A 57,671-nucleotide genomic window follows, 5' to 3' on the forward strand; every position below is an offset into this window, starting at 1 on the left:
ACGGCGGCCTCCGACAGCCCGACCGCCGCGGCGATGCGCGCGTAGGGACGGCGGCCGTCCTCCTGCAGCTGCTCGATGATCGCCCGCGAGACGTCGTCCAGCACGAACTGCCGACGGATGGTCACCGGTCGCCCCTCCCGCCTCGGTCACGACAGACCCGGCGGCCCCGGGCCCCCGGATGGTAACGACCACCCGGGGCCCCGGCGCCCTCCCTCAGGGGGAGCTCACGGCCATGGTCGGGTCGGTCGATGGGATCGGGGGAACCGTCGTGGCCCGGCCGGTGTCCCCGAGAACGGGCCCGCCCCTGCCCGGCGCCGGGCTCGCCGGCGCGGACTGCCCCCCAGCCGTGGCCACCGATGTTCCTCCGCGGAGGCTCCACCGCTGCTCACAGGAAGAAGCAGCGGTGGAGCTTCCGCGGAGATGGGGCACCCCACGGGCCGGCCGGGGGACCGTCAGCCGACCCTGGCCACCAGCCGGCGCAACTCCGCCACCACCACGCACGCCCGGCCCAGGACGTCGTCGCGGGCGGACCCGGCCTGCTGGCGGACGGCGGTGAAACGGGCCAGCGCCGCGGCGTGCCGGTCGGCGAAGGCGTCCGCGTCGCCGTCGGCGTCCCGCAGCAGCGCCGCCACGAGGGCCCACCGCAGCTGGTCCACCTCCTCCCGCAGGGCCGCGCGGGCGGCGACGGCCCAGTGCGAGATGCCGGCCTCCTCCGCGGTCCAGGCGTGCACCCGCGGGAGCGCCAGCAGCTGCTCGACGGCGGCGTCGGCCTCGACCACCCGGCCGATGTCGACCCCGGCGGTGCGGGCCACCCCGGCCAGGTCGACGAGGTCGGCCTGGCACCCGAGGACGGCGACCAGTGCGGCGAGCTCCGGGGTCGCGCCCGCGGCGGCCAGCTCGGCCTGCAGCGTGCGGGCCCGGTCGCCCGCGGCACCCGGCCGGGCCAGCCACGCAGCGGGCTCGATCCGGGCGACGACCGCGGCCAGCGCCGGTGCCGCCGCGGTCAGCGCCGCCGGGTCGGGGTGGGCCGCCAGCAGCCGGTCGGCCGCGCGCTCGGTGGCCGCCTGGAGCTCGGGCAGCGCCAGCCGCTCCACGGTCAGCGGCACGTCGTCGTCCACCCGTGCCCACAGCGGGCCGAGGTCGAGCACCCGGGTGGCCACCGTGTAGGCGCGGGCCGCCACGGGGGTGGGGACGCCGTGGCGCTCCTCCAGCCGCAGCAGGAAGCCCGGACCGACCCGGTTGACCAGGTCGTTCGCCAGCTGGGTGGCGGTGATCTCCCGGGCCAGCGGGTGACCGGCCACCCGGTCGGGCCAGCGCTCGGCCACCGCCCGCGGGAAGTAGGCCGCCAGCACCCCGGCCACCGACGGGTCGTCGGGCAGGTCGCTGGCCAGCAGCTCCTCGCGCACCAGGTTCTTGGAGTGCGCGAGCAGCACCGCGGCCTCGGGCCGGGTGAGGCCGGCCCCGGCCTGGCGCAGCCGCTCGACCTCCGCCTCCGACGGCAGCCCCTCGAGGTCGCGGTCGAGGCCGTGCCGCTCGAGGTCGCCGATCAGCTGGGCGTGCCGGTCGAGCAGGAACGGCGCCTGGCCCGCGCACACCGACAGCGCCCGGGCCTGCAGCGCGTTGTCGGCGAGCACCGCCGCGGCCACCTCGTCCTCGACCGCGCGCAGCACCGCGTCCCGCTCGGCACGCGACACGCCGGCCAGCAGGATCTTGAGGTTGACCTCGCGGTCGGAGGTGTCGACGCCGGCGGAGTTGTCGATGAAGTCGGTGTTCAGCGCCACCCCGGCCCGTGCCGCGGCGATCCGCGCGCGCTGGGTCAGGCCCAGGTTGCCGCCCTCCCCCACGACCCGGCAGCGCAGCTCCCCGGCGGTCACGCGGACCGCGTCGTTGGCGCGGTCGCCGACCTGCGCGTCGGTCTCGTCCGCGGCACGGACGTAGGTGCCGATGCCGCCGTTCCACAGCAGGTCGACCGGCGCCCGCAGCACCGCCCGCACCAGCTCGGCCGGCGACAGCTCTTCGGCGTCCACCCCGAGGCGGGCCCGTACCTGCGGTGAGAGCGGCACGCGCTTGGCGTCGCGGCGGTGCACGCCACCGCCCGGGGACAGCGCCGAGCGGTCGTAGTCGTCCCACGACGAGCCCGGCAGCGCGAACAGCCGGCGGCGCTCGGCCGCGGACCGCACGGGGTCGGGGTCCGGGTCGAGGAAGACGTGCCGGTGGTCGAAGGCCGCCACCAGCCGCAGCTCGTCGGACAGCAGCATGCCGTTGCCGAAGACGTCGCCGGACATGTCGCCGACGCCGACCGCCGTCAGCGGCCCGTCGGGGTCGACGCCGAGCTCGCGCAGGTGCCGGCGCACCGACACCCACGCGCCGCGGGCGGTGATGCCCATGGCCTTGTGGTCGTAGCCGCTCGAGCCGCCGGAGGCGAACGCGTCACCCAGCCAGAAGCTGCGGCGCTCGGACACCTCGTTGGCCAGGTCGGAGAAGGTCGCCGTCCCCTTGTCGGCGGCGACCACCAGGTAGGGGTCGTCGCCGTCGTGGACGACGGTGCGCGGCGGGTGCAGGACGCGGTCGCCACCCCTGCCGTCGCCTCTGCGGTCGTCAGTCACGTCCAGCAGCGCGTCGACGAAGGTGCGGTAGGCGCCGGCCACCCGCTCCTGCACCGCTGCGCGGTCCAGGCCGCGCAGGTCGCCGCGGACGACGAACGCGCCCTTGGCGCCCGCCGGCACGATCACCGCGTTCTTGACCATCTGCGCCTTGACCAGGCCGAGCACCTCGGTGCGGAAGTCCTCCGGGCGCTCGGACCAGCGCAGGCCGCCGCGGGCGACCCGGGCGCCGCGCAGGTGCAGCCCCTCCATGGACGGCGAGCAGACGAAGGTCTCGACCTCCGGCCGCGGCCGGGGCAGCAGGTCCAGCTCCGCGGAGGCGATCTTCAGCGCCAGCGCCGGGCGGGGCGCCCCCGTGGCGTCGGTCTGGTAGCGGTTGGTGCGCACCACGGCGGCGAGCACGTCGCGCAGGCCGCGCAGGATGCGGTCCTGGTCCAGGCTCGTCGTGCGGGTGAGCAGCTCGGCCAGGTGCTCGGCCGCCGAGGCGGCGGCCGCGGGGTCGGCGGCGTCGGGGTCGTGCCTCGCCGCGAAGGAGGCCAGCAGCGCGTGTGCGAACTCCGGTGCGGCGAGCACCGTCTCCTCCACGTAGCCGCGGGAGAGGCCCAGCCCCACCTGCGCGAGGTAGCGGCAGGCGGCGCGCAGCACGGCGACGTCGGCCACCGGCAGGCCGGCACCGACGGTCAGCCGGGAGAGCCCGTCGAGCTCGGTCTCCCCCGCCCACGCCGCGGCCAGGGCCTGCTCGAGCCGGGGCAGCGCCGTGGCCGGCGCGGTGCCGGGCGGCAGGAGCAGCTCCAGCCGGGTGGCCGGCGCGCCGTCGTCCCCGGGGACGGCGGCGGCGTCGGCCACCCGCACGCCGAGCCGGTCGAAGACCGGCACGACGTCGGCCAGCAGGGGCCGGCCGTTCGGCCAGGTGACCAGGCCGCCCACCCGGTCGCTCCCGGTGGGACCCTCGGGACGCAGCGTCAGCCGGCGGTGCCCACTGGCGGCGCCGGCTGCGGCCGGGGCGCTCACTTCCCCGCGTGCGCGTCGAAGGCGGCGTCGAGGACGTCGAGCCCCTCGGTGAGCAGGTCCTGCCCGATGACCAGCGGGGGCAGGAAGCGCAGCACGTTGCTGTGCGTACCGGCGGTCAGGGTGATGACGCCCTCGGCGTGGCAGGCCTTGGAGATCGCGTTGGTCAGCGCGGAGTCGGGCTCGTCCGTGCCCGGCTTCACCAGCTCCACGGCGAGCATCGCGCCGCGGCCGCGGACGTCGCCGACCACGCCGGTGCGCTCCTGCAGCGCGCGCAGCCGCGGCAGCATGGTCGCCTCGATCGCGCGCGCGGCGGCGTTCAGGTCGAGCTCCCGCATGGTGCGGATGCTGGCCAGCGCAGCGGCGCAGGACACCGGGTTGCCGCCGTAGGTGCCGCCCAGGCCACCGGTGTGCACGGCGTCCATCAGCTCGGCGCGGCCGGTCACCCCGGCCAGCGGCATGCCGCCGGCGATGCCCTTGGCGGTGGTGATCAGGTCGGGGACGACGCCCTCGTGCTCCGAGGCGAACCAGGCGCCGGTGCGGCAGAAGCCGGTCTGCACCTCGTCGGCGACGAAGACCGCACCCGAGCGGCGGCACCAGTCGGTCAGGGCAGGCAGGAAGCCCGGCGCCGGGACGACGAAGCCACCCTCGCCCTGGATCGGCTCGATGAGCACTGCGGCCACGTTGCCGGCGCCGATCTGCGTCTCGATCAGGTCGATGGCCCGGGCGGCGGCCTGCTCGCCGGTCATCCCCGGCTCGTCGCGGTACGGGTAGGACATCGGCACCCGGTAGACCTCGCCGGCGAAGGGCCCGAAGCCGTGCTTGTAGGGCATGTTCTTCGCCGTGAGCGCCATCGTCAGGTTGGTGCGCCCGTGGTAGGCGTGGTCGAAGACGACGACGGCCGAGCGGCCGGTGGCCACCCGGGCCACCTTGACCGCGTTCTCCACGGCCTCGGCGCCGGTGTTGAACAGCGCCGTGCGCTTCTCGTGGTCCCCGGGGGTGAGCCGGTCGAGCTCCTCGGCGACGGCGACGTAGCCCTCGTAGGGACCGACCATGAAGCAGGTGTGGGTGAAGGCGGCGACCTGCGCCTGGACGGCGGCCACGACCTCGGGCGCGGCGTGGCCGACGTTGGTGACGGCGATGCCCGAGCCCAGGTCGATGAAGGAGTTGCCGTCGACGTCGACCACCACGCCACCGGCCGCGCGCTCGACGTAGACCGGCAGGACGCTGCCCACGGCGGAGGTGACCGCGGCGGCCCGGCGGGCGGCCAGCTCGCGCGAGCGGGGGCCGGGCAGCTCGGTGACGAGGCGCCGCTCCTGGGCGACGGTGTGGGAGCCGGTGAGCAGGTCGGTCATCGCTGTCTCCTCGTGGGGCCGGCCTCCCCCGACGGGGGAGGTCCTCGCGTCCAGGGTCCGTGGCCTACGTCTCCACCGGTACCGTCCGGATCGGCACCCCCGGGGCGTCCGGGTGTCCAGATCGTCGAGAGGTCCTGCCCGTGCCGGTCACCGTCGCGACCCTGCTCGGCACTGCGTCGCTCGCGCTGACGCTGCGCACCCACGCCGCGCCGGTGGACCGCGCGATCTCCTGGGTGCACGTCAGCGAGCTCGCCGACCCCACACCGTTCCTCGAGGGCGGCGAGCTCCTGCTCACCACCGGCCTGGCCCTCACGCCCGACATGGCCGAGGGCTACGTCCGCCGGCTGGCCCGGGCCGGCGTGGTCGGCCTCGGTCTGGGCACCGGCCTCACCCACGCGGAGGTGCCCGCGGAGCTGGTCGCCGCGGCCGACGAGCACGGGCTGGCGGTCCTCGAGGTACCGCGGCAGACGCCGTTCATCGCCCTGTCACGGGCGGTCTCCAGCGCACTGGCCGCCGAGGAGTACGCGGCGGTCACCCGGACGTCGACGGTGCAGCGGGAGCTGACCCGTGCCGCGGTCGGCCCCGGCGCCCCGGGCACCGTCGTCGACCGGCTGGCCCGGCACCTCGGCGGTTGGGCGCTGCTGGTCGACGCCGCGGGGACGCCGCTGGAGGCCGCGCCGCCGTCCGCCCGGGGCCGCGCCGGCGACCTGACGGCGGCGGTCGACCGGCTGCGCACGGCGCGGCCCCCGGCCGGTGCCGCGCTCACCCAGCCCGGCGAGACGGTGCTGCTGCAGTCGCTGGGCACCGGCTCGCGGGTCCGCGGCTTCCTCGCCGTCGGGCGGCCGGGCCCCTTCTCGGCGGGCGACCGGCACGTGGTCAACGCGGCTGCGCTGCTGCTCACGCTGCGGCTGGAGCAGTCCCGGGCGCTCGACAGCGGCACCGCGGCGCTGCGGGCGGCGATCCTGCAGCTGCTGCTGGCCGGGCAGACCGCTGCGGCCGAGCCGGTGGTGGCGGCGCTGGGCGAGCGGCTGCCGGGCGAGCCGGTGCTGGCGATGGCGGTGCTGGGCAGCCCCGAGCAGCGGGCCGCCGCCGTCGACGTGGCCGCCGACGCGGCCGCGCACGTCCGCGAGCCGGTGCTGTCGGCCGAGCTCGATGACGCCCTCGTCGTCCTGGTGCCGGCCGAGGGGCCGCTGGCCGGGCGGCTGGCCGACCTGCCCGAGCGGGTGCCCGGCGCCGTCCTCGGGACCGCACCGCCGGTGCCGTGGGCGCGGCTGGCCGACGGCGTGCGCCAGGCCCGGCAGGCGGCCGGGCACGGCCGGGCCGCGGGTCGGCCGGTCACCGCCTTCGCCGACCTGGCCGGCCGCGGACTGGCGGGCCTGCTCGACCCGGGGGCCACCACCGCGTTCGCCGAGGCCGCGCTCGCACCGCTGGCCGCGGCCGACCGGGCAGGACCGGGCGACCTGGTGGAGTCGCTGCGGGTCTGGCTGGCCGCCCACGGGCAGTGGGAGCCGGCCGCGGCCCGCCTGGGGGTCCACCGGCACACGCTGCGCAAGCGCATCCGGCGGGCCGAGGAGCTGCTCGGCCGCGACCTGGACTCCCCCGGCGTCCGCGCCGAGCTCTGGCTGGCACTGCACCCGCCGTCGGCCTGAGGAATCCGTCGTCGTCAGAGCACGAGGCTGGACAGATCGGCCGTCTGCAGTGACGATTACCACCGGATCAGCGGTTCCGGGGACGCCGGGACGCCCGAACGAGAGGGACCTCCGGTGAGCGAGAAGCTCGAGCTGCGCAACTTCGTCGGCGGGGAGCACGTCGACGCCACCGACGGCCGCCGGGCCGACCTGGTGGACCCGGCGACCGGGGAGGTGTTCGCCTCCGCACCGGTGTCGTCGGCCGAGGACGTCGACCGCGCCTACACCGCCGCGGCGCGGGCGTTCCCGGGCTGGCGCGACGCCACCCCGTCGGAACGCTCCCTGGTGCTGTTCCGCCTCGCCGACGCGATCGAGGCGCACGGCGAGGAGCTGGTGGCGCTGGAGAGCCGCAACACCGGCAAGCCGCTCGGGCTGACCGCGAGCGAGGAGATCCCGCCGATGGTCGACCAGATCCGGTTCTTCGCCGGTGCCGCGCGCAACCTCGAGGGCAAGGCGGCCGCGGAGTACATGGCCGGCCACACGTCCTGGGTCCGGCGCGAACCGGTCGGGGTCGTCGGCCAGGTGACGCCGTGGAACTACCCGATGATGATGGCGGTCTGGAAGTTCGCGCCGGCGATCGCGGCCGGCAACGCCGTCGTCCTCAAGCCCAGCGACACCACCCCGGCGACGACGCTGCGGATGGCCGAGCTGGCCGCCGAGTTCCTCCCGCCGGGCGTGTTCAACGTGGTCTGCGGCGACCGGGACACCGGCCGGGCGCTGGTCGAGCACCGCATCCCGCAGATGGTCTCGATCACCGGGTCGGTGCGCGCGGGCATGGCGGTGGCCGAGACGGCCGCCCGCGACGTCAAGCGGGTGCACCTGGAGCTCGGCGGCAAGGCCCCGGTCGTCGTCTTCGACGACGCCGACCTCGAGGCCGCGGCCGAGGCCATCGCGGTCGCCGGCTACTTCAACGCCGGCCAGGACTGCACCGCCGCCACCCGGGTGCTGGCCGGGCCGGGCATCCACGACGACTTCGTCGCGGCGCTGACCGAGCAGGCGAGGAACACCCGGACGACGTACGACAACGGCGCCGGCGACGAGGACGCCCTCGTGCCGCCGGTGAACAACGCCAACCAGCTCGCCCACGTCACCGGCTTCCTCGACCGCGCACCCGACCACGCCGAGATCACCGCCGGTGGCCGCCGGCAGGGCGACCGCGGCTTCTTCGTCGAGCCGACCGTCGTGGCCGGCCTGCGGCAGGACGACGAGCTGGTGCAGCAGGAGGTCTTCGGCCCGGTCATCACCGTGCAGCGGTTCTCCGACGAGGAGCAGGCCCTCGCCTGGGCCAACGGTGTGGAGTACGGGCTGGCCTCCAGCGTCTGGACGAAGGACTTCGGCCGGGCGATGCGGATGAGCAAGGCGCTGGACTTCGGCTGCGTCTGGATCAACACGCACATCCCACTGGTCGCCGAGATGCCGCACGGCGGGTTCAAGCACTCCGGCTACGGCAAGGACCTGTCGATGTACGGGTTCGAGGACTACACCCGCGTCAAGCACGTCATGGCCAACCTCGACAGCTGAGCGCACGCGAGACGGCCCCGGTGGGACTCCCACCGGGGCCGTTCCGCGTCCGGCGCCGTCCACCTCGCGGGCCAGACGGCACCTGGCTGGGTGGACCGGTCGCGGGGCCCCGGAGGGGCTCCCGACCGGGACACGGGCAGCGGCTCAGCTCCGGTCGGGGACGGCACCTGGCCGCGGTGTCGGCCGGTAGGCCGACAGATCACACGTCGATGCCGGTGAGGACGAGGACGCGCTCCTCGGTGAGGTCCTCCATGGCCGCGTGCACGCCCTCGCGGCCGGTGCCGGAGTCCTTCACGCCGCCGTAGGGCATCTGGTCGGCGCGGAAGCTCGGGACGTCGCCGACCACCACTCCCCCGACCTCGAGCACCGCGGCCGCGCGGAAGGCCACCTGCAGGTCACGGGTGAACACGCCGGTCTGCAGCCCGAAGCGGCTGTCGTTCACCCGGGCGAACGCCTCGTCGACGGAGTCCACGGTGTCCAGGACGACGACCGGCCCGAACACCTCCTCGCAGGACACCTTCGCGTCGGCCGGGACGTCGGTGAGCACCGTGGGCGCGTAGGTGGCGCCGTCGCGGGTGCCGCCGGTGAGCACGCGGGCGCCCGCGGCCACCGCCTCGTCGACCCAGCTCTCCACCCGCCGGGCGGCCTGCTCGTCGATCAGCGGCCCGACGTCGGTCGCCGGGTCGGTCGGGACTCCGGTGACCAGCCCCTCCACAGCCTTGACGACCCGCTCGGTGAGGGCGGTCGCGACGTCCCGGTGGGCGAGGACCCGCTGCACCGAGATGCAGGACTGCCCGGCCTGGTACATCGCGAAGGTCGCGATGCGGGAGGCGGCCCGGTCCAGCGCCGCGTCGTCCTGGTCGGGGGCGACGACGACCGCCGCGTTACCGCCGAGCTCGAGGGTGACGTGCTTGCGCGGCGCGGACTCGCGGATCGACCAGCCCACCGGCACCGACCCGGTGAAGGAGACCACCGGCAGCCGCGGGTCCTGCACCAGCCGTGCGGCGACCTCGTTGGGCACCGGCAGCACCGACCAGGCGCCGGCCGGCAGCTCGGTCTCGGCCAGGATCTCGCCGAGCAGCAGCGCCGACAGCGGCGTCGCGGGGGCGGGCTTGACGACGATCGGCGCCCCGGCGGCGATCGCCGGTGCCACCTTGTGCGCCACCAGGTTGAGCGGGAAGTTGAACGGCGCGATGCCCAGCACCGGGCCGCGCGGCACCCGCCGCACCAGCGCCATCCGCCCGGTCGCGGCCGGATCGGTGTCCAGCCGCTGCAGGCTGCCCGACCAGCGCCGCGCCTCCTCCGCGCCCCAGCGGAAGGTCGACACGGCGCGGGCCACCTCGAGCCGGGCCCACTTGAGCGGCTTGCCGGACTCCGCGGTGATCAGCGCGGCGACCTCCTCGCTGCGCTCGGCCAGCCGCCGGGACACGTGGTCGAGGGCGGCGGCCCGCGCGTGGGCGGGGAGCGCCGCACAGGCGGCGCGGGCGGAGTGGGCGGCCGACACCGTGGCCTCGACGTCCTCGGCGGTGGCGTTCGTCGTCCGGCCGGCCTCGGCGCCGTCGAACGGCGAGCGGACCTCGACGACGTCGGTGCCGGTCCGCAGCTGTCCGGCGACCCAGTAGGGGGTGGTCATGCGTCCTCCTCGGGACGTGGGCGGTCTCCCCGCTGAATCTGCGAGACCCGGCGCCACCGGGCCAGTGCCGGTCCGTCCACTCGGAGGGGTCCCGACGCGCCGACCTGGCACGTGGGCCCGCGGCCCTACCGTGAGCCGCGCACACCCGCAGGGACGTCGTCTGGAGGAGCCGTGGCCCACACCGAGACCGACCCGGTCGGGAGGAGCGCGCTGCGCAAGGTCGCGTGGCGGCTGGTGCCCTTCCTCGGGCTCCTCTACTTCGTCAACTACCTCGACCGCACCAACATCGGCTTCGCCAAGCTCACGATGAGCGAGGACCTCGGGCTGACCGAGACGATGTTCGGGCTGGCCTCGGGGCTGTTCTTCATCGGCTACCTGTTCTTCGAGGTCCCGAGCAACCTGGCGCTGCACCGCTTCGGCGCCCGCCGCTGGATCGCCCGGATCATGGTCAGCTGGGGGATCGTCGCGAGCGCGATGGCCTTCGTCGGCTCGGCGGGCTGGTTGTACGCGCTGCGGGTGCTGCTCGGCGTCGCCGAGGCCGGCTTCTTCCCCGGGGTCCTGCTCTACCTGACCTGGTGGCTGCCGCGCGCCCAGCGGGTGCAGCTGATCGGGGCCTTCCTGGTGGCCGTCCCGCTCTCCTCGGCCCTGGGGGCGCCGCTGTCGGGCGCGGTCATCCAGTACGGCGACGGGCTGTTCGGCCTGGAGGGCTGGCGGGTGATGTTCCTCGTCGAGGGGCTGCCCGCCGTGCTGCTCGGCGTCGCGTGCTGGTTCTACCTGACCGACCGCCCCGAGGACGCCCGCTGGCTCACCGCCGAGGAGCGCAGCTGGCTGGCCCGCACCATCGCCGCCGAGGGGCAGACGCCCGGCCGGGAGGCCTCCCCGTGGCGGGCGATGGCCGACCCGCGGGTGGTCGGTCTCGGCTTGGTCTACTTCGGCGTCGTCTACGGCCTGTACGCGGTCTCGTTCTTCCTGCCGACCGTGGTCGCCGGCTTCGCGGAGCGCTTCGACGCCAGCTACTCGATCTTCGAGACCGGCGCGATCGTCGCGGTCCCGTTCCTGGCCGGCGCCGCGACGATGGTGCTGTGGAGCCGGCACTCCGACCGGACCGGCGAGCGCCGCTGGCACCTGGCCCTGCCGGCGGCGCTGGGCGGGGTGACCATCCCGGTGGCCCTCTACCTCGACTCGCCGTTCACCGTCATGGCCGTCATCACCCTGACCGCGGTCGGCATCTGCTGCGCGCTGCCGGTGTTCTGGCACTTCCCGCCGCTGTTCCTCGCCGGCGCCGGAGCCGCAGCAGGCATCGCGCTGATCAACTCGCTGGGCAACACCGCCGGCTTCGCCGCCCCTTACATCACCGGGTGGGTCTCCGACGCCACCGGCAGCATCCGGCCCGCACTGTGGCTGGTCGGCATCGCCATGCTGCTGTCGGCGGCCGGTGCCCTCCTGCTGTCGCGCCGCCGGACACCCGTCGCGACGACGGCGGGCGGGCGCGACCCGGTGCTCGACTGAGCACCGGTGCACGGGCAGGCCGCGGTGCTTGACTGGGGGGCGTGACCCAGGCTCCCGCACTGCAGTCCGGCGTCGTGGCGGCCCTGCTGGCCGCCCTCCCGGCCGACCGCGTCCTGTCCGACGACGACGTCGTCGGCTCCTACGTGCACGACGAGGCCGAGTGGGCACCCCACGGCGCGCCGCTGGCCGTCGTCCGCCCCCGGTCCACGGCGGAGGTGCAGGCCGTGGTGCGCGCCTGCCTGGTGCACCGGACGCCGCTGGTGCCCCGCGGCGCCGGCACCGGCCTGTCCGGCGGGGCGAACGCCGTCGACGGGTGCGTCGTGCTCTCCACCGAGCACATGCGCGACGTGGTCGCCATCGATCCCGTGGAGCGCTACGCCGTCGTGCAGCCCGGCGTGGTCAACGACGACCTGCGCGCCGCCTGCGCCGAGCAGGGCCTGTGGTACCCGCCCGACCCGGCCAGCTCCCCCTGGTCGACCATCGGCGGCAACGTGGCCACCAATGCCGGCGGCGTGTGCTGCGTCAAGTACGGCGTGACCCGCGACTACGTGCTCGAGCTCGAGGTGGTCAACGGCCTGGGCGAGGTCGTGCGGCTCGGGCGGCGCACCGCCAAGGGCGTCGTCGGCTACGACATGGTCGGGCTGATGGTGGGCTCCGAGGGCACCCTCGGCGTGGTCACCGAGGTGACCGTGCGGTTGCGGCCGGCGCGGGCCCCCGAGCGCACCGTCGTCGGCTACTTCGACTCCGTGGTCGACGCCGGCCGCGCGGTCGAGGCGCTCGGCGCGGCGGGGGTGACGCCCTCGGCGCTGGAGCTGGTCGACCGGCACTGCCTGGCCGCCGTCGACGAGTGGAAGAACATGGGCCTGTCGGTCGACGCCGCCGTGGTGCTGCTCGGCCGCACCGACGCCCCCGGCCCGGCCGGCGACGCCGAGGCCGACGCGATGCTGCGCAGCTTCGAGCTCGGCGGTGCCACGTGGGCCGCGGCGTCCACCGACCCGGCCGAGGCCGAGGCGCTGTTCGCCGCGCGCCGGCTGGCCTACCCGGCGCTGGAGCGACTGGGCCCGCTGCTGACCGAGGACGTGTGCGTGCCCAAGGCCGCCGTCCCGGACATGCTCGCCCGCATCGAGGCGGCCGCCGCCCGCAACGACGTGCTCATCGCCAACATCGCGCACGCCGGCGACGGCAACCTGCACCCGCTGCTGATCACCCCGCCCGGCGACGCCGAGGCGCGGGCCCGGGCGCAGGTCGCGTTCGGCGAGATCATGCGCGACGCCGTGGCGCTGGGCGGGACGGTGACCGGCGAGCACGGCGTCGGCCTGCTCAAGCGCGACGGGCTGGCGGTCGAGCTGGCCCCGGAGGTGGTCGCCATGCAGCGCGCGGTCAAGGCCGCCCTCGACCCGCACGGCATCCTCAACCCCGGGAAGGTCTTCCCGGACGAGGTGGGTGCGTGAGTCCCGACGACTTCCCCCAGCACGTCGAGGTCCAGCGGCCCGACGGCCGCTGCGTGCACGCCTGGCGGCGACCGGGCAGCACCCGGCCGGTGCTGGCGATCCACGGCCTCAGCAGCACCTCGCGGCTGTGGTCGTGGACCCTCGCCGCGGCGCCGGACGTCGACCTGGTCGCCGCCGACCTCAGCGGCCGCGGGCTGAGCACGCCGCGGTCGGACGCCTCGACGCTGGCCGGGCACGTCGCCGACCAGCTCGCCGTCCTCGACGCGCTGGGGCTGGAGAGCGTCGACGTCCTCGGCATGTCGCTGGGCGGCTTCGTCGCCGTGCAGCTCGCGGCCGCCGCACCGGAGCGGGTGCGCAGCCTGACCCTGCTCGACGGCGGGCCGCCGATGGTGCGCCGGCCCACGAGCCGCGAGCAGCTGGAGGCTGCCTTCGCCGACCGCACCGCCCGGCTGGGCACCGACTGGCCCGACCTGGCGAGCTACGTCGACGTCGTCGTGACGAACACCGGGCCGCTGCTCGACCCCGCCGACCCGCACCTGGCCACCTGCCTGGCACACGACCTGGAGCGGGGCCGGGACGGCGGCCGGGTGCGGCTGGACGGCCGGGCGCTGGTCGACGACGCCGCCGACGTCTTCCTCACCGATACCGCCGCCGACGCGCTGCGCCGGCTCTCGGTGCCCACGCAGCTGCTGCACGCCGAGTGGAGCGTGGGCGCCGGGTCGCCGCCGGCCTACACCGACGACGAGGTGGCCGCGGTGGTGGCCGCGTCGAACGGCCTGGTGACGGCGGAGCTGGTGCGCGGGCACGACCACGCGGGCGTGGTGATGACCGACTCGGGCGCGGCCGCCTCGGTGCAGGCGCTGCGCCGCTCGCTGGCGGGCTGACCGCGGGTTACGGTCCGCGGGTGGCCGATCTCTCCCGCACCGCCCGCGTCGACGTCCTGGTCGAGGGCTACGCCCGGCTGCCGCACGTGGCGGGGACGGTGAGCCTGGTGCGCGACGCCGGGCGGGTGGTGGTCGTCGACCCCGGCATGGTGGCCGACCGGGAGCTCATCCTGCGTCCGCTGCGCGAGCTCGGCGTCGCGCCCGAGGACGTCACCGACGTCGTCCTCAGCCACCACCACCTGGACCACACGCTCAACGTGGCGCTGTTCCCCGTGGTCCCGGTGCACGACTTCCAGTCCGTCATCGAGGGCGACGTGTTCACCCGGCGGGCGGCCGACGGCGTCGACCTCACCCCGTCGGTCCGCCTGCTGGCCACGCCGGGGCACACCCCGCAGGACGTCACGACGCTGGTCGGCACGCCCGACGACGTCGTCGCGCTCACCCACCTGTGGTGGACCGGCGAGGGCCCGGCCGACGACCCCTACTCCCCCGACCGCGACGAGCTGCGGCGCCAGCGGGAGCGGGTGCTCGAGCTCGCCACGCTCGTCGTCCCCGGTCACGGCGCGCCCTTCCGCCCGAGCGACGCGACGCCCCGCTGAGCCACCGACGGCGCGGCCCGCCCCCCGAGGGGACGGGCCGCGCTGGTGAGAGGCCGGAGGTGCCCCCTGCAGGGTCCCGCCGCGAGCCTGCGAGTGGTGGGGGCAGGGGGTCCTCAGTGGATGTGCGACCCGCCGTTGACGTCGTAGGTCGCGCCGGTGATGTAGCCGGTCTCCTCGCGGCACAGGTAGGTGATGAGGTCGGCGACGTCGCTCACCCGGCCGTTGCGGCCCACCGGGATCCCGGCGACCAGCTCCGCCTTGCGGTCCCCCTCCAGGGCGCCACCGGTGATGTCGGTGTCGATCAGCCCCGGCGCGACGGCGTTCACGGTGATGCCCTTGGGGCCGAGCTCGCGGGCCAGCGCCCGGGTGAAGCCGAGCTCGGCGGCCTTGGCGGCGGAGTAGGCCACCCCGCCGAAGACCCCGCCGCCCCGCTCGGCCGAGACCGAGGAGAGGAAGACGATCCGGCCGAAGCCGCGCTCGGCCATGCCGGCCGCGAGCGGCTGGGTGACGTTGAACGCGCCCCGCACGTTGACCGCGAAGATGCGGTCCCACTCCTGGCCGCTGACCTCCAGGAAGGGCGTCGGCGAGGTGATGCCGGCGTTGTTGACCAGGGCGCCGACCGGGGGCAGCGCGCCGTCGAGGACGGTCAGCGCGTTGTCGACGGAGGCCTCGTCGGTGATGTCGCAGCCCACGCCCACGGCCTGCACACCGTTGCGCTCGGCGACCTCGGTAGCGGCGTCCTTGGCGCTGGCCTCGTCCAGGTCGAGGATGGCGACGTTCCAGCCGGCAGCGGCCAGGGTGTGCGCGGTGGCGCGGCCGATGCCGCGCGTGGAGCCGGCGCCGGTGATGACGACGGTCTTGTCGGAGACGGACATGGGTTCCTCCAGGGCAGGTGATCGGGTGCGGGTTGACGGCGTCAGGCCGTGGCCGGCTCGGGGTCGGCGGCCCACGGGCCGTGGTCGGCCTGCTTGCCACCGCCCAGCTCGGTCTTGACACGGGCGACGACGGCGTCGGTCGACAGGCCGTAGCGGTCGTGCAGGGTGGGCAGGGCCCCGGCGGCGAGGAACTCGTCGGGCAGGGCGATGGGCACCACCCGCGTGGTCTCACCGGCGAAGGCCAGCGTCGAGGCGACGGACTCGGCCAGCCCGCCGACGACGGTGTGGTTCTCCAGCGTGACGACGAGCCGGTCGGTCCGGGCAGCCCGCAGGATGGCCTCGGTGTCCAGCGGCTTGATCGTCGGCACGTGCAGGACGGCGACGTCGACGGAGTCGGCCTCGAGCCGGGCCGCGGCCTGCAGCGCCCGCATCGTCATCAGCCCGGTGGAGATGAGGACGACGTCCCGCCCGGTGCGCAGCTCGGCGGCCTTGCCGAGCTCGAAGCGGTAGTCGTACTCGTCGAGCACCGTCGGCACCGCCCCGCGGAGCAGTCGCAGGTAGGTGGGGCCGGGGGCGTCGGCCAGCGCGGGCACGGCCTGCTCGATGTCGACCGAGTCGCAGGGGTCGACGATGGTCAGGCCCGGGCAGCCGCGGAGGATCGCGAGGTCCTCGGTGGCCTGGTGGCTCGGACCGTACCCGGTGGTCAGGCCGGGCAGCGCCCCCACCACGTTGACGTTGAGCCCGGGCTCGGCGATGTCGAGGCAGAGGAAGTCGTAGGCCCGCCGGGTGGCGAAGACCGAGTACGTGGAGGCGAAGGGCACCAGCCCGACCTCCGCCATGCCGGCCGCCGCGCCCAGCAGCGACTGCTCGGCCATGCCCATCTGGAAGAACCGGTCGGGGTGGGCGTCGCGGAACACGTGCATGTCGGTGTACTTGGCCAGGTCGGCCGACAGGCCGACGACCTCGGGTCGCTGCTCGGCGAGCCGGTTGAGCGCGTGCCCGAACGGTGCGCTGGCGGTGCGCTGACCGGGGTCGGCGAACGAGGCGATCATCGCCGAGGTGGTGAGCCGCTTCTGCGGCGTGGTGCTGGTCATCGGGTCGTCCCCTCCTGCAGCTGGTCGCGGGCGATCTGCCACTCGTGCTCCTCGACCCGCATGAAGTGGGCCTTCTCCCGGCCCTCGAGCAGCGGCACCCCGCAACCGATGCGGGTGTCGCAGATGAGCACCCCGGGCGAGCCGCGGTGCGCGCGCAGCTCGTCGAGGGCGTCGACGAGCGCGGCGACGTCGTTGCCGTCGACGCGCAGGGCGTGCCAGCCGAAGGCCCGCCACTTGTCGGTCACCGGCTCGGTGCGCAGCACGCCGGCGGTGGGGCCGTCTGCCTGCAGCGCGTTGACGTCGACGATCGCGGTGACGTTGTCCAGGCCGTGGTGGGCGCAGGCGAGCGCGGCCTCCCAGGTCGAGCCCTCGTCCAGCTCCCCGTCGGAGAGCAGGTTGAACACCCGCGCCCCGTTGCCCTGGTGGCGCAGCCCGAGGGCCATCCCGGCGGCCACGGCCAGCCCGTGGCCGAGCGAGCCGCCGGAGATCTCCACGCCCGGCGTGTAGGACGCCATGGCCGACATCGGCAACCGCGAGTCGTCGGAGCCGTAGGTCTCCAGCTCGTCGGCCGGGATCGTCCCGGCCTCGGCCAGCGCCGCGTAGAGGGCGATGGCGTAGTGGCCGATGGAGAGCAGGAACCGGTCCCGGTCGGGCCAGTGCGGGTCCTCCGGGCGGTACCGGAGCTGGTCGGTGTAGACGGTGGCCAGGACGTCGGCCACGCCCAGCGCCTGCCCGATGTAGCCCTGCCCCTGCACCTCCCCCATGTCGAGGGCGTTGCGGCGGATCCGGTACGCGGCCTGGCGGATGCGCTCGATCCGCTCCGCCCGGTCGCCGGCGGCGGGTGCCGCCTGTGGTGTGGTCAGCGAGGTCATGACGTGTTCCTCCCTTGTTCGATTCGGTCAGGCGAAGATGCCGAGCACGAGGACCGTGCCCAGGCCGACGAACGACAGCACCGCCTGGGCGACCGTGTAGACCTGGAAGGCGCCGCGCACGGACAGGCCCAGCAGCGTCTTGAAGATCCAGAAGGTGTTGTCGGTGACGTGTCCGCCGAAGGCGGCCCCGGACGCGGCGGCCAGCCAGATCAGCACCGGGTTGAGCCCCAGGCTCCCGACGACCGGAGCCAGTAGCGACGCCGCGGTGATGGCAGCCACGGACCCGGAGCCCTGGGCGAGGCGCAGCAGCGCCGCGACCAGCCAGGCCAGCACGAGCGGGTAGGCCGCGTTGGCGCTGAAGAGGCCGGCCACGAGGTTCCCGACGTCGGTCTCCGCGATGACCTGCCCGAGCGATCCTGCGACGCCGGTGAACAGCAGGATGACGCCGCTGGTCCCGGCGGCCCGCACGACCACCTCTTCGACGCCCTCCCGCCCCAGGGCCGGGATGGCGAGGAAGAAGCCGATGAGCAGGCCGATGAGCAGCGCCACCACGGGGTTGCCGAGGAACCCGAGCAGGCCCACCTCCGCGCCGAACGCGCTCGTGGTGGTGTCGAGCACGATGAGCACCAGCGGCACCAGCAGCGGCAGCAGGGCGACGAACAGGGGCAACTGCCTGCCCGGCGTCCCGGTGCTGACGGGCTGCGGGTCACGTGCGACGGCCGTCGCGCTGCCGCCACGCCCTGGCTCTCCGGCCGGCTGGCCACCTGGGGCGACCGGCTGTCCACCGGTGGACTCAGCGGCGGACGGACCGCCGTAGCCGGCGATCTCCCCGGTGTGCTCCGGGTCGGTCAGCGGGTCGTCGTCGCGCTGCTCGTTCCAGGTGAAGCGCATCAGCAGGGTGTGCAGCGCGACGCTGGCGATGATCACCACGACGCCGAAGGGGATGCCCCACAGGAGCATGGTGCCGAGCGGGATGTCGAGGGCGGCCGCGATGGCGAGCGCGGCTGCACCGGGCGGGACCATCAGGAGCGCCACCTCGAGGCCGATGGCCAGTGCGCCGGCCAGCGGCGCGATGCTGAGCCCGGTCCGCAGGGCGATCGACCGGGCCATGGGCCCCAGGATCACGAGCGCGACGTCGAAGTAGATCGCGGGGAAGACGATCCCCGAGGTCAGGCCGATGACGTACGGGGAGCGCTTGGCCCCCACGAGGCGCAGCATCCCGTCCACGACGCGGTGGAGCGTCCCCATGGCCGACAACAGGGTCCCGAGCATCACGCCGAACCCGATGATGAGCCCCACCTCGGCCATCAGGTTGCCGAAGCCCTCGACGACGGCGGTCGTCGTCGCCTCGTAGCCCAGCCCTGCGGCGATGCCGAGATAGAGGGCCCCGATCACCAGCGAGATGACCGGGTTGATCTTCGCGAAGACGATGAGGCCGACGACGATCGCCACCGTGATCCCGGTGTGCAGCAGGAGCAACGTGGTGTCGGCCATGTCAGTCCCCCTCCAGCCTGCGAGAGCCGGTGGAGCTGCGGGTCTCGATCGTCGCATCGACGGGGCGCCCGACGGTGACCTTCTCGGTCGGGGAGCCCTCGGACAGGTGCCAGACGGCGACTTCCTCGAGGTGTGGGTCGTGGAGTGTTGGGTGCCGCTCGGTCATGGTGGTCTCCGGTGAGCGATGGGCGTCAGGTCCCCGTTGCGAGTTGACTGTTGACAGTCAACTGATAACTAGAGTGAGTGGCGACCGTCACGGTGTCAAGGGTCACTTTCGGTTGCCTGCGTCGGCGCAGGTCAGCCCGGAGGCAGCACGACAGCGGGAGCCCTCCTGGGCACCGCCAGCCCGTAGGAGGACCCCGTCCTCCTACGGGTCCCGCCGCGAGCCTGCGAGCGGTGGGGGGCAGGCGGCCCCGTCCAGCGGCCCGCCCCGAGCCTGCGAGGGGCGGGGAGGACGGGGTCCTTCCTCAGGAAGGCCCGGTGGCCTCGGCGAAGTGCTCCGCGGCGCCGGCCATGTGCTCGTCGACGACCCGCACGGCCGCCTCGACGTCCCCGCGCTCGATCGCCTCGACGATCGGGACGTGCCGGTCGCGGGCCATCATCGGCGCCTGCCAGGCCGCGCCGTTGAGGATGGCGACCCGCATCCGGCCCTCGAGCCGCTGCCAGGCCTCGACCAGCATGGAGTTGCCCGACAGCTGGCACAGCAGCAGGTGGAAGGCCAGGTCGGCCTCCATCCGCACGGCGGGCTCGTCCTCGTCGGAGAGCCGCTCCACGGCCGCCCGCAGCGTCTCGGCGGCGGCCTCGCGCCGGGGGGAGGCGATGACCTCCCGGACGGCGAGCCCCTCGAGGGCGGCCCGGACCCGGAAGAGCTCGTGCACCTCGGCGGAGGTCAGGCTGTTGACCCGCAGCATGCCGCGGTTGCCGGCGGTGACCAGGCCCTCCTGCTGGAGGTGCCGCAGCGCCTCGCGCACCGTGCCGCGACTGACCCCGAGCGACCCCGCCAGCTCGACCTCACCGAGGTGGTCGCCGGGCCGGTACCGGCCGGAGAGGATGGCCGACCGGAGCGCCTCGAGGGACCGCTCGCGCAGCGTGCTCCGGTCCAGTGCCGACAGTGACTCAACGCTCACGCAGCAGCCTCCTCGTCGACCGTCATCGTAGCCGCGCCGTCCCGGCGACCGTGCCGACTGTCGACAGTGTTCCCCCGTCGGGGGGTCAGCGCGCCACGACGTTGCGCAGCTCACCGCCGGCGAGCAGGGCCTCGAGGTTGGCGCCGACGAGCTCGTCGGCACCGACCGGCCGGCCGCCGGCGGCATGCGGGGTGAGCAGCAGGTTCGGCGCGTCCCACAGCGGGGAGCCCGCCGGCAGCGGCTCGACCTCCGTGACGTCGAGCGCGGCGCCGGCGATGCCCCCCTCGGTGAGCGCGGTGACGAGGGCGGGCTCGTCGACCGTCGTCCCCCGGCCGACGTTCACGACCAGCGCGTGCCGCGGCAGCGCGGCCAGCCGGGCGGCGTCCAGCGCGTGGGTCGTGGCCTCGGTGGCGGGCAGGATCATCACCAGGACGTCGGTCCGCCCGAGCTCGGCCTCCAGCTCGTCCTGGGCGACGACGGGGAACCCGGCCCGCTCCCCCGCGCTGCGCCCCACGCCCCGCACCTGCGCGCCGAGGGCCTGCAGCATCGGGGCGAGGTGCTGGCCGATGTTGCCGAAGCCCCACACCAGCACCCGGGCGCCCATCAGGGTGGTCACCCGGCCGTCGGGGTGCAGCGGCTGCAGCCCGCCGAGCTCGCCGGCCCAGCGGTGCTCGGCCTGCGCGGCGATCGCCTCCGGCAGCCGGCGCAGCAGTGCGAGCACCAGGGCGAGGGCGTGCTCGGTGACCGGCCGGTCGTGCAGACCCACGCCGGAGGTGACGACGACGTCGTCCGGGAAGCCCGCGTCCAGGACGACGTCCGGCCCGGCCGCCAGGGTCTGCACCCAGCGCAGTTGCGGCATCCGGCCGGCGACGGCACGCAGGTCGCCCGGGCGGTTGCCCCACACCACGAGCGCCTCGGCGTCCAGGTGTTCCTCGGGCACCGGGGCGCCGGCGTCGTAGCGCACCGCCTCGACCCCCTCGGGCAGCGCGGGGTCGAGCGGGACGGAGTCGGGCAGCAGCAGCTTCACGGGGACCACCCTGCCCGAGGGACGACGTCGGGCGCACGGCGCTCCGGTTGACCGCGCCCGTCCCCCGAACTAGACCTTGCGGTGGCCTCCCGCCGCAGCCCGCCCACCGGCCGGCGCGCTGCCCCTCCCGCGCCGGAAGGGAACGCACCCCCGTGCCCGACGACCTGCGCACGCGGCTCGACCGGCTGGACCTCGAGCAGGAGGTGCGCCTGCTGACCGGCGCGGACGTCTGGTCGCTGCACCCCGAGCCGGTCGTCGGACTGCGCCGCCTGGTCGTCTCCGACGGTCCGGCCGGCGTCCGCGGCGAGCGCTGGGACGAGCGGGACACCTCCGCGAACGTCCCCTCCCCCACGGCGCTGGCCGCGACCTGGGACGTCGGCCGCGTCGAGCGCCTCGGCCGGCTGCTGGCCGCGGAGGCCCGCCGCCGGGGCGTCGACGTGCTGCTCGCCCCCACCGTCAACCTGCACCGCACCCCCTACGGCGGGCGGCACTTCGAGTGCTTCAGCGAGGACCCGCTGCTCACCGCCCGGGTCGGCGTCGCCTACGTCCGCGGGCTGCAGGACGAGGGGGTCGGCGCCACCGTCAAGCACTTCGTCGCCAATGACCAGGAGACCGAGCGGTTCTCCGCCGATGTCCGGGTCGACGAGCGCGTGCTGCGCGAGGTGTACCTGGCGCCCTTCGAGGCGATCGTGCGGGAGGGCGGCGTCTGGGTGGTCATGGCCGCCTACAACGGCGTCAACGGGACGACGATGACCGAGAGCCCGCTGCAGCGCGATGTCCTCGAGGGCGAGTGGGGTTTCGACGGGGTCGTCGTGTCCGACTGGTTCGCCGCCCGGTCGCTCGCTGCGGCCGGGGACGGCCTGCTGGACCTGGTGATGCCGGGTCCGCGGGGCCCCTGGGGCGACGCCCTCGTCGCGGCGGTGCGTGCCGGGGAGATCCCGGAGTCGGCCGTCGACGACAAGGTGCTGCGGGTGCTCCGGCTGGCCGGGCGGGTCGGCGCCCTGGCGGGGGTCGCCGGCCGGGACGCCACCGCTTGGACCGCGGAGCAGATCAGCGCGGAGCTGCGGGCCACCGCCGCCGCGGGCTTCGTCCTGGCCCGCAACGAGCCGGCCGCCTCCGGCGCGGGCCCCCTGCTGCCCCTCGAGCGGTGCCGGTTGCGGCGGGTCGCCGTCCTCGGGCCCAACGCGGTGGAGGCCCGCACCCTGGGCGGCGGCAGCGCGACGGTCTTCCCGCCGTACACCGTCTCCCCGCTGGCCGGGCTGCGCGCCGCCCTCGGGCCGGACGTCGAGGTCCGGCACGGCCGCGGCGGCCGCAGCACGCACCGCCTGCCCCCGGCGGATCCCGACCTGCTGCGCCGACCCGACGGCGGCCGCGGCGTGGAGGTGCGCTTCCTCGACGCCGACGGCGCCGTGCTCGGCACCGAGCAGCGCGAGGCGGCGGCCCTCACCTGGCTGGGCTCCTACGGCCCGGGCCTGCCCGTGGACCGGGTGCGGGCGGTGGAGGTGCACACCCGCGTGCGGGCCGAGGCGGACGGCACCCACCGGATCGGTGCCTCCGGCGTGGGTCCGTTCCGGGTCACGGTCGATGGGCAGGTGCGCCTGGACACCCGGATCGGCCTGCCGCCGGGCGCGGACCCGGTCGAGGGCATGATGCGGCCCCCGCAGGAGTCCGTGGCCGTGGCGCTGCGGGCCGGCGAGGAGGTCGAGGTCGTCGTCGGCCACGTGCCGGAGCCCGCCGGGGGCGTCGCGGGCACGGACGAGGAGTCGGTGACGGTCCAGGTCAACGTCGCCCGCGACGCCGACGACGACGCCGAGCTCGAGCAGGCCGTGGCGCTGGCCCGGGACGCCGACGTCGCCGTCGTCGTCGTGGGGACCACCGAGGAGGTGGAGAGCGAGGGCTTCGACCGCACCTCGCTCGCGCTGCCGGGACGGCAGGACGAGCTGGTCCGCCGGGTGGTCGAGGTCAACCCGCGCACGGTGGTGGTCGTCAACGCCGGCGCCCCGGTGCTGCTGCCGTGGGCCGACGACGTACCGGCGGTGCTGCTGACCTGGTTCCCCGGGCAGGAGTGCGGCAACGCCCTCGCCGACGTCCTCCTCGGCGTCGCCGAGCCCGGCGGCCGGCTGCCGGTCACCTGGCCGGCCGACGAGGACGGCCTGCCCTCCCCGCGGCCGGTCGACGGGACGCTGCGCTACGACGAGGGCCTGTTCGTCGGCCACCGCGGCCACGACCGCGACGGCCGGGAGCCGCGGTTCCGGTTCGGCTCCGGCCTCGGCTACACCACGTGGGAGTACCTGTCCGCCGAGGCCGACGCCGCGGCGGTCACCGTGCGGCTGCGCAACACCGGCAGCCGGCGGGGACGGGAGGTCGTGCAGGTCTACGCCGCCCGACCGGACGGCGCGGTCGAGCGGCCGGTCCGCTGGCTGGCCGGCTTCGCCGTGGCGGAGGCCGACCCGGCGGAGGAGGTGGCCGTGACGGTGGAGCTGCCCGAGCGCACCTACCAGCACTGGGACGGGGCCGGGCACCGGTGGGCCACCGAGGCGGGCCGGTTCCGGCTGCACGTGGGGCCGTCCTCCGGAGCCCTGCCGCTGCAGTGCGACGTGCAGGTCCAGGGCTGACCCGGCAGGGGGACGACGATGACCGGACGCACCTCGACCGCGGTGCTGGGGCTCGGCCTGGCGGCGGTCGGACGGCCCGGCTACATCACCCCGGGCCGCGACCGCGACCTGCCCGCCGACCGCACGCCGGCGGCGCTGCGCGCCCGCACCCACCTGTTGCTCGACACCGCGGCGTCCCTGGGCATCGACCACGTCGACGCCGCCCGCTCCTACGGCCGCGCCGAGGAGTTCCTCGCCTCCTGGCTGCAGGGTCGCGAGCAGGTCCCCTTCGTCGCCAGCAAGTGGGGCTACCGGTACACGGCCGACTGGCGCACCGACGCCGACCGCCACGAGGTCAAGGAGCACACCGCGGCGGCGTTCGAACGCCAGTACCGGGAGAGCACCGAGCTGCTCGGCCCCCGGCTGCGGCTCTACCAGGTGCACTCGCTGACCGGGGAGAGCCCGCTGTGGGACGACGAGCCGCTGCAGCGCCGGATGGCCGAGGTCCGGGACGCCGGCACCGAGATCGGGTTCTCGACGTCCGGGCCGCAGCAGGCCGCCGTCGTCCGCCGCGGCCTGGAGCTCACCGTCGACGGCCGGCCGCTGTTCTCCAGCGTGCAGTCGACCTGGAACCTGCTCGAGACGTCGGCGGCCGGTGCGCTGGCCGAGGCGCACGCCGCCGGCCTGCGGGTCGTCGTCAAGGAGGGCGTCGCCAACGGGCGCCTCACCGACCGCGGGCTGCCGGCCGACAGCGCGCTCGCCGCGGCCGCGCGGGAGCACGGCGTCGGGGTCGACGCCCTCGCGCTGGGGGCGGCACTCGCCCAGCCGTGGTGCGGCGTCGTGCTCAGCGGCGCGGTGACCGTGGCCCAGCTGACCAGCAACGCGGACGCGACCCGGGTCGCCGGCCTCGACGTCGGCGGACTGGTCGAGCCGCAGGAGCCCGAGGACTACTGGGGCACCCGCAGCCGGCTGCCCTGGGCGTGAGTCCCGGACGACGAGGGGTGGATCGCCGGTCGTGTCCAGGTCACCAGCCGCCCGTCGAGAGCCACGCTGGGCGCGGGAACTGCGCGGCGGGCACCCGTGGTTGCTCTCCTCCGCCCAGCGCGGCAACGAGCACGCCGGGCTGCCCGCCTGGCGCGAGGGCAACGCGGTGCGCGCCCTGGTGGACGGCCGCTGCTACCTGCCCGTGCTGGCCGAGGCGCTGGCCCGCACGGCGGAGGGGGACGCCGTCCTGTTCGCCGGGTGGCGTGCCGAGGCCGAGGAGCTTCTCGACGACGGCGGACCGCCGTTGGGCGCCGCGCTGGTGGCGGCGGCACGCCGGGGGGCGCTGGTGCGCGGGCTGCTGTGGCGCTCGCACCCCGAGGCGATCGGCTACACCCTGGAGGCGAACCGGGCCCTGGCGCGGGCGGTGACCGCCGCGGGCGGCCGGGTGCTGCTGGACCAGCGGGTGCGACCGCTGGGCGCCCACCACCAGAAGGCCGTCGTGGTGACCGGTGACGGTGGAGCGGACGACGTGGCCTTCCTCGGGGGCATCGACACCGCACGCTCCCGGCGCGACGGCGACGGTCACCCGGGGGACCCGCAGGCGCGGTCCTTCGCCCGGGTGTACGGCCCGACCCCGGCCTGGCACGACGTCCAGCTGCAGGTGCGCGGCCCCGCCGTCCGCGACGTCGAGACCGTGTTCCGGCAGCGGTGGGCCGATCCGGCGCCGCCGACCCGGTGGCCCTGGCACACCGTCCCCGACCGGCTGCACGGGATCGACCGTGCGCCCGATCCCCTCCCGCCACCCGCACCGCCACCGGACCCGGCAGGCACCTGCACGGTGCAGCTGCTGCGCACCTACCCCCGGCGGCGGCCCCGGTACCCGTTCGCGCCGGACGGCGAGCGCAGCGTGGCCCGGGGCTACGCCAAGGCCCTCGCCCGAGCCCGCCGGCTCGTCTACGTCGAGGACCAGTACCTCTGGTCGCGCGACGTCGCCGGCATCTTCGCCGCAGCACTGCGCCGCTCCCCCGCGCTGCGCCTGGTCGCCGTCGTCCCCCGCTACGTCGACCGGGAGGGCGGCTTCCACTTCCCCGCCTCCCTGCTCGGGCAGAACACGGCCTGGAGGACCGTGCTGGCGGCCGGCGGGGACCGGGTGCAGCTGTTCGACCTGGAGAACGAGGCCGGCCGCCCGGTCTACGTGCACGCCAAGGTCTGCGTGGTCGACGACGTGTGGGCCGCGGTGGGCAGCGCCAACCTCAACCGGCGGTCCTGGACGCACGACTCGGAGCTCACCGCCGCCGTCCTCGACGAGCAGCGCGACAGCCGCGACCCCGTCGATCCCGGCGGGCTGGGCGACGGCGCACGGACCTTCGCCCGCGAGCTCCGGCTGGCCCTGATGCGCGAGCACCTCGGCCGGGCCGACGGCGACGACGCCGACCTGCTGGACCTCGACGAGGCGACCGGGGCGATGCGCCGGGCCGCCGCCGAGCTGGACGCCTGGCACGACGACGGTCGCCGCGGTGCGCGCCCGGCCGGCCAGGTGCGCGCCCACCCCCGGCGGACCGGCGGCGGGTCGTTGGCCCGCGCGCTGGTCACCCCGGTGTACGACCTGGCCTACGACCCGGACGGCCGCCCGTGGCCCAAGCGCCTCCGGCACGAGTTCTGACCGGCTCCGGACCGGGTCCCAGGCTGCTCGCCGACCGGAGCGCTGCCGGAGACGATCGCGCACACTGACGCGGAGCACTGCCCGACCGTCCGTCTCCGGAGCGGGGTGTCCCATGACCGCCGTCTCCGTCGTCCTCGCCGGCCTGGAGGACACGAGGCCGTGGCAGGAGGAGCTGTACCGGGACCTCCACCAGCACCCGGAGCTGTCGCACCAGGAGACACGGACCGCCGGCCTGGTGGCCGACCGGCTGCGCGGCGCCGGGTTCGAGGTGCACGAGCAGGTGGGCGGCACCGGGGTGGTCGGCGTGCTGCGCAACGGGGGCGGTGCGACGGTGCTGCTGCGGGCGGACATCGACGCCCTCCCGGTCCGCGAGGCGACCGGGCTGCCCTACGCCAGCCAGGTCACCGCCACCGACGCCGACGGCAACGAGGTGCCGGTGATGCACGCCTGCGCCCATGACGCGCACGTCGCGTGCCTGGCCGGGGCCGCGCAGCTGCTCGCCGAGGGCAGGCAGCACTGGACGGGCACCCTGATCGCGCTCTTCCAACCCGCGGAGGAGACCGGCGACGGCGCCCGGGGCATGGTCGAGGCCGGGCTCGCGGACCTGGTGCCGACCCCGCAGGTGGCCCTGGCGCAGCACGTGCCGCCGGGGCGCGCGGGACAGGTCGGCACGCACGCCGGTGCCGCGCTGTCGGCGGCGGACAGCATGCGCATCACGGTGCACGGGCGCGGCGCGCACGGCTCGATGCCGCAGGGCGCCGTCGACCCGGTCGTCCTGGCCGCGATGATCGTGGTCCGGCTGCAGACGGTCGTCTCCCGCGAGGTCGCCCCCGGGGAGCCCGCGGTGCTGACGGTCGGCAGCATCCAGGCCGGGACGACGAGCAACGTCATCCCCGACCGGGCCACGCTGCAGCTCAACGTGCGCACGTCCAGCGACGCCACCCGCCGCACGGTCCTGGGCGCCGTCGAGCGGATCGTCCGGGCAGAGTGCCAGGCGTCGGGCTGCCTGCAGGAGCCGGAGTTCGAGCTGTTCGACCGGTTCCCGCTCACCCGCAACGACCCTGCCACCACCGAGCGGGTGGCCGCGGCCTTCGCGGACTTCTTCGGGGAGCAGGCGGGGCCGGCCGGCCGGCAGTCGGCGAGCGAGGACTTCAGCGACATCCCCGCCGCGCTGGGCGTGCCCTACACCTACTGGTTCGTCGGCGGGACCGACGCGGCGGTGTACGACGCGGCCGAGGCTGCCGGCCGGGTCGCCCAGGACGTCCCGGTCAACCACTCCGCCCGCTTCGCGCCGGTCGTCCAACCGACCCTGGACACCGGCACCCAGGCGTTGGTGGTCGGCGCGCTGGCCTGGCTGGCCGCGTAGCGACCGTCGGTCAGCGTTGTCCGTCCTCGTCGGGCCGAGGGTCGGGGGCCCGCGGGGGCATCGGTGCGTCCAGGTCGTAGTGGACGCCGACCATGCGGATCAGGAAGCACAGGGCCGCCGCCCCGACCGCGGTCGCGGGGCCGTGGACGTCGAGCAGCGTCACGACGACGGTGGCCGTGGCGCCGATCAGCGCGGGGATGGCGTAGAGCCCGCTGCTGAGCACCGACGGGACCTGCCGGACCAGGACGTCGCGCAGCGTGCCGCCCCCCACGCCGGTGATCGCGCCGAGGATGACCGCCTGGGCCGGCCCCAGGCCCAGCTGCAGCGCCTTCCCGGCACCGGTGACGGCGAACAGGCTCAGGCCCGCGGCGTCCAGCACGGTGATGGGCGTGTTCAGCCGCTCGAGCCTGCGGCCGAAGGTGAAGGCGATCAGGCCACCGGCGGCCGCCACGGCCAGGTAGCGCCAGTCGTTGAACGTGGCCGGCGGGACGTCGAGCAGGACGTCGCGGATGATGCCGCCACCGAGCGCGGTGATCATGCCCAGGGTGACGATGCCGACGATGTCGAGCCGGGCCACGCGCAACGCGGTCAGCGCGCCGTTGAGGGCGAAGGCGAACGTGCCCAGGAGGTCCAGCACCAGCAGCACCGACCCCTCAGCGGTCATCCCGCGGTTCTACCAGGGGCGGGACCGGGCCCCCTCCGCGCCGGTCCGGCACCGGGTGCAGGCGGTCGGCGGGTTCGACGCGGCCGGGACGGGGCAGGCAACGACGGACGTCCCCGCGACCGGAGGAGCGTGCCGCCGTGCCCACTCGCCCGCTGACCCGCATCGACGGTTCCCTGCCCATCGAGGACCACGGGCTGGTCGGTGACGGCACGACGTGCGCGCTGGTGGCCCGCGACGGGTCGATCCCGTGGCTGTGCCTGCCCGACTTCGACAGCCGGCCCTTCCTGGCCGGCCTGCTCGACCCCGAGCGCGGCGGGAGTCTGACCGTGGCCCCCGTCGACCTGCGGGAGGCCGGGCAGCGTTACGTCGAGGACACCGGCGTCCTGGTCACCGAGCTGCACGGACCCGAGGGTGTCCTGGAGGTGACCGACGCCATGACGCTGCGCTCGGGCGCGGACCTCGACGAGCTGGTGCCCTCCGGGCGCGGCGAGCTGCTGCGGCTGGCGCGCGTGGTCAGCGGCACCGTGGAGGTCGACGTCCGGCTCGCGCCGCTGGACCCGGTGCAGGTGACGCAGGAGGGTGGGGCCTGGCGGATCCGGTGGTCGGCCCGTCCGCAGCTGCAGCTGCTGCTGTGGTGCTCGCACGAGCTGGCGCCGGCCCGGGACGGCTCGATCGGGAGCCGGGTGACCCTGCGCGCCGGGCAGCAGCTGACCGTCGCCCTGCACTGGTCGGGACACACCCGGGTGCTGTACCGGACCGACCCCGACCAGCTGGTGGACCGCACCGTTGACGCCTGGCGCCGCTGGGCCGGCCGGCTGCGGTACGAGGGGCCGCAACCGGACCCGGTCCGGCGCTCGGCGCTGACGCTGAAGCTGCTCGACCACCACCCCACCGGCGCGCTGATGGCCGCGGCGACGTCCTCGCTGCCCGAGCACGTCGGTGGCGTGCGCAACTGGGACTACCGCTACACCTGGGTGCGCGACGCCGCCTTCTCCACCTACGCACTCCGGAGGATCGGCATGACGACCGAGTCGGAGTCGTTCCTCGCCTGGACGCTGACCAACGCCGAGCGCGACGGCCGGGTCAGCGTCATGTACACCCTGGACGGCGGGCAGCCCTCCACCGAGTGGGAGGACGTCGCGCTGGCCGGCTACCGGGGCTCGGCGCCGGTCCGCTGGGGCAACGGCGCGGCCGGCCAGCGGCAGCACGACGTCTACGGCGAACTGCTCGACGTGGCCTACCAGTGGGTGCGCTCGGGCGGCGAGGTGACCGCGCGCCTGTGGCAGCTGCTGAGCCGGCTGACCGACCAGGCCACCGAGCGGTGGGACACCCCCGATGCCGGCCCCTGGGAGATCCGCAGCACCGGCCGGCCCTTCACCTACTCGGTCGCGCTGTGCTCGGTGGCCGTCGACCGCGCGCTGCGCATCGCCGAGGCCCGCGGCCTGCCCCATCCCCGGGAGCGCTGGCGCACCGAGCTCGACCGGATGCAGGCCACCCTGCTCGACCGGGCCTGGGACCCCGACCGCAGCACCTTCACCGAGCACCTGGCCGACGCCGAGGGGAAGGGACACGGGAGCCTGGACGGGTCGCTGCTGGCCCTGCCGCTGCGCCGGGTGGTCGCCGCCGACGACCCGCGGATGGTCGCCACGGTCGAGGCGGTGTGCCGCGAACTGGGCGCCGGGGACGGGCTGCTGTACCGGTACCTGCACACCGAGTCGCCCGACGGGCTGCCCGGTCAGGAGGGCGCCTTCCTGTTGTGCAGCTTCTGGCTGGTGGACAACCTGACCGGGCAGGGCCGGCTGGACGAGGCCCACGAGCTGTACGCGTCGCTGTGCGGGCGGGCCACCGAGCTGGGGCTGCTGGCCGAGGAGGTGGACCCGGGCAGCGGCGCGTTCCTCGGCAACTTCCCGCAGGCGTTCAGCCACGTGGGGGTCGTCTCCAGCGGCTGGGCGCTGGCGCGCGCGCAGGAGGCCCGGCCGTGAGGCGCTCCCTGGTGGTCCTCGGCGGCTCCGGTGACCTGACCGGGCGGCTGCTGCTGCCCTCCCTCGCCGCCCTGTCCGCCACCGGCGGTCTCGCCGAGGACGTCGTCGTGCGCGCGGTCAGCCGGGAGGACTGGGACGACGACGCCTACCGCGTCTGGGCCCGCGACCGGCTGGCCGCCCACGCCCCGGAGGTCGACGTGCGGGTCCGGGAGCGCCTGGTCGCCCGCCTGCACCACAGCCGCGGTGACGTCACCTCCTCCGAGCAGCTGCGCGCCGCGCTCGAGCCGGTGCCCGGCGTGCCGATCGTGTACCTGGCCCTGCCCAACACGGTCTTCGGCCCGACCCTCGAGGCACTGGTCGAGGTGGGCCTGCCCGAGGGGGCGCAGGTCGTCGTGGAGAAGCCCTTCGGCCGCGACCTCGCCGACGCACGGGCGCTCAACGAGGTGCTGCACCGGCTGGTGCCCGAGGAGGCGGTCTTCCGCATCGACCACTTCCTGGCGATGCAGACGGCCCTCAACCTGCTGGGCCTGCGCTTCGCCAACCGTCTGTTCGAACCGGTGTGGAGCGGCGCCCACGTCGACCGGGTGGAGATCGTCTTCGACGAGGCGCTGGGCCTGGAGGGCCGGGCCGGCTACTACGACACCGCCGGCGCACTGCGGGACATGCTGCAGAACCACCTGCTGCAGCTGCTCGCGCTGGTGGCGATGGAGCCGCCGCACGCCATCGACGACACCACCTTCCCCGCGCACAAGGCCGACGTGCTGCGCGCGGTCAGCCCGCCGGCGGACATGGCCCGCGACACCGTGCGCGCCCGCTACACCGCGGGCACCGTCGGCGGCCGGCAGCTGCCGGACTACACCGCCGAGGACGGCGTCGACCCCTCCCGCGGCACAGAGACCTACGCCGAGTTCACCGTCACCGTGGACAACTGGCGCTGGGCCGGGGTGCCGTTCCGGCTGCGCACCGGCAAGGCCCTCGGGACCGACCGCCGGGAGATCGCCGTCCACTTCAAGCCGGTCCCCCACCTGCCCTTCGGCACCCACCGGCCCGAGCCCGGCGTGCTGCGCATGCGCCTGGAGCCCGACGGCATCGCCCTCGAGCTCAACCTCAACGGCGCCGGCGACCCGTTCGACCTCGAGCGTCAGGTGCTCGAGGTCGACCTGCCCCGCCAGGAGCTGCCCGCCTACGGGATCCTGTTCCGCGAGCTGCTGGCCGGGCACACGACCCTGTCGATCAGCGACGTCGAGGCCGAGGAGGGCTGGCGCATCGTCGAGCCGGTCCTGGCCGCCTGGGCCGCCGGCGAGGTGCCCCTGCGGGAGTACGCGGCCGGGTCGGCCGGACCGGTCGGCTGAGCAACCGGTCCTGACAGCCCGGTGGGCCCTCAGCGGCGCGCCCTCCGGGCGTCCACCGCCGGAGCCCTCCTGCGACCTCGTTGCCGGTCGTCGGCAGCCTCGAGGGGCCCGAGTTGACCGGCCGCTGCCGTGTCCCGGTCAGCCGGGGGCAGGCATGGTGGGCTCAGGTCCGCGGGAGGTGCGACCGGCCCGACCACGACGACGAGGGGAACCCGGTGGACGCACAGACCTCGCCTGCCGGCCCGGCCGTGCTCGCCGGGCCGCCCGCGCGCTGTCCGTCCCCGGTGACCGGTGGCGGGCTGCTGGCCCTGGCGATGAGCCTGCGGGCCCGGGGCCTGCGCGGCCTGGACGTGCTGCGCCGCAGCCAGGACCGGGCGCCACCGGCGGGTGCCTGACCCCTCCGGGTCTCCGCACCCGTCCTGCGCGTCCCACTCCGGTGGGACGCGTTCTCGTCATCCCGGGAGAAGTCCATGACCACCCTGAGCACCGCCCCCACCACCGCATCCCCGGACCGCGCGCCGTTCCGGGCGCTGCTCGAGGCCCAGCGGGCCGACTGCGTCCGGCAGCGCGAGCTGGCACTGGCCGAGACGGCCACCTCCGTGCCGGACCCGGTCGCGCAGGGTCGCGCGGCCGGCCTGCTGCGCACGATCGAGGAGATCGACGCGGCGCTCCAGCGCATCGCCGCCGGTACCTACGGCGCCTGCGTGTACTGCGGCGGCGCCATCCCCGCCGAGCGGCTGGAGTTCCGGCCGTTCGCGGCCGGCTGCGTCTCCTGCCAGCAGGCGCGCTGACCCGCTCCGCACCCCCACCCGCCGGCGACCCACCTCCGCTCCCGGCGCCGGCGGGTGGGACCTCCGGAAGGAGTTCCCCGTGCTGCACACGCCCACCTCCCCGGCCGCTCCCGGCACCGGTCAGCTGTTGTCGGTCACCGCCGTGCCCGGCACCCGTCCCGGCCGCATGGTCGTCGAGGTCATCGGCGAGGTCGACGCCTACACCGCTCCGGCGCTGGACGTCTGCCTCCACTCCCAGGCGAGACAGCGCGGCGTCCGCGAGCTCGTCGTCGACCTGAGCCGGGTGACCTTCCTCGGTGCCGCGGGTGTCACCGTGCTGGCCCAGGCGCACCGCCGGTGCCGGATGCGCGGCGCGCGGCTGGTGGTCCACACGGGCGGGCGGCGCCGTGTGCTCCACCCGCTGCAGCTCACCGGGTTCGCCGACCTCGTCGCGGTCGACCCGACCGAGCCGGAGCGGCCGGGCAGGGGTCCGCGGGCGGCAGCGCGAGCGCGCCCCCGGCCGCGGCGGGCGCCGACCCGGCGCTCCCCGCGGGTGTGCCGGTGAGCGGTCAGCCGAAGGTGACGTCGGTGACCTCGGCGCGGAAGAACTCCCCGGCGTCCTGCCGGTCGGTGCCCCACCACCAGCCGGCGCGCAGCGTCGACGGGACCGTCACGCCGCCGGAGGTGCGTTCGGCCTCGATGGCGACACCGAACGGGTGACGGCCGAACGCCTGCCCGTCCGGGTTCCCCCAGCGCTGCAGCCGGACCTCCCGCAGCGCACCGTCCGGGTCGACCCGCAGGAGGACGGACTCGTCGACGTCGCCGATCCGCCAGGTGGCCACGGCGGTGTCCGGCTCGGGCCCACCCGACCAGCGGGCCGCACCGAAGGCGGTGGGCAGCCAGCAGACGCCCTCCCCGGCGAGGCGGCCGGCGGCGCTGCGGGTGACGTCCGGCCCCGCTCCGCTCACCACCGGGACCAGGCCGAGCAGCCGCCAGCGCATCTGGCCGGTGCCGGAGCCGTACCGGTCGAACCCGGTGACCGGCAGCCCCGCGACGCGGGCGGTGGCCGCCCAGATGAACCCGTGGGGAGGAGCGAGCACCTGGCGGGCGGTGAAGGGCCGCCACGTCCCGATCCTGATCTCGCCGCGCATCCGCAGCTGCACCGAGGACCACAGGGGTGTTCCCGGGGCGAGCGCGTGGGTCAGCCAGCGACGGGCCGGCTCCGGCAGCCCGGCCACGAGATCCTGGCTGAACCGGCCGGCCCCCGCCGGCACGGCAGCCAGTCGGGCCCACTCGGTACGCAGGAACCGCGGCGTGGGCTGAGCAGCGGACCGCCGGGTCCTCACCGCTCCGGCGACCCGCGGCGCCGCTGCCGCGGTCGCCGCTGCTCCGCCGGTCGGCGTGCCGCCTGCAGACCCCGGTCGACCTCGTGCAGCACCGACCAGGTCGTGGTGTCCGCCTGGCCCAGCCGGGGCCAGTACCGCCACAGGGCCCAGCCGAGTGCGGTGGCGACACCGACCGCCAGGCTCGCGGCCAGCGCCCCGAAGAGGACCAGCAGGATCGCGGCCCAGGCGCCGGCGACGACGAGGCTGGGCAGGTCGGCCGGCTCCCGGGGCGTCCGCCGGAGCGGTGCGGGCCGGGGGGGTTCCTCGGACTCCTCGGCCCAGAACCGCTCGACGTCGTCCCACACCCGCTGCTCGTGATCGCTGAGCACCACCGACTCCCTTCTCTCCGACCTCGACCATGCCTGTTGCCGACGCGGCCCGCTACGGCCTCCGGCGGTCGGATGGGGCACGCTCTCCTTGCCGGTCGTCGGCAGTGGTGGTCGTGGCCGCCCGGCCGACCGGCGAGCCGCGGCCAGGAGAGGAGCGCCCGTGTCCCCCAGTGCCGATCGGCCGGGCCCCGGCCGGGCCGCGCCGTCGTCGGAGGACTGGCTGACCTCGGTCGCCGCCTCGGCGGCGGCCGCCACCCGGGCGCCGGCCGACCTGTTGGACGAGTACCTGCCACTGCTGGCCGACGCCGCGATCCACGGGCGCCGGCCGGAGGCCTGGGAGCTCCACGCCGTCCGGGAGCAGGGACGGCGTGCGGCGGCGCAGGGCGTCGGCGCACGGCGCGCGGTCGACCTGTACCTGTCCGCGGCGTGGCGGTTGTGGCGGCAGCTGCCCGTCGTCGTGCGCTCCTCCGATCCGGAGGAGGTCCGCGCGGCCGCGGAGGCGGTGCTGCGCGTCCTCGACGACGCCGTCGGCGTGCTCGTCGACGGACACCAGGTCGAGCGCCGGGAGATGGTCCGCCGCGAGGAGGCCGTGCGGGCCGAGTTCGTCGACGACCTGCTCCGCGGGGACGCCGACGTGTCCCGGATGGTCGAGCGCGCCGAGCTGTTCGGGATCGACCTGGGCAAGCCGCACCACGTCGCGCTGGTCGCCCCCCGCGACCCCGACGGCGACGTCGCCCGCGCCGCCACCGTGCTGGAGCGCGCGGTCGTCGACCGGTTCGGCGACCGCGAGGTGCTGATCGCGATGAAGGACGGCCGCGTCGTCGTCCTCGTCCCCAGCGCCGCCACGCCTGCGGGCGCCCCCGCGCGCGGTGCCGACATCGGTGAGCTGCTGCAGCAGGACCTGCGGCGGCTGCGGGTCGCAGGCCGGTGGCGGGTGGTCGCGGGACGGGCCTTCCCCGGGGTCTGGGGCGTGCCGCGCAGCTACGAGGAGGCGCGGGAGTCGCTGAGCCTCGCCGACCGGCTGGACTCCGACGACGACGTGGTGCACCCCCGGGACCTGCTGGTGTACCGGGTGCTCGGCCGCGACCAGGCGGCGATCGCGGACCTGGTCCGCGACGTGCTCGGCCCCCTGGAGCAGGGCCGCGGCGGCGCGCAGGCGCTGCTGGAGACCCTGCAGGCGTACTTCGACACCGGCGACGTCGCGACCGAGGCCGCCCGGCGGCTGCACGTCTCGGTCCGCACGGTGGCCTACCGCCTCGCCCGGGTCGCGCAGCTGACCGGGTACCGCGTGTCCCGACCCGACCAGCGGTTCGCCCTGCAGACCGCGGTGCTCGGCGCCCGCCTGCTCGAGTGGCCCACCGAACCGCTGCCGGCCGACCCGTGAGCGGGTGCCGGTGGGGCCCGATGGTGGTCCCATGGCCTCCGGTCCGGGACCCCGCGACGGTGCCGCCCGGTCTGACGGAGCTCGAGGTCGAAGCGAGGAGGACGACGTGCGGGAGAAGATCGCCATCGTGACCGGCGGGGGCAGCGGCATCGGAGCGGCCACCGCCCTGGCCCTCGCCGCGGACGACTGGCACGTCGTCCTGGCCGGGCGCCGGCAGGGAGCACTGCAGGCGGTCGCCGAGCAGGGCGGTGCCGGGAGGCTGCGCCCCGTGCCGACCGACGTGACCGACGAGGCGTCGGTGCGGGCGCTCTTCGACACCGCCGTCGACCTCCACGGGCGGGTCGACCTGCTGTTCAACAACGCGGGTTCCTTCACGGCTGCGCGGGAGGTCGCCGACATCCCGCTGGCCGAGTGGCAGGCGGCCGTCGCCGTCAACCTCACCGGCGTCTTCCTCTGCACCCGCGAGGCGTTCCGCGTCATGCGTGCCCAGCGACCGCAGGGCGGCCGCATCATCAACAACGGCTCCATCTCCGCCCAGGTCCCCCGGCCGATGTCCGCGGCCTACACCGCGACCAAGCACGCCGTCACCGGTCTGACGAAGTCCACGTCCCTGGACGGCCGTCCGCACGGCATCGCCTGCGGCCAGATCGACGTCGGCAATGCGGCGACCGACATGACCGAGGCCATGGCAGAGGGAGTCCGCCAGGCCGACGGCGGCATCCGACCGGAGCCGAGGATGGCGGCCGAGGACGTGGCCCGTGCGGTCGTCTACATGGCGAGCCTGCCGCTCGGGGCGAACGTCGCGAACATGACCGTGCTGGCCACCGCGATGCCCTACGTCGGCCGCGGCTGACCCGCTGGGGAAGGGCGGTCGCAGCGCGCCGTCCCCGCGAGGGCTCCCGGTGCGGTCAGACCCCGGCGCGTCGGGCGAGCCCCTCGAGCCGGGCGCGGTCGACACCCGTCAGCTCGCCGGCCTCCTCCGGCGTCACGGCCCCGCAGTCGACCCCGCGCAGGACGGCGCCGGCGAGCGCCTGCGCCGTGGCGGGTTCGTCCATGACCCCACCCTCCACGCGGCCGAGGTAGGCCCTGATCCGCGCCGCCGTCGCCGGCAGGCTGGCGCGGAAGAAGGAGTAGGTGACCAGGTAGCGGGTCGGCAGGTGCCCGGGGTGCATGTCCCAGCCCTGGTAGTAGCCGCGTTCCAGGGACCGTGCGACGAGCCGGGCGTGCAGCCGCCACGCCGCGTGCACCGCGTCCTGGTCCCCCGTCGGCAGCACGTTGGTCGACCCGTCGGAGAGGCGCACCCCGGTGCCGGCTGCGGCGACCTGCAGCACCGCCTTCGCGTGGTCCGCGGCCGGGTGCTCCAGGCTCTGCTGGGTGGCGGTGATGCCGAGGGCGGCGCTGTAGTCGTAGGTGCCGTAGTGCAGTCCGGTGCAGCGCCCCTCCGCCGCCGGGATCATGCGGGCGACGGTGGCGGTCCCGTCCGCGCCGAGGACGGCCTGCGGGGTCTCCACCTGGATCTCGAACCGCAGCCGGCCGGCGGGCAACCCGTGGGCCTGCTCGAGCCGGGTGCAGACCTCCGCCATCGCCTCGACCTGGGCCACCGAGGTCACCTTCGGCAGGGTCACGACGAACCCCTCCGGCAGGCCACCGGCAGCGACCAGTCCGGCGACGACCAGGTCGAGGGTGCGCAGGCCCCGCCGGCGGGTCGGCGCCTCGAGGCTCTTGAACCGGATGCCCAGGAAGGGCGGACCGCCCTCGGTGCCGGCCACCGTGGCGAGCGCGGAGGCGGCCTCGGTGGCTGCCCGGTCCTCCTCCTCGTCGGAGCGCCGGCCGTAGCCGTCCTCGAAGTCCACGCGCAGGTCCTCGATCGGTTCCCGGGCGAGCTTCCGGAGCACCCGGTCGTGCACGTCGTGCACCAGGGCGACGGGCATGCCGGTGACGCCCGCGAGGGCGTCCGCCGTCGGTGCGTGCCGGTCGAGCAGCTCCACCGCCGCGGCCCCCCACTCGCTGTGGGCGTCGGCGGAGAACCGGTCGGCCGGGACGTAGACGGTGTGCACCGGCTGCCGTGCGCCGGTGTCCCCGGGGTACCGCGCCTGCAGTTCCCGGTCGGCGCCCGCGAGCCGGTGGTCCAGTTCGTCGGCGAGGTCGTCGCTCAGTCGCGTCATCCGTGTGGTCCTCCGCGTGTCCGTCGGGCACCGATCGACGACCTCGTCGCCGCCCGCAGTGGGCAGGGTGGGATCAGGGCCGGATCGCCCGGCTGCAGCCGCTCCGACATCGTCCGGTCCTGGACCGGCTCGGGACGACCGACCTGCGCACGGGTGGTCAGACGGCCTCGATCCGCGGGTACTCCGGCCGCCACATCGCGGCGTGCACCTGCCGGACCGGGTCGTGCAGCTCGACCTGGGCCAGCCCCTCCTCCGCCGCGGCCTGCGCCACCGCGATGCCGACCGCCGCGGACACCGACCGCAGGTCGTCCACCGGTGGGAGGAGCGCCGACCCGGTGGTCCCCGCGTCGGGCAGCTCGGCGACCGCGGCGGCGGCCGCGGTCAGCATGCCGGTGCTGACCCGCCGTGCCCTGACCACCGCGACCCCCAACCCCAGACCGGGGAAGACCAGGGCGTTGTTCGCCTGCGCGATGACGTGCTCCGTGCCGTCGTGGTGCACCGGCGGGAACGGGCTGCCGGTCGCCACCAGGGCGCGGCCGTCGGTCCAGGCCAGGAGGTCCTCGGGCAGCGCCTCGCACAGGGAGGTGGGGTTGGACAGCGGCAGGATGACCGGTCGCTCGGCGGAGGCCGCCATCGTGCGCACGATCGGCTCGCTGAAGGCCCCCGGCTGGGTGGAGGTGCCGATCAGGATCGTCGGCCGGGCCCGGGCCACGACCTCGGCGAGCCCGATGGACCCGTCCGCTGCGGCCCAGCCGGCCGTCTCGCCGGCGGGGCGGGCGTACGGCACCTGGAAGTCCCGCAGCTCGGGAGCGCGTTCCTCGGTCAGGAGCCCGCGGCTGCCCAGCGCCCAGAACCGCTGCGTCGCCTCCTCGCGGGACAGCCCCTCCCGCACCATGGCGTCGCGGAGCATGTCGGCGATCCCGATCCCCGCGGTCCCGGCGCCGTAGACGACCACCCGCTGGTCGCGCAGCGGCGCGCCGGTGACCCGCAACGCGGCGAAGACCGCGGCGAGCACGACCGCCGCCGTGCCCTGCATGTCGTCGTTGAAGGTGCAGCAGGTCGGGTCGTACCGCTCGAGGATCCGCCGGGCGTTGCTCGCGCCGAAGTCCTCCCAGTGCAGGAGGGCGTTCGGGAACAGCGTGGTGGCCGCGGTCACGAACGCGTCGATGAAGTCGTCGTAGCGCTGGCCGCGCACCCGGGGGTGCCGGTTGCCGAGGTACATCGGGTCGTCGAGCAGGCGCAGGTTGTCCGTGCCGACGTCGAGCACGACGGGGATGACCCGCCGCGGGTGGATGCCGCCGGCCGCGGTGTAGACGGTCAGCTTGCCGATGGAGATCTGGATGCCGCCGACGCCCTGGTCCCCGATGCCGAGGATCCCCTCGGAGTCGGTGGCGACGATGAGGTCGCAGTCGTCCGGGCCGAGGCCGTAGGCGCGCAGCGCGCCCTCGATGGCGTCCGGTTCGTCGATGGACAGGAAGACCCCGCGCGGCCGGTTGTAGTCGTGGCTGAAGCGCTCGATGACGTCGCCGATGGTCGGCGTGTAGACGACCGGCAGCATCTCCTCCAGGTGCTCGCTGAGCAGCCGGTAGAAGAGGACCTCGTTGCGGTCCCGGAGGCTGGCCAGGTACACGTGCTTGGCGAGGGGGTCGGGCTGCCCCCGGTACTGCTGCTCCGTGCGGCGCACCTGCCCGTCCATCGACGACACCGCGCTGGGCAGCAGGCCCTCCAGGCCCAGTGCCTCCCGCTCGGCCCCGGTGAAGGCCGTGCCGCGGTTGAGCATCGGGTTGCGCAGCACGTCGTTGCCCCGGGCGCGGACGCGCGCGGTCAGGCTGTCGGCCGCGCCGACCAGCTCGTAGGGCCGTTCGTACACGCGGGCCTCCTCGGTGTCGGGGTTCAGCCGGGCCTGCTCGACAGAGTGTCCCGCCGGTCCCCCAGCGCGGCCTCCGGAAGCGGCCCACCGGCGACCGGGCCGGGCGACGACGGAACGGGCTCCGGCGGGTCCCGCTCCGTCGTCGGTCCCGGTCAGTGGTGGCTGTCCGAGGCCGGGCGCGTCGGCCTGGTCGGGGTCGGGTGATCGGTGTCGGTGTGCTCGACGACGATCCCCTCGGTGTCCCCTTCGAAGGTGGTGCCGATCGCCGGCGCCTCCGCGAAGATCGGCGCCTCCTCGGGCTGCCCGCGCCGCACGTTGAACAGCAGGTTGAGCAGGATGGCGGTGATCGCGGCGGCGCTGATGCCGGAGTCGAAGACGACCTCGAACCAGCTCGGGAAGGGCTCGTAGAACTCGGGGACGGCGATGGGGATGACGCCCATCGCCAGGGCGGCCGCGACGATGACCAGGTTGGCGTTGCCGTCGTACTCCACCTTGCTCAGCGTGCGGATGCCGCTGGCGGCGACCGTGCCGAACAGCACCAGCCCGGCGCCCCCGAGGACGGGCAGCGGCACGATCGCCACGATCGCCCCGAGGACCGGGAAGAGGCCGAGCAGGAAGAGGATGACGCCGCTCACCGCCACGACGAACCGGCTCTTGATCCCCGTGACGGCGACCAGGCCGACGTTCTGCGCGAACGCGCTGACCGAGAAGCCGTTGAAGACGCCGGCCACGGTGGTGGAGAGCATGTCGGCCTGCAGTCCGCCGGTCACGTCGCGGCGGGTGAGCCGCTTGTCCACGACCTCGCCGATGGCCAGGATGTCGGCCGTCGTCTCGGTCATGATCACCAGCATCACGATGAGCATCGAGACGATCGCCCCGACGGCGAAGGTCGGCGTGCCGAAGTGGAACGGCTCGGTCAGCTGGAAGGGAGCGGCGTCCGCGAGGCGGCCGAAGTCCGTCGCCCCGAACGGGATGGCCACCAGCGTCCCGAGGACGAGCCCGAAGAGGATGGCCACGCGGTTGAAGAAGCCGCCCAGGAAGCGGTAGATCAGGATGATGATCACCAGGGTCGCCGCGGCCAGCCCGATGTTGCGCATCGACCCGAAGTCGGGGCTGGTTGCGGGCCCGAGCGCCCACCGCATGGCCACCGGGAGCAGGGAGATCCCGATGACGGTGATCGGTGCCGGTCACGACGGGCGGGAAGAACCGGAGCAGCCGGGTGAAGAACGGCGAGATCAGGAAGGCGATGGCACCGGCGACGATGAGTGCCCCGAAGATGGCGCGCAACCCCGCCTCGCCGCCCAGCGGTGCCCCGATGGCGATCATGGTGGAGACGGCCACGAACGACGTCCCCTGCACGATCGGCAGTCGCGCGCCGATCCGCCAGACCCCGAGGGTCTGCAGGAGCGTGGCCAGACCCGAGATGAACAGGCCGGCGCTGATCAGGTAGGTGGTCTGCGCGGGGGTGAGCCCGAGCGCGGTGCCGACTATGATCGGCACCGCGACCACACCCGCGTACATGCTCAGCACGTGTTGCAGGCCGTAGGCCACCATCGGCCCCGGCGGGAGCACCTGGTCGACCGGGTGCACGCCGGTCGTGCCGGCGCCGGTGCGGCCCCTCTTGTTCCACTTGGCCATCGGACGGTCTCCTCGCTCAGCGGGTCGGTGTGGTCACCAGCCCTGGCCGGGGTCGAAGGCCAGGCCGGGGGCGGGGGCGTCGTCGCGGCGGACCGTGAGCTCCTGGAGCCCGTAGGGGCGGTCGTCGGCGTGGAAGACCTCGCCTGCGTTGTCGATGCCGAAGCGCTCGAGGTCGTAGACGAAGTGGTGCTTGTTCGGGGCGGTGACCCGGATCTCGGCGATCTGCGGCTGCTCCTCCAGCACGGCTGCACCGCAGTCGAAGAGGGTCTGCTGGTGCGCCAGGCTGTGGTGGTTGCCGTAGGTCTCCAGCACCGTCTGCACGACCCGGTCGTGGGACTTGCCCCAGTCGACGTCCTCGCTGGTGTGCCACCACTGGGCGCGCAGCGAGGTCGCCATGAGGCGGTCGTGCGTGGGCGCCAGCGTCGTGAACCGGTCCTCCAGGAAGTCCGCGAACTCGGAGTCGGTGGTCTTGAGGATCCACAGGTCCTCGACCCCGGAGACGACCCAGGTGGTCGAGCCGTCGTAGGTCACCGTCGCCGTGCGGACGAAGCGGCCGTCGCGGGTGAAGGCGTGCGGGTTGCCCAGCCGGGTCCACGGGTACATCTCGATGCGGACCCGCGCGTGGGTGATCGGCTCGGTCTCGTCGACGAAGTGGCGGGCCAGCCGGATGCCGAACGACTCCGGTTGCGCGACGACGTCGTCCTCCCGGGCGAACGCGTAGACGGTGTTCTTCTGCGTGTCCGTCGGCAGCACCGGGGAGTTGTCGCCGGTCAGGTGCGGCGCCTCCTGGCCGCCCCAGAGCGCGACGCTGACGTTGTAGTCGACGATCTCGTGGGGGTCGCTGTCGCGGAAGACCCGGACGACCCGGTTCTCCGCCTTGCCGTACTGGTTGTGGCCGAGCACGACTGCCATGGGGATCACTCCTGTCTAGGAACCTCGGTAGGTGGAGTAGGCGTACGGGCTGAGCAGCAGGGGGACGTGGTGGTGCCGGTCCTCGGTGACGGTGAAGGCCACCGTCACCTCGGGGTAGAAGCCGGTCTGGCCGGTCGCCGCGAAGTAGTCGCCCGTGGCGAAGGTCAGGCGGTGCGCCCCGGCGTCGAGCCCGTCGGGAGCCAGGTCGCGCAGCCGGCCGTCGGCGTCGGTGACACCGTTCCCGAGCGGCTGCCAGTGCTCCCCCACGCGGCGGTCCAGGGACACCCGCACCCCCGCGGCGGGTCGCCCGGAGACGGCGTCGAGGACGTGCGTCGACAGGGAGCTCACGGCTGCAGCGACCTCTCCAGCCGGAGGCGGGTGATCTGCCGCAGCTGCTCGGCGACCTCGCGCTGTTCGGCCTCGGGGTCGTTGCCCAGCCGGCGGCGGAGCTCGGCGAGCATCTCCGCGGGTGACCGGCCGGCCGCGCGGATCAGGAAGACCTGGTCGAAGCGCTCCTCGTAGGCGAGGTTGCCCTCGCGCAACGCGGCCCGGACCTCGGTGTCGGCGTCGGCCATCCCGGACTGCTCCTGCCGGGACCAGGCGGCCTCGGGGGACGAGCCGGCCACCCGCTGTCCGATGCGGGGGTGCGCCGCCAGCGCCTCCGCCAGGTCGTCGGGTCCGAGGTCCTGGATCGCGCGGTCGCTGGCGGTCAGGAGGTCGCCGACGTCGGCGTAGGGCCGGCCGGCGACCATGCGGGCGACCCAGGCGCGGGCCGCGCAGCAGGCGGCCAGCTGCTCCTCGGCCCGGTCGGCGGGCAGCGCGTCCAGCGTCTCGAGACCGGCCTGCAGCTCGTCCACCGACCCGCTCACCGGGCACCGCCCGTCAGCAGGGAGCGGACGGCGCCGGGGAGCGCGCTCGGGTCGGGAACCGGCCGGCCGGCGAGGACGTCGTCGGCCGCCGTGCCGTCCAGGCCGCACTCCTGGGCCAGCACCTGCCGGGCCTGGGTGGCCGGCAGGCTGTTGAACCAGCGCAGTCCCAGCTCGGCCCGCCCCTGGTCGCCGAGGGCGCCGTGCAGCCGCACCCGGGCCATCCCGCCGTCGGGGAAGACGTCGAGCCGGACGGTGTCGACCTCGCCGACGTCGGGCAGGCGGAACAGGTGGCGGGTGTCCGGCTGCAGCCGGGTCCGGGGCAGCAGCTCGGTCCACTCCTCCGGGCCGGCCGCCCCACCGGGTCCGCGGAGGGTGCCGCGGAGGGAGGCCCAGCCGGGGGCGTTGCCCACGAACCAGCTGGTGTCCAGCTCGGCCAGGCGCACCACGCCGGGCCCGGCCAGGGAGAACTCGACCCAGTCGTTGCCGTCGTCGCGGCGGCGGGCGGTCTCCCACCCCTCCCCCATCAGCCGCGCCAGGCCGGGCGAGATGAGGTTCGTGGGCGAGGAGAAGAACATGTTGCTGCAGCCGCTCACCACGCCCCCGTTGGCGAGGGCGGCCAGGTCGACGGCTCCGTCGGCCAGGAACCGGGGGTCGGGCACCACCTCGCCGTGCACCCGCAGCCGGGCCACCCCGCCGTCGGGGTAGATGCACAGGCGGACGTGGGTGAAGCGCTGCGGCTGGTCGACCGCGAAGACGTTCCGCGTGTCGCCGGCGGCCGGCGAGCGGGGCACCAGGGGGACCCACTCCGCGTCCAGCAGCTCCGCCGGGGAGGGGTAGCCCTCGACCGCGGCGCCCTCGACCGACACGGCCGGCGGGTAGTTGCCCTTGAAGAAGGCGGTGTCGACGACGACCCCCCGCACGATCCCCGGCACGCCCAGGCGGACGATGGCGGAGTCGTGGCCGGGCTCGCGGCGGCGGCGGGTCTCCCAGCCGTCGTAGACCTGACCCTTGTGCCCGAAGGTGTAGGTCGAGTAGGTGGGCGCCTCCGGCTTGATCAGGTTCTCCCGCTCGGCGAACAGCTCGTCGTTGGCGTGGACGACGCTGCCGCCCAGGCTGCGCGAGGCCAGGTCGGGCAGGCGGGTGAAGTCCTCCCGCACCGGCGCCGCGTCGGCTCCGGGGTCCACCATCGCGACGCCGGACTGTTCCTGCACAGGGCTGCTCACTGTCATGCCTCTCCTCGGGTCAGCAGGTGGCCCCGCGGGCGGTCGCCGGCCGGCTCTGCGCCGCCTGTCTCCAGGCCGCGCAGCCAGGTGCTGCGGACGACCCCGTCGAGCCGCCGGCCCGCGTACGGGGTGATCGGGTTGCGGTGGAAGAGCGTGGTGGGGTCGACGACGAAACCGTCGTCCGGCGCGAAGACGCAGAAGTCGGCGTCGTAGCCGGGCTCGATGCGGCCCTTGCGCTGCAGCCCGACGAGCTGCGCCGGTCGCTCGGCCATCCAGCGCACGACGTCGGCGAGGGAGAAGCCGCGGCGCCGGGCCTCGGTCCACACGTCGGAGAGACCGAGCTGCAGGGAGGAGATGCCGCCCCACGCCTGCGCGAAGTCGCCCAGGTCGAGCCGCTTGAGCTCCGGGGTGCACGGCGAGTGGTCGGAGACGATGCAGTCGATGGTCCCGTCGGCGAGTCCCTGCCACAGCAGCTCGCGGTTGGCCGCCTCCCGGATGGGCGGGCAGCACTTGAACTGCGTCGCCCCGGCGGGGATCTCCTCGGCCGCGAACGTCAGGTAGTGCGGGCAGGTCTCGGCGGTGATCCGGACGCCGTCGCGGCGCGCCTCGGCGATCAGCGGGAGGGCGTCGCTGCTGGAGAGGTGCAGGATGTGCGCCCGGCCACCCGTGGCCCGGGCGGCGTCGATGACCCGGCCGATGGCACGGTCCTCCGCCACCCGTGGCCGTGAGGACAGGAAGTCGCGGTAGTCGTCGCTGTGCACGCTGGGGGCCTGCTCGATCACGTCGCCGTCCTCGGCGTGGACGATGAGCAGCCCGTCGACGGTCCGCAGGACCCGCAGGTAGTCCTCGAGGTCCGCAGGACGCAGCGGGGGGAACTCCTCGACACCCGAGTGCGCCAGGAAGCACTTGAAGCCGAAGACGCCCGCGGCGTGCAGCGCGGTCAGCTCTCCCAGGTTCCCGGGGACGGCGCCCCCCCAGAAGCCGACGTCGACGGAGACCTGGCCGAGGGCGCTCTTGCGCTTCACCTCCAGCGCGGCCACGTCCACCGTCGGCGGGATGCTGTTGAGCGGCATGTCCAGGATCGTGGTGACGCCTCCGGCAGCAGCCGCCCGCGTCGCCGACGCGAACCCCTCCCACTCGGTGCGGCCGGGTTCGTTGACGTGCACGTGGGCGTCGACCAGGCCGGGGAGCAGGACGACGTCCGCACCGAGCTCGACGACGCGTCGTCCCTCCAGACCGGACCCCAGCGGCTCGACGGCGGCGATGCGACCGTCGGTGACCCCGACGCAGCCGGCCTGCTCGCGCCCGGCCGTCACGAGACGGCGAGCGCGCAGGACCGTGTCGTACGGGGTCACGAGGCCTCCCGTTGCCGAGGGAAGAGAGCGGTGGAGTGGTCCGAGCACGGACGACCGGCGGCGGAGAGGGGTGCGGGAGCACCGGCACCGGGTGCCGATCGCACGCTTCCCGGACCCGTCGAAACGCCTGTCCGTTGTCCGGAACGCTAGGAGTGGGCGTGCGCCCCGGTCAATGGGCCCGGGCTGGATATACGACATACTGCGCGCCGTCGAATTGCGTTCGGCATTGGCGGTCCCGGTATCCGATATACCCTCCGCCGCGCTCGTCGGGACGGACCCGGCGTTCCGGCAGCCGAATTCACGAGGAACGGTCGTGCAATTGCGCTCGGCCCGTGCGCACCACGGGAGGAGTGGTGCGCACTCGCGGTGTCCGCCCGGCGGTCGACGCCGTGGACCTCCCCGCCTACCGCACCCGCGCGGACGTCACGCGACGGGGTACCTGGTCCGGCACGGCCGGCCGTCCACCCACACCGTGTCGATGTCGGCCGGTGAGCCCAGCACGAACGCCTTGGCCAGTGCGTCCTCGGGGTCCGCCGCGTGGCGCAGCGCCACGTCGAGGGTCGTGCCCGCGGGGGGCCGCAGCCACACGGCGTCGAAGCGCCGCCCGGCTCCGAGGTCGCCGGTCTCGTCCCGGAGCCCCAGCACGTCGGCTCCGGCGGCGGTCGCGAGGTGCAGCAGGTGGGTCGACGTCAGCTCCGCGCCGTCCTCCCCGAGCAGCTGCTGCACGAAGTAGGCCTGCAGTCCCTCCTTGAGCAGGCAGAACCCCGTGCCGGCGCCGACGTCGGAGCCGAGCGCCACCCGGACGCCGTGGGCCAGGTGGCGGGCGAGCGGGAAGAGCCCGCTGCCGAGGGCCGCGTTGCTGGTCGGGCAGTGGGCGACGCTCGCGCCCCGGGCGGCCAGGCACGTCAGCTCGTCGTCCGAGGGGTGCACGTTGTGCGCCAGCACGCTGCGTCGGCCGATGAGCCCGTGCCGGTCGTAGGTGTCCAGGTACCGGCTGCCGTCGAAGAGCTCGGCGACGGCGGCGATCTCCCGGACGTTCTCGTTGACGTGCGAGGTGAACCACGCCCCCTCGACGTCGGTGAGCAGGGACGCGCACGACTGCAGGAGGGGGTCGCCGCACGACAGCGAGAACCGCGGGATGACGGCGTAGCGGTTGGCCCCCACGCCGTGCCAGCGCCGGGCCAGGGCGAGCCCCTCGTCGTAGGAGCGCTGCGGCGTCGTGTGGAGCTCGTCGCGCAGCAGCCGGTCGCTGACGACCAGACCGCTGGTGATCCGCAGGCCGGTCCGGGCGGCCTCGGCGAACAGCGCGTCGACCGCCGAGGCGAAGTGGGCGCCGAACACCAGGGCCGTCGTCGTGCCCGCCTGCACCAGCCCGCTGACGAACTCCGCCGCGACGGCTCGGGCGTACCCCGGGTCGGCCAGCCGCGCCTCCTCGGGGAGGGCGCACCTGGAGAGCCAGTCCAGCAGCGGCATGCCCAGCCCGCCGATGGCCCGGACCTGCGGGAAGTGGACGTGGGTGTCGACGAAGCCCGGCAGCACCAGCCCGCCGCGGAGGTCGACGACCTCCTCGCCGGGGTGCCGCGCGCGCAGCTCGGCGAAGCCGCCCCGGACCTCGATCGTCCCATCGCGCACCAACAGCCCGGCGTCGGCGTCGGCGCGGAGCACCCCTCCCGTGAACGGGTCGACGGGGGTGTCGAGGACCGTGCCCCGGTAGAGCGTCACGACGGTGCTCCCGGGGCCGGGATCCGTCCACCGTCCGCGGCGGCCTGCGCGCCGTCCGCCCCCTCCGCCTCCCGCTCGAGCGTCGCCACCAGCGCGGCGGCCACGCTGATCGCGATGGTGGCGGGGTCCTTGCCGGTGAGCCCGGGCAGCCCGATCGGTGTGGTGATCCGGTCGATCGCCTCGTCCGGGTGGCCCTCGTCGGCGAGCTTGCGCCGGAAGCGGGACCACTTCGCCGCCGAGCCGATGAGCCCGATGGAGCCCAGACCGGGGGTGCGCAGCGCGGCGTCGCAGAGGGCGGCGTCCTCGGCGTGGTCGTGCGTCATGACCAGCACGTGCGCACCGGGCGGCAGCTCGGCCAGCACCAGCTCCGGCAGCACCGGCACGTGGTGCACGTGCACCGTCGCCACCGCGTCGGCCAGCACGGCCAGCCGCTCGTCGGCGACCTGCTCCGGGCGCGAGTCGACCAGGTGCAGGTCCAGGTCGCGCCGGGCGAGGATCCGCGCCAGCTCCAGCCCGACGTGCCCGATGCCGAAGACGGCGACCGCCGGCGCGACCGGCAGCGGCTCCAGCAGCAGCGTCACCTCTCCCCCGCAGCACTGGACGCCGTGCTGGTACGGGGCCTTGTCCGACAGCGCGACGGTCAGCAGCTCGGGCTGCGACGCCCTGGTGTCGAGCAGCTGGCGCGCCCGGGCCACCGCCACCGCCTCGAGGTTGCCGCCGCCGACCGAGCACCAGGTGCGGTCGGCGGCGACGACCATCTTGGCGCCGGCCTCGCGGGGGGCGTGCCCGCGGACCGCCGCCACCGTGACCAGCACGCCGCGGCGCCGGCCGGCGCGCAGCTCCTCGACCGCCTTCGTCCACTCCACGACCGCTCCCTCACGTGCGGGTCATCAGGTGCTGGGCGCGCTCGGAGAACGGCACCATGGGCGGCGCGTCCGGGCCCGGCTGGTCGGGGAGGACGCCGGGGGCACCCTCGTCGACGTGACCGTGCTCGGTGCTCCGACGGGCCTGCTCGACGGCCCAGTAGACGGCTTCCGGCGTCGCGGGCGAGGCCAGGTCGACGCTGAGCCCGGGCGGCCCGAACGCGGCAGCGGCCTGGCGCAGCGCCTCGCGGACGGAGAAGGCGAGCATCAGCGGCGGCTCGCCGACGGCCTTGGAGCCGTACACCGCGCCCTCCTCGGTCGCGTTGCGCAGCAGCCGCACGTTGAACTCCTCGGGCATCTCCGAGAAGCTCGGCAGCTTGTAGGTGCTGGCCGCCTGCGTGGCCAGCCGCCCGTGGTGCGGGCCCTCGCGCTCCTCCCAGCGCAGGTCCTCGAGGGTGAGCCACCCGGCGCCCTGCACGAAGCCGCCCTCGATCTGCCCCAGGTCCACCAGCGGCGACAGCGAGTCGCCGACGTCGTGCACGATGTCGACCCGCAGGGTGCGGTAGGCCCCGGTGAACCCGTCGACCTCGACCTCCGCCGCCGCGGCGCCGTAGGCGAAGTACTTGAACGGCTCGCCCTGCATCCGCGACGAGTCCCAGTGCAGGCCCTCCGTCCGGTAGAAACCCGCGGCCCACAGCTGGACGCGCTGGAAGTAGGCCGCCGTGACGACCTCCTCCCACGCGAGCCGGTCGCTGGCGAACGCGATGCCGTGCACCTGGCCGTCGTCGAAGCGGACGTCGGCGGGGCTGATCCCGAGCCGCTCCGCGGCGACCTGCGCCAGGCGCCCGCGGATCTGCTCGCAGGCGTTCTTGACCGCCGCCCCGTTGAGGTCGGCACCGGAGCTCGCCGCCGTGGCCGACGTGTTGGGCACCTTGTCGGTGCGCGTCGGCGCCAGCCGGACCCGGGACAGCGGGACCCCGAGCGTGGTCGCCGCGACCTGCAGCATCTTGGTGTGCAGGCCCTGGCCCATCTCGGTGCCGCCGTGGTTGATCAGCACCGACCCGTCCTTGTAGACGTGCACGAGCGCGCCGCCCTGGTTGAACGCCGTCAGGTTGAACGAGATGCCGAACTTGACCGGCGTGACCGCCAGACCCCGCTTGCGGTGCGGGTGGGTGGCGTTGAACTCCTCGATCTCCCGCTGCCGTCCGGCGACGTCGCTCGTCTCGAGCAGCTCCCGCCAGATGGTCGCCAGCCGCTCGGGGTGGCGCACCGGCTGCCCGTAGGGCGTCGTCCGGCCCGCGGTGTAGAAGTTGCGGCGCCGCAGCTCGGCCGCATCGAGCCCGAGCAGCGGCGCGCAGCGGCCCAGGACGTCCTCGATCACCAGCATGCCCTGCGGACCGCCGAACCCGCGGAACGCCGTCTGCGAGGTCTTGTTGGTCTTGGCGATCCGGCCGTTCACCCGGACGTTCGGGATCCAGTAGGCGTTGTCGACGTGGCACAGCGCCCGGGCCAGCACCGGCTCGGACAGGTCGAGGCTCCAGCCGCCGTCCGAGGTCAACGTGGCGTCCAGCGCCTGCAGGCGGCCGGACTCGTCGAAGCCCACCCGCCACCGGGCGGCGAACCCGTGCCGCTTGCCCGACATGGTCATGTCCTGCGACCGGTTGAGCCGCAGCCGGACCGGCCGGCCGGTGAGCGTGGCGCCCAGGGCGGCGATCGCGGCGAAGCCGTGCGGCTGCATCTCCTTGCCGCCGAAGCCGCCGCCCATCCGCAGGCACTGCACGGTGACCTGCGAGTTGGTCAGCCCGAGCACGTGGGCCACGATCTCCTGGGTCTCCGACGGGTGCTGCGTGCTGCTCTGCACGAACACCTGCCCGTTCTCGTCGACGTGCGCCAGCGAGCAGTGCGTCTCCAGGTAGAAGTGCTCCTGGCCGGCGAACTCCAGCTCGCCGCTGAACACGTGCGCCGCGCCGGCGAGGCCGGCCTCGACGTCGCCGCGTTCCAGGCGCGGCTGACCGCCCTGGAAGCTGCCCGCGGCGATCGCCTCCTGGACGGTCACCAGCGCGGGCAGCGGCTCGACCTCGACCTCGACCGCCTCCGCACCGAGCCGGGCGGCCTCGATGGTCTCGCCGAGCACCCAGCAGACGGCGTGGCCGTAGAACATGACCTCGTCGGGGAACAGCGGCTCGTCGTGCTTGACCCCGGCGTCGTTGACCCCGGGGACGTCCGCGGCGGTGAGCACCCGGACGACGCCGGGGACGGCGGAGGCCGGCTCGGTGCGCAGCGCGGTCACGCGGGCGTGCGCGTGCATGACCTGCACGGGCCAGGCGTGCAGCACGTCCTTGGTGCGCCCCACCAGGTCGTCGGTGTAGAGGGCCCGGCCGGTGACGTGCAGGGCGGCGCTCTCGTGCGGCACGGCTCGGCCCACGACCGGCTCGGCCGGCCGCTCGGACAGCGCGCTCACTTGTCCTCCTCGCTGGCGCTCGTCGGCCGCGTTCGCGGCGCTGCTGTGCTCATCGGTGAGCTCGCAAGCTCGCTCACGTCCCCACCTCCAGGGGGGTCGGGTTCTCGGCGAACAGCCGGTGCAGGGCCTGGCCCAACATCGCTGACCGGTAGGCGGCGCTGGACCGGTGGTCGTCGAGCGGGGTGCCCTCGGCGGCCAGCACCGCGGCCACCTCCCGCACCGTGTCGGCGTCCCACGGCCGGTCGGCGAGGGCCTCCTCGGTGGCCCGGGCGCGCACCGGCGTGGCGGCCACCCCGCCCAGGCCGATCCGCGCCCGCCGCACGACGCCGCCGCGCACGTCGAGGGCGAAGGCGATCGCGACGCTGGAGATGTCGTCGAAGCGCCGCTTGGCCACCTTGTGGAAGGCGGCCAGCCCGGCGGGGGGCAGCGGCACCCGCACGGCGCGGATCAGCTCGTCGGCTCGCCGCACGCTGCGGCGGTACCCGGTGAAGTAGTCGGCCAGCGGCACCTCGCGCTCGCCGTGGAGCGAGGCGAGGACGACGGTGGCCTCGAGCGCCAGCAGCGCCGGCGTGGTGTCGCCGATGGGCGAGCCGGTGCCGAGGTTTCCGCCGATCGTGGCGCCGTTGCGGATCAGCCGCGAGGCGAACTGGGGGAAGACCTGGTCGAGCAGCGGGAGCCGGCCGCCGAGCCGCTCCTCGACCTCCGACAGGCTCAGCGCCGCACCGATCTCGACCGCGGACTCCGTGGTGTCGAAGCCGCGCAGCTCCGGCAGCTGGTCGATCGCCACCACCAGCGGCGCGCGCTGCCCGCGCAGGTTGACCTCGACGCCCGTGTCGGTGCACCCGGCGACGAGCAGCGCCTCGGGCCGCTCGGCCAGCAGGCTCAGCGCCTCGGCGAGCCCGGACGGCCGGACGAACTCCGCCCCGCCGGCGGTGACGCGGGTGGCGGGCACCTCCGGTGGCGGCTGGCGACGCCGGGCCGCCAGCCGGTCGTCGTCCTCCGGGGCGCCGAGGGCGAAAGCGGCGTCGCGGATGGGCCGGTAGCCCGTGCAGCGGCAGAGGTTGCCGCTGAGGGCGTGCAGGTCGAACCCGTTCGGGCCGTGCAGGTGGTCCGGGCCGCCGCCTCCGTGGCCGTCGGAGGCCGCGGCCGGGGCACGGTCGGCGCGGTAGTACTCCGCCGCCATGCTGCAGACGAAGCCGGGGGTGCAGTACCCGCACTGCGAGCCGCCCCGCTCGGCCATCTCCCGCTGGACGGGGTGCAGCGCGTCCGGGGTGCCCAGGCCCTCGGCGGTCACCAGCTCCTGCCCGGCGAAGGCGGCGATGGGGACCAGGCAGGCGTTGAGGGCCGTCCACCGCGTGGGGGTGGCCCTCCCGGGCCGCGCGACGAGGACGGAGCAGGCCCCGCACTCCCCCTCGGCGCAGCCCTCCTTGCACCCGACCAGTCCCTGCGCCCGCAGCCAGTCGAGCGCGGTGGTGTGCGGCGTGGCGCCGTCGAGCGGGATCGACCGCCCGTTCACGGTGACGGCTGGCGACTGCATCGCTGCTGCTCCTGTCTGTCTCGGACCGGCCGGGCGGCGGTCCGCCGCCCGGCCGGGGCCGGAGGTCACCTCCAGCCTCCCGCGTGCTGGTTACAGCGCGGTCGCGCCGTAGCGCTGGGTCCGCGCGCTGTGGATCGGGTTGGCGTCGGCCACCAGGTCGTCGAACCGGTGCCCGGCGATCTTCGCGATCTCGATGAGCGCGGCCGCGTGCTCCTGGATGGGCGAGTTCTGCATGCGGACCCGGCCCTGCTCGAGGATCCGCTCCCGGCTGGGGTTGTCGCGGACGCACACGATCAGCGGGAAGCCGAACCTCTCCCGGTATGCGGTGGTCACCTCGCGGAAGGCCACGTGGTCCTCGTCGGTCAGCCGGGTGAGGCCCGCGGTCGCCTGGTCGAGGGTGGACTGCTCCCCCGCCGTCCCCTCGGCGACCGTGTCGCTGCCCAGCGCCGGGTAGGCGTCCATCAGCTGCCGCTGCTGCTCCGGCGTGGCCGCGAACAGGGCCTCCTGGAAGGCGAGCCGCAGCGAGGCGGTGTCCCGGAACGGCCGCTGCGTGTAGGCGTTCTCCACCACCCACGTCGGGCCCTGGAACAGCCGGCCGAAGGTGGCGACGAACTCGTCGCGGCTCATCGCGTTGACGTCCTGCAGCCGGACCTGCCCGTGCCCCGGGAAGCCCGCGACGGCGGCGCCGTGCGGGCGCCCGATGTGGTGGAAGACGGCGTTGAGGCCGATCGCGGTGATGCTGCCCAGCGTGATGCCGCTGCCGAGGATGATCTGCGCCCACGACGGCACCGCCTCGGCGATCCCCGGTTGGACGGTGACCAGCAGCGCCAGCCCCAGGCTGGTGGCGACGATGACCACGTTGCGGTGGTCGTTGAAGTCCACCCGGCCCAGCGTCTGGATGCCGACGACCGCCACGGTCGCGAACATCGCCAGCGCCGCCCCGCCGAGCACGGGGTGCGGGATGCCGGCCACTACGGCACCGGCCTTGGGCACCAGGCCGACGAGGATCATGAAGCCGCCCGCCGCGGCGACGACCCAGCGGCTCTTCACCTGGGTGAGGCGCACGAGCCCGACGTTCTCGGCGAAGCAGGTGTAGGGGAAGGAGTTGAGGACGCCGCCGATGGTGGTCGACAGGCCGTCGGCCCGCAGCGCCGCTGCGATGTCCTTGCGGCCCACCCGCTTGTCGACGATCTCGCCGGTGGCGAACACGTCACCCGTCGTCTCCACCGCGGTGATCAGCATGACGACGATCATCGACACGATGGCCGCCAGGCTGAACTTCGGCCAGCCGAAGTAGAAGGGCGTCGTGACGCCGACCCACGAGGAGTCCGCGACCGCACCGAAGTTGGCGTCACCGAGCGCCCACGCGGTCAGCGTGCCCACGACCAGGCCGACCAGGACGGCGACCGTCGCCAGGAAGCCGCGGAAGAACCGCTGCATGAGCACGATCAGGGCCAGGGTGCCCAGCGCGTACGCGAGGTTGCGCGCGTTGCCCGGGTCCGGATCGGCCGCGCCGCCGACGGCGTCGGCCGCGGCCACTGGGAGCAGCGCGATGCCGATGATCGTGATCACCGACCCGGTGACCACCGGGGGGAAGAAGCGGATGAGGCGGCTGAAGTACGGGGCGATGGCGAAGGTGAACAGCCCGGCGACGATGACCGCGCCGTAGATGACGAGCAGCCCCTCGGTCCCGCCGCCGGCAGCCAGCCCGATGGCGATCATCGGCGAGACCGCGGTGAAGGTGACGCCCTGCAGCAGCGGCAGGCGGACGCCGACCTTCCGGAAGCCGACCGACTGGATGATCGACGCGATACCGCAGGTGAACAGGTCCGCGTTGATCAGGTGGATGAGCTCGCGGTCGGAAAGCCCGATGGCGCCGGCCAGCAGGATCGGCACGATCACCGCGCCGGCGTAGAAGGCGAGCAGGTGCTGGATGCCGTAGACCGCGAGCTTCCCCGCGGGAGGGACCTCGTCGACGGGGTGCTTGCGGCGCTTGCCCGGCGCCGCGGGTGGGGCTGTGGTGGACATGGCGCTCCTCGTTGAGCGGTCGGCTGTCTCCGCCGGGCGGAGTGGTCGTCCCCGTTGCTCGTGCGCAAGGTCTGTGCCGACGCTGCGCACCACCAGGCCTGCCTCCTCACCCCTGCCGTTCCTGCTGCGGTCCCCGGCCGGGCCGGACGGAGGAGGGACGCCCGGTCGGGTCCCGGGCGCGGGAGGGGTGGCGGTCCGGTGTCACGGCGTCCACGGGACCTCCCGGGCAGGGGCTCGGCGCACCGAGGGACGGTGCAGTGCCGGGGGACGCTAGGAGCGTGAATGGACCCGGTCAACGAGATCCCGTGCGATATACGAAATACTCTCGCCGGGACGGATCCAGGGGACCAATTCCAGATATCCGATATATCGACCCTCGCAGCGGGATCGGCCGTTGACCGCGCTCCGCACCGTACTTAATGTCCGGACAGCAATTCCCGCAGGCGTTCGCGATGCCGACGACACAACTCGTCGCGGGTCCCTCGTCCCGACCGAACCATGGAAGAAGTGATGGTCGCCAGCCCCCTCCAGTACGAGGTCAACTGCTCCATTCTCTTCACCGAGCTCCCACTGCTGGAGCGCCCGGCGGCGGCGAAGCAGGCCGGGTTCGACGCCGTCGAGTTCTGGTGGCCGTTCCCGGTGACCCTGCCCTCCGACCCCGACGTCGACGCCTTCGTCCGCGCCGTCCGCGACGCCGGTGTCGGTCTGGTCGGGCTCAACTTCTCCGCCGGCGACATGCCGGGCGGGGACCGGGGGCTGGTGTCCTGGCCCGCGCGCTCCTCGGAGTTCCGGGACAACGTCGACGTCACCGTCGGGATCGGCGAGCAGCTCGGCTGCCGCGCCTTCAACGCGCTCTACGGCAACCGGGTCGACGACGCCCGGCCGGAGGAGCAGGACGCCCTCGCGGTGGAGAACCTCGCACTGGCCGGACGGGCCGCGAGCCGGGTCGGCGGCACGGTCCTCGTCGAGCCGGTCAGCGGCGCGCCCCGGTACCCGCTGCGGACCGCCGCGGACGCCGTCGGGGTGATCGACCGCGTCGCCGAGGAGACCGGGGTGACGAGCCTGGGCTTCCTCTGCGACCTCTACCACCTGGCCGTCAACGGTGAGGACCTCGACCGGGTGGTCGCCACGTACGGCTCGCGGGTCGCGCACGTGCAGATCGCCGACGCGCCCGGCCGGCACGAGCCCGGCACCGGGGAGCTCGACCTCGACCGGTACCTCGGCCGGCTCGCGGACGCCGGTTACGACGGCTGGGTCGGGCTGGAGTACGTGCCCAGCGGCGCGTCCGCCGACAGCTTCGGCTGGCTGCGCAGTCCCGCCGCCTGAACGAGGACCTCCACGACTGCTCACCACCCCGACCGGGAGGACGTGCTCACATGACGACGGTCACCTTCATCGGCCTCGGCATCATGGGCGGCCCGATGGCCGCCAACCTGGTCACGGCCGGCTTCGACGTCATCGGCCACAACCGCAGCCCCGAGCCCGTCCAGCGGCTCGTCGACCGGGGCGGGCGTGCAGCCGGCAGCCTCGCGGAGGCGGTGCGGGACGCCGACGTCGTCGTCACCATGGTCCCCGACTCCCCGGACGTCGAGGCGGTCACCATCGGCGAGGACGGCTTCTACGGCCTGGTCAAGCCAGGGACCCTGCACGTCGACATGAGCTCGATCCGCCCGGACGTCGCGAAGCGGGTCGCCGAGGTGGGCCGCGAGCGCGGGGTCCGCGTCCTCGACGCCCCGGTGAGCGGCGGCGAGCAGGGCGCGATCGACGGGACCCTCTCGATCATGGTCGGCGGCAGCCCGGAGGACTTCGCCGACAGCCGGCCCGTCCTCGAGGCGGTCGGCAGGACGATCGTGCACGTGGGGCCGGCCGGCTCCGGCCAGACGGTCAAGGCGGCCAACCAGCTCATCGTCGCCGGCACCATCGAGCTCGTCGCGGAGGCCATCGTCTTCCTCGAGGCCCACGGCGTGGACACCGACGCCGCGGTGCAGGTCCTCGCCGGGGGCCTGGCCGGCAACGCGATCCTCGACCGCAAGGCGGCGGCGATGCTCCGCCGGGACTTCACGCCCGGGTTCCGCATCGAGCTGCACCACAAGGACCTGGGCATCGTGACCTCCGCCGCCCGCGAGGCCGGGGTGGTCATCCCGCTCGGGGCGGTCGTCGCCCAGCTCGTCGCCAGCCTGAAGGCCCAGGGCGACGGCGCACTCGACCACTCGGCGCTGCTCAAGCTCGTCGAGCAGCTGTCCGGCCGCGCCTGACCGCTCCTCCCGACACCCCACGAGACGACGCGGGGCCCGGCCACCGGGCCCCGGAGACAGGAGACCCATGCCTCGCATGAGGGCCATCCAGGCCGCGGTGCAGGTCCTGCAGCGGGAAGGCGTGACGCACGCCTTCGGCGTGCCCGGAGCGGCGATCAACCCGCTCTACGCCGCGCTCCGCGAGAACGGCACCATCTCCCACGTGCTCGCCCGGCACGTCGAGGGCGCCTCGCACATGGCCGAGGGCTACACCCGGGCCGAGGCCGGCAACATCGGCGTCTGCATCGGCACGTCCGGGCCGGCCGGCACCGACATGATCACCGGGCTGTACTCGGCCTCCGGCGACTCCATCCCGATCCTGTGCATCACCGGCCAGGCGCCGACCGCCCGGCTGCACAAGGAGGACTTCCAGGCCGTCGACATCGCCGCGATCGCCGCGCCGGTCACCAAGATGGCGACGACCGTCCTGGAGCCGGCGCAGGTGCCGCGCGCCTTCCAGCAGGCCTTCCACCTCATGCGCTCCGGCCGGCCCGGCCCGGTGCTGATCGACCTGCCCTTCGACGTGCAGATGGCCGAGATCGAGTTCGACGTCGACGCCTACGAGCCGCTGCCGGTCTACAAGCCGCAGGCCACCCGCGCCCAGATCGAGAAGGCGCTCGACCTGCTCGCCGCCGCCGAGCGGCCGCTGGTCGTCGCCGGTGGGGGGATCGTCAACGCCGACGCCGCCGACCTGCTGGTGGAGTTCGCCGAGCTGGTCGACGTCCCGGTCGTCCCGACGCTGATGGGCTGGGGCACGATCCCCGACGACCACCGGCTGCAGGCCGGCATGGCCGGGCTGCAGACGTCGCAGCGCTACGGCAACGAGAACCTGCTGGCCTCGGACCTCGTGCTCGGCATCGGCAACCGGTGGGCCAACCGGCACACCGGCGGGCTGGAGACCTACACCCGCGGGCGCACGTTCGTCCACGTCGACATCGAGCCGACCCAGATCGGGCGGGTGTTCACCCCCGACCTCGGCATCGTCTCCGACGCCGGAGCGGCGCTGCGGCTCCTCGTCGAGGTGGCCCGGGAGCGGCAGGCGGCCGGGCACCTGCCCGACCGCAGCGGCTGGGTCGCGGACTGCGCCCGGCGCAAGCGGACCCTGCTGCGCCGCACCCACTTCGACGACGTCCCGATCAAGCCGCAGCGGGTGTACGAGGAGATGAACAAGGCGTTCGGGAGGGACACCCGCTACGTCAGCACCATCGGCCTCTCGCAGATCGCCGGCGGCCAGTTCCTGCACGTCTACCGGCCCCGCCACTGGATCAACGCCGGCCAGGCCGGGCCCCTGGGCTGGACCGTGCCCGCGGCCCTCGGCGTCTGCGTCGCCGACCCGGACGCCACGGTGGTGGCGCTCTCCGGCGACTACGACCTCCAGTTCCTCATCGAGGAGCTGGCGGTCGGGGCCCAGTTCAACCTGCCCTACGTCCAGGTGGTGGTGAACAACTCGTACCTGGGGCTGATCCGGCAGGCGCAGCGCGCCTTCGACATGGACTACGCCGTCCAACTGGCCTTCGACAA

Annotated in this window: 47 protein-coding genes and 1 pseudogene (2 of these 48 only partly in view); 20 read left to right on the forward strand and 28 right to left on the reverse strand. The window is 74.8% G+C overall.

Annotated elements, in window-relative coordinates; translation table 11 throughout:
• The 3 genes from ACWIX7_RS03485 to gabT form a co-directional block, all read right to left on the reverse strand.
• On the reverse strand, positions 1 to 125 hold the 5' end (the start) of the coding sequence (locus tag ACWIX7_RS03485) for an Lrp/AsnC family transcriptional regulator (RefSeq protein WP_448620230.1). 373 nt of this gene lie to the left of the window's left edge; only the first 125 of its 498 coding nucleotides appear in the window; the start codon lies at positions 123 to 125; its stop codon lies off the left edge, out of view.
• Positions 126 to 452: 327 nt separating this feature from the next.
• Positions 453 to 3,614: an NAD-glutamate dehydrogenase domain-containing protein gene (locus ACWIX7_RS03490; protein WP_448620231.1), complete on the reverse strand. Its 3,162-nt coding sequence runs from the start codon at positions 3,612 to 3,614 to the stop codon at positions 453 to 455.
• A complete protein-coding gene (gene gabT / locus ACWIX7_RS03495) occupies positions 3,611 to 4,966 on the reverse strand; it encodes a 4-aminobutyrate--2-oxoglutarate transaminase (protein WP_448620232.1) in 1,356 nt (451 codons plus the stop codon). The genes ACWIX7_RS03490 and gabT overlap by 4 nt, the downstream gene beginning before the upstream one ends.
• A gap of 140 nt (positions 4,967 to 5,106) precedes the next feature.
• Here gabT and ACWIX7_RS03500 point away from each other — a divergent pair, with 140 nt between their 5' ends.
• Complete coding sequence (locus ACWIX7_RS03500) at positions 5,107 to 6,615, forward strand: PucR family transcriptional regulator (protein WP_448620233.1); 1,509 nt, start codon at positions 5,107 to 5,109, stop codon at positions 6,613 to 6,615.
• A gap of 114 nt (positions 6,616 to 6,729) precedes the next feature.
• A complete protein-coding gene (locus tag ACWIX7_RS03505; RefSeq protein ID WP_448620234.1) occupies positions 6,730 to 8,175 on the forward strand; it encodes a gamma-aminobutyraldehyde dehydrogenase in 1,446 nt (481 codons plus the stop codon).
• Positions 8,176 to 8,374: 199 nt separating this feature from the next.
• Here the strand turns inward: ACWIX7_RS03505 and ACWIX7_RS03510 are convergent, their stop codons facing one another.
• Positions 8,375 to 9,808, reverse strand: a complete 1,434-nt coding sequence (locus ACWIX7_RS03510) for an aldehyde dehydrogenase family protein (RefSeq protein WP_448620235.1) — start codon at positions 9,806 to 9,808, stop codon at positions 8,375 to 8,377.
• 171 nt (positions 9,809 to 9,979) lie between these two features.
• Here ACWIX7_RS03510 and ACWIX7_RS03515 point away from each other — a divergent pair, with 171 nt between their 5' ends.
• The 4 genes from ACWIX7_RS03515 to ACWIX7_RS03530 are packed head-to-tail and all read left to right on the forward strand — an operon-like array spanning position 9,980 to position 14,251.
• Positions 9,980 to 11,317 (forward strand): MFS transporter, encoded by a 1,338-nt coding sequence (locus ACWIX7_RS03515; protein ID WP_448620236.1) that lies wholly within the window; start codon positions 9,980 to 9,982, stop codon positions 11,315 to 11,317.
• A gap of 41 nt (positions 11,318 to 11,358) precedes the next feature.
• Positions 11,359 to 12,768: an FAD-binding oxidoreductase gene (locus tag ACWIX7_RS03520; protein ID WP_448620237.1), complete on the forward strand. Its 1,410-nt coding sequence runs from the start codon at positions 11,359 to 11,361 to the stop codon at positions 12,766 to 12,768.
• The gene (locus tag ACWIX7_RS03525) at positions 12,765 to 13,652 is read left to right on the forward strand and encodes an alpha/beta fold hydrolase (protein WP_448620238.1); all 888 of its coding nucleotides are present in this window, start codon (positions 12,765 to 12,767) and stop codon (positions 13,650 to 13,652) included. Before ACWIX7_RS03520 ends, ACWIX7_RS03525 begins: the two co-directional genes overlap by 4 nt.
• A gap of 20 nt (positions 13,653 to 13,672) precedes the next feature.
• Positions 13,673 to 14,251, forward strand: a complete 579-nt coding sequence (locus tag ACWIX7_RS03530; RefSeq protein WP_448620239.1) for an MBL fold metallo-hydrolase — start codon at positions 13,673 to 13,675, stop codon at positions 14,249 to 14,251.
• Between the two features lie 113 nt (positions 14,252 to 14,364).
• On the opposite strand, the gene ACWIX7_RS03535 is transcribed toward ACWIX7_RS03530, so the two are convergent.
• From ACWIX7_RS03535 to ACWIX7_RS03565, 7 genes are all read right to left on the reverse strand, one after another.
• Positions 14,365 to 15,126 (reverse strand): SDR family NAD(P)-dependent oxidoreductase, encoded by a 762-nt coding sequence (locus ACWIX7_RS03535; protein ID WP_448620240.1) that lies wholly within the window; start codon positions 15,124 to 15,126, stop codon positions 14,365 to 14,367.
• 41 nt (positions 15,127 to 15,167) lie between these two features.
• Complete coding sequence (locus ACWIX7_RS03540) at positions 15,168 to 16,220, reverse strand: transketolase family protein (protein WP_448620241.1); 1,053 nt, start codon at positions 16,218 to 16,220, stop codon at positions 15,168 to 15,170.
• Positions 16,217 to 17,092 (reverse strand): transketolase, encoded by an 876-nt coding sequence (locus tag ACWIX7_RS03545; protein WP_448620242.1) that lies wholly within the window; start codon positions 17,090 to 17,092, stop codon positions 16,217 to 16,219. The genes ACWIX7_RS03540 and ACWIX7_RS03545 overlap by 4 nt, the downstream gene beginning before the upstream one ends.
• Before the next feature lie 27 nt (positions 17,093 to 17,119).
• Positions 17,120 to 18,586 carry a GntP family permease gene (locus ACWIX7_RS03550; protein WP_448620243.1) on the reverse strand — a complete coding sequence of 489 codons (1,467 nt, stop codon included), beginning with the start codon at positions 18,584 to 18,586 and terminating at the stop codon, positions 17,120 to 17,122.
• A gap of 1 nt (position 18,587) precedes the next feature.
• Positions 18,588 to 18,752 carry a hypothetical protein gene (locus tag ACWIX7_RS03555; protein WP_448620244.1) on the reverse strand — a complete coding sequence of 55 codons (165 nt, stop codon included), beginning with the start codon at positions 18,750 to 18,752 and terminating at the stop codon, positions 18,588 to 18,590.
• Positions 18,753 to 19,053: 301 nt separating this feature from the next.
• Entirely contained in the window at positions 19,054 to 19,713 is a 660-nt protein-coding gene (locus ACWIX7_RS03560) for a GntR family transcriptional regulator (RefSeq protein ID WP_448620245.1), read from the reverse strand.
• An 85-nt stretch (positions 19,714 to 19,798) separates the two neighbouring features.
• On the reverse strand, positions 19,799 to 20,740 hold the full coding sequence (locus ACWIX7_RS03565; RefSeq protein WP_448620246.1) for a phosphoglycerate dehydrogenase: 942 nt from the start codon (positions 20,738 to 20,740) through the stop codon (positions 19,799 to 19,801).
• 152 nt (positions 20,741 to 20,892) lie between these two features.
• Between ACWIX7_RS03565 and ACWIX7_RS03570 the strand changes: the two genes are divergently transcribed.
• From ACWIX7_RS03570 to ACWIX7_RS03585, 4 genes are all read left to right on the forward strand, one after another.
• Positions 20,893 to 23,355 (forward strand): beta-glucosidase, encoded by a 2,463-nt coding sequence (locus tag ACWIX7_RS03570; protein WP_448620247.1) that lies wholly within the window; start codon positions 20,893 to 20,895, stop codon positions 23,353 to 23,355.
• 18 nt (positions 23,356 to 23,373) lie between these two features.
• A complete protein-coding gene (locus ACWIX7_RS03575; protein ID WP_448620248.1) occupies positions 23,374 to 24,318 on the forward strand; it encodes an aldo/keto reductase in 945 nt (314 codons plus the stop codon).
• Positions 24,319 to 24,349: 31 nt separating this feature from the next.
• On the forward strand, positions 24,350 to 25,981 hold the full coding sequence (locus ACWIX7_RS03580; protein ID WP_448620249.1) for a phospholipase D family protein: 1,632 nt from the start codon (positions 24,350 to 24,352) through the stop codon (positions 25,979 to 25,981).
• Between the two features lie 112 nt (positions 25,982 to 26,093).
• Positions 26,094 to 27,347, forward strand: a complete 1,254-nt coding sequence (locus tag ACWIX7_RS03585; protein ID WP_448620250.1) for an amidohydrolase — start codon at positions 26,094 to 26,096, stop codon at positions 27,345 to 27,347.
• A 10-nt stretch (positions 27,348 to 27,357) separates the two neighbouring features.
• Here ACWIX7_RS03585 and ACWIX7_RS03590 read toward each other — a convergent pair whose 3' ends face one another.
• The gene (locus tag ACWIX7_RS03590) at positions 27,358 to 28,011 is read right to left on the reverse strand and encodes a trimeric intracellular cation channel family protein (protein WP_448620251.1); all 654 of its coding nucleotides are present in this window, start codon (positions 28,009 to 28,011) and stop codon (positions 27,358 to 27,360) included.
• Positions 28,012 to 28,148: 137 nt separating this feature from the next.
• On the opposite strand from ACWIX7_RS03590, the gene ACWIX7_RS03595 reads away from it, so the two are divergent.
• From ACWIX7_RS03595 to ACWIX7_RS03615, 5 genes are all read left to right on the forward strand, one after another.
• Positions 28,149 to 29,993, forward strand: coding sequence for a glycoside hydrolase family 15 protein (locus ACWIX7_RS03595; RefSeq protein ID WP_448620252.1), 1,845 nt, complete (start codon positions 28,149 to 28,151; stop codon positions 29,991 to 29,993).
• Positions 29,990 to 31,345, forward strand: a complete 1,356-nt coding sequence (locus tag ACWIX7_RS03600; RefSeq protein ID WP_448620253.1) for a glucose-6-phosphate dehydrogenase — start codon at positions 29,990 to 29,992, stop codon at positions 31,343 to 31,345. Before ACWIX7_RS03595 ends, ACWIX7_RS03600 begins: the two co-directional genes overlap by 4 nt.
• Before the next feature lie 215 nt (positions 31,346 to 31,560).
• Positions 31,561 to 31,740 carry a hypothetical protein gene (locus tag ACWIX7_RS03605; protein ID WP_448620254.1) on the forward strand — a complete coding sequence of 60 codons (180 nt, stop codon included), beginning with the start codon at positions 31,561 to 31,563 and terminating at the stop codon, positions 31,738 to 31,740.
• A 75-nt stretch (positions 31,741 to 31,815) separates the two neighbouring features.
• Positions 31,816 to 32,136, forward strand: a complete 321-nt coding sequence (locus tag ACWIX7_RS03610; protein WP_448620255.1) for a TraR/DksA family transcriptional regulator — start codon at positions 31,816 to 31,818, stop codon at positions 32,134 to 32,136.
• A 79-nt stretch (positions 32,137 to 32,215) separates the two neighbouring features.
• Positions 32,216 to 32,680 (forward strand): STAS domain-containing protein, encoded by a 465-nt coding sequence (locus ACWIX7_RS03615; protein ID WP_448620256.1) that lies wholly within the window; start codon positions 32,216 to 32,218, stop codon positions 32,678 to 32,680.
• Between the two features lie 4 nt (positions 32,681 to 32,684).
• On the opposite strand, the gene ACWIX7_RS03620 is transcribed toward ACWIX7_RS03615, so the two are convergent.
• Positions 32,685 to 33,461, reverse strand: a complete 777-nt coding sequence (locus ACWIX7_RS03620) for a DUF6544 family protein (protein ID WP_448620257.1) — start codon at positions 33,459 to 33,461, stop codon at positions 32,685 to 32,687.
• Positions 33,458 to 33,829, reverse strand: coding sequence for a hypothetical protein (locus tag ACWIX7_RS03625; RefSeq protein WP_448620258.1), 372 nt, complete (start codon positions 33,827 to 33,829; stop codon positions 33,458 to 33,460). The genes ACWIX7_RS03620 and ACWIX7_RS03625 overlap by 4 nt, the downstream gene beginning before the upstream one ends.
• Positions 33,830 to 33,989: 160 nt before the next feature.
• Between ACWIX7_RS03625 and ACWIX7_RS03630 the strand changes: the two genes are divergently transcribed.
• Positions 33,990 to 35,213 (forward strand): PucR family transcriptional regulator, encoded by a 1,224-nt coding sequence (locus ACWIX7_RS03630; RefSeq protein WP_448620259.1) that lies wholly within the window; start codon positions 33,990 to 33,992, stop codon positions 35,211 to 35,213.
• 106 nt (positions 35,214 to 35,319) lie between these two features.
• Positions 35,320 to 36,066: an SDR family oxidoreductase gene (locus tag ACWIX7_RS03635; protein WP_448620260.1), complete on the forward strand. Its 747-nt coding sequence runs from the start codon at positions 35,320 to 35,322 to the stop codon at positions 36,064 to 36,066.
• 55 nt (positions 36,067 to 36,121) lie between these two features.
• On the opposite strand, the gene ACWIX7_RS03640 is transcribed toward ACWIX7_RS03635, so the two are convergent.
• The 14 genes and pseudogenes from ACWIX7_RS03640 to uraD (ACWIX7_RS03705) form a co-directional block, all read right to left on the reverse strand.
• On the reverse strand, positions 36,122 to 37,378 hold the full coding sequence (locus ACWIX7_RS03640) for a DUF6986 family protein (protein ID WP_448620261.1): 1,257 nt from the start codon (positions 37,376 to 37,378) through the stop codon (positions 36,122 to 36,124).
• 157 nt (positions 37,379 to 37,535) lie between these two features.
• Positions 37,536 to 39,248 carry an NAD-dependent malic enzyme gene (locus ACWIX7_RS03645; protein WP_448622125.1) on the reverse strand — a complete coding sequence of 571 codons (1,713 nt, stop codon included), beginning with the start codon at positions 39,246 to 39,248 and terminating at the stop codon, positions 37,536 to 37,538.
• Positions 39,249 to 39,400: 152 nt separating this feature from the next.
• On the reverse strand, positions 39,401 to 40,426 hold the full coding sequence (locus tag ACWIX7_RS03650; RefSeq protein ID WP_448622126.1) for a solute carrier family 23 protein: 1,026 nt from the start codon (positions 40,424 to 40,426) through the stop codon (positions 39,401 to 39,403).
• Between the two features lie 64 nt (positions 40,427 to 40,490).
• A pseudogene (locus ACWIX7_RS03655) lies at positions 40,491 to 40,886 on the reverse strand (solute carrier family 23 protein); the annotation flags it as partial.
• Positions 40,887 to 40,919: 33 nt separating this feature from the next.
• Positions 40,920 to 41,798: a factor-independent urate hydroxylase gene (gene pucL, locus ACWIX7_RS03660; RefSeq protein WP_448620262.1), complete on the reverse strand. Its 879-nt coding sequence runs from the start codon at positions 41,796 to 41,798 to the stop codon at positions 40,920 to 40,922.
• 15 nt (positions 41,799 to 41,813) lie between these two features.
• Positions 41,814 to 42,146, reverse strand: a complete 333-nt coding sequence (gene uraH, locus ACWIX7_RS03665; protein WP_448620263.1) for a hydroxyisourate hydrolase — start codon at positions 42,144 to 42,146, stop codon at positions 41,814 to 41,816.
• Positions 42,143 to 42,667: a 2-oxo-4-hydroxy-4-carboxy-5-ureidoimidazoline decarboxylase gene (gene uraD, locus ACWIX7_RS03670; protein ID WP_448620264.1), complete on the reverse strand. Its 525-nt coding sequence runs from the start codon at positions 42,665 to 42,667 to the stop codon at positions 42,143 to 42,145. The genes uraH and uraD (ACWIX7_RS03670) overlap by 4 nt, the downstream gene beginning before the upstream one ends.
• Positions 42,664 to 43,890: an allantoicase gene (gene alc, locus ACWIX7_RS03675; protein ID WP_448620265.1), complete on the reverse strand. Its 1,227-nt coding sequence runs from the start codon at positions 43,888 to 43,890 to the stop codon at positions 42,664 to 42,666. Before alc ends, uraD (ACWIX7_RS03670) begins: the two co-directional genes overlap by 4 nt.
• Positions 43,891 to 43,892: 2 nt before the next feature.
• Entirely contained in the window at positions 43,893 to 45,245 is a 1,353-nt protein-coding gene (gene allB / locus ACWIX7_RS03680) for an allantoinase AllB (RefSeq protein WP_448620266.1), read from the reverse strand.
• A 423-nt stretch (positions 45,246 to 45,668) separates the two neighbouring features.
• The gene (locus ACWIX7_RS03685; protein WP_448620267.1) at positions 45,669 to 46,967 is read right to left on the reverse strand and encodes a guanine deaminase; all 1,299 of its coding nucleotides are present in this window, start codon (positions 46,965 to 46,967) and stop codon (positions 45,669 to 45,671) included.
• Positions 46,964 to 47,833, reverse strand: a complete 870-nt coding sequence (xdhC, locus tag ACWIX7_RS03690) for a xanthine dehydrogenase accessory protein XdhC (protein ID WP_448620268.1) — start codon at positions 47,831 to 47,833, stop codon at positions 46,964 to 46,966. The genes ACWIX7_RS03685 and xdhC overlap by 4 nt, the downstream gene beginning before the upstream one ends.
• 10 nt (positions 47,834 to 47,843) lie before the next feature.
• Complete coding sequence (gene xdhB, locus ACWIX7_RS03695; protein WP_448620269.1) at positions 47,844 to 50,291, reverse strand: xanthine dehydrogenase molybdopterin binding subunit; 2,448 nt, start codon at positions 50,289 to 50,291, stop codon at positions 47,844 to 47,846.
• Positions 50,292 to 50,364: 73 nt separating this feature from the next.
• Entirely contained in the window at positions 50,365 to 51,828 is a 1,464-nt protein-coding gene (locus tag ACWIX7_RS03700; protein ID WP_448620270.1) for a xanthine dehydrogenase small subunit, read from the reverse strand.
• A gap of 90 nt (positions 51,829 to 51,918) precedes the next feature.
• Entirely contained in the window at positions 51,919 to 53,856 is a 1,938-nt protein-coding gene (uraD, locus tag ACWIX7_RS03705; RefSeq protein ID WP_448620271.1) for a 2-oxo-4-hydroxy-4-carboxy-5-ureidoimidazoline decarboxylase, read from the reverse strand.
• 510 nt (positions 53,857 to 54,366) lie between these two features.
• On the opposite strand from uraD (ACWIX7_RS03705), the gene ACWIX7_RS03710 reads away from it, so the two are divergent.
• The 3 genes from ACWIX7_RS03710 to gcl form a co-directional block, all read left to right on the forward strand.
• On the forward strand, positions 54,367 to 55,182 hold the full coding sequence (locus ACWIX7_RS03710; protein WP_448620272.1) for a hydroxypyruvate isomerase family protein: 816 nt from the start codon (positions 54,367 to 54,369) through the stop codon (positions 55,180 to 55,182).
• Entirely contained in the window at positions 55,179 to 56,111 is a 933-nt protein-coding gene (locus ACWIX7_RS03715) for a 2-hydroxy-3-oxopropionate reductase (RefSeq protein WP_448622127.1), read from the forward strand. Before ACWIX7_RS03710 ends, ACWIX7_RS03715 begins: the two co-directional genes overlap by 4 nt.
• 76 nt (positions 56,112 to 56,187) lie before the next feature.
• Positions 56,188 to 57,671, forward strand: the 5' portion of a protein-coding gene (gene gcl, locus ACWIX7_RS03720) for a glyoxylate carboligase (RefSeq protein WP_448620273.1). 307 nt of this gene lie beyond the right edge of the window; the window shows 1,484 of its 1,791 coding nt (coding positions 1–1,484); it begins with the start codon at positions 56,188 to 56,190; the stop codon falls past the right edge of the window.

It is taken from the genome of Geodermatophilus sp. URMC 65 (assembly GCF_053502545.1).

Bases quoted from the DNA above. Each gene is read 5' to 3' on its own strand.
- gabT (WP_448620232.1), bottom strand. From the start codon at position 4,966: ATGACCGACCTGCTCACCGGCTCCCACACCGTCGCCCAGGAGCGGCGC.
- ACWIX7_RS03510 (WP_448620235.1), bottom strand. From the start codon at position 9,808: ATGACCACCCCCTACTGGGTCGCCGGACAGCTGCGGACCGGCACCGAC.
- ACWIX7_RS03535 (WP_448620240.1), bottom strand. From the start codon at position 15,126: ATGTCCGTCTCCGACAAGACCGTCGTCATCACCGGCGCCGGCTCCACG.
- ACWIX7_RS03540 (WP_448620241.1), bottom strand. From the start codon at position 16,220: ATGACCAGCACCACGCCGCAGAAGCGGCTCACCACCTCGGCGATGATC.
- ACWIX7_RS03545 (WP_448620242.1), bottom strand. From the start codon at position 17,092: ATGACCTCGCTGACCACACCACAGGCGGCACCCGCCGCCGGCGACCGG.
- ACWIX7_RS03550 (WP_448620243.1), bottom strand. From the start codon at position 18,586: ATGGCCGACACCACGTTGCTCCTGCTGCACACCGGGATCACGGTGGCG.
- ACWIX7_RS03555 (WP_448620244.1), bottom strand. From the start codon at position 18,752: ATGACCGAGCGGCACCCAACACTCCACGACCCACACCTCGAGGAAGTC.
- ACWIX7_RS03575 (WP_448620248.1), top strand. From the start codon at position 23,374: ATGACCGGACGCACCTCGACCGCGGTGCTGGGGCTCGGCCTGGCGGCG.
- ACWIX7_RS03585 (WP_448620250.1), top strand. From the start codon at position 26,094: ATGACCGCCGTCTCCGTCGTCCTCGCCGGCCTGGAGGACACGAGGCCG.
- ACWIX7_RS03590 (WP_448620251.1), bottom strand. From the start codon at position 28,011: ATGACCGCTGAGGGGTCGGTGCTGCTGGTGCTGGACCTCCTGGGCACG.
- ACWIX7_RS03610 (WP_448620255.1), top strand. From the start codon at position 31,816: ATGACCACCCTGAGCACCGCCCCCACCACCGCATCCCCGGACCGCGCG.
- ACWIX7_RS03640 (WP_448620261.1), bottom strand. From the start codon at position 37,378: ATGACGCGACTGAGCGACGACCTCGCCGACGAACTGGACCACCGGCTC.
- pucL (WP_448620262.1), bottom strand. From the start codon at position 41,798: ATGGCAGTCGTGCTCGGCCACAACCAGTACGGCAAGGCGGAGAACCGG.
- ACWIX7_RS03700 (WP_448620270.1), bottom strand. From the start codon at position 51,828: ATGCAGTCGCCAGCCGTCACCGTGAACGGGCGGTCGATCCCGCTCGAC.
- uraD (WP_448620271.1), bottom strand. From the start codon at position 53,856: ATGTCCACCACAGCCCCACCCGCGGCGCCGGGCAAGCGCCGCAAGCAC.
- ACWIX7_RS03710 (WP_448620272.1), top strand. From the start codon at position 54,367: ATGGTCGCCAGCCCCCTCCAGTACGAGGTCAACTGCTCCATTCTCTTC.